Annotated in this window: 47 protein-coding genes (2 of these 47 cut by a window edge); 19 read left to right on the top strand and 28 right to left on the bottom strand. The window is 46.7% G+C overall.

Annotated features, from left to right (window positions below):
• Positions 1 to 2,299: the 3' portion of a SusC/RagA family TonB-linked outer membrane protein gene (locus tag OI18_RS02620; protein ID WP_039136880.1), read on the top strand. 854 nt of this gene lie to the left of the window's left edge; the window shows 2,299 of its 3,153 coding nt (coding positions 855-3,153); its start codon lies off the left edge, out of view; it ends in the stop codon at positions 2,297 to 2,299.
• A 26-nt stretch (positions 2,300 to 2,325) separates the two neighbouring features.
• A complete protein-coding gene (locus tag OI18_RS02615) occupies positions 2,326 to 3,786 on the top strand; it encodes a RagB/SusD family nutrient uptake outer membrane protein (RefSeq protein WP_205409972.1) in 1,461 nt (486 codons plus the stop codon).
• A gap of 68 nt (positions 3,787 to 3,854) precedes the next feature.
• Here OI18_RS02615 and OI18_RS23555 read toward each other — a convergent pair whose 3' ends face one another.
• The 4 genes from OI18_RS23555 to alaS all read right to left on the bottom strand — a co-directional run bounded on the left by OI18_RS23555 (position 3,855) and on the right by alaS (position 10,454).
• Complete coding sequence (locus OI18_RS23555; protein ID WP_052272807.1) at positions 3,855 to 5,036, bottom strand: AhpC/TSA family protein; 1,182 nt, start codon at positions 5,034 to 5,036, stop codon at positions 3,855 to 3,857.
• 18 nt (positions 5,037 to 5,054) lie between these two features.
• Positions 5,055 to 6,512 carry an Asp-tRNA(Asn)/Glu-tRNA(Gln) amidotransferase subunit GatB gene (gatB, locus tag OI18_RS02605; protein WP_205409971.1) on the bottom strand — a complete coding sequence of 486 codons (1,458 nt, stop codon included), beginning with the start codon at positions 6,510 to 6,512 and terminating at the stop codon, positions 5,055 to 5,057.
• A gap of 117 nt (positions 6,513 to 6,629) precedes the next feature.
• Positions 6,630 to 7,658, bottom strand: coding sequence for a PDZ domain-containing protein (locus tag OI18_RS02600; protein ID WP_039136878.1), 1,029 nt, complete (start codon positions 7,656 to 7,658; stop codon positions 6,630 to 6,632).
• 153 nt (positions 7,659 to 7,811) lie between these two features.
• Positions 7,812 to 10,454: an alanine--tRNA ligase gene (alaS, locus tag OI18_RS02595; RefSeq protein WP_082037827.1), complete on the bottom strand. Its 2,643-nt coding sequence runs from the start codon at positions 10,452 to 10,454 to the stop codon at positions 7,812 to 7,814.
• 105 nt (positions 10,455 to 10,559) lie between these two features.
• On the opposite strand from alaS, the gene OI18_RS02590 reads away from it, so the two are divergent.
• Together OI18_RS02590 and OI18_RS24125 are read left to right on the top strand one after the other, a co-directional pair.
• Entirely contained in the window at positions 10,560 to 11,531 is a 972-nt protein-coding gene (locus OI18_RS02590) for a M23 family metallopeptidase (protein WP_039136875.1), read from the top strand.
• Positions 11,532 to 11,596: 65 nt separating this feature from the next.
• On the top strand, positions 11,597 to 12,184 hold the full coding sequence (locus tag OI18_RS24125; protein ID WP_072038936.1) for a MerR family transcriptional regulator: 588 nt from the start codon (positions 11,597 to 11,599) through the stop codon (positions 12,182 to 12,184).
• A gap of 14 nt (positions 12,185 to 12,198) precedes the next feature.
• Here the strand turns inward: OI18_RS24125 and OI18_RS02580 are convergent, their stop codons facing one another.
• From OI18_RS02580 to rsfS, 7 genes are all read right to left on the bottom strand, one after another.
• The gene (locus OI18_RS02580) at positions 12,199 to 13,296 is read right to left on the bottom strand and encodes a mechanosensitive ion channel family protein (RefSeq protein WP_039136873.1); all 1,098 of its coding nucleotides are present in this window, start codon (positions 13,294 to 13,296) and stop codon (positions 12,199 to 12,201) included.
• Between the two features lies 1 nt (position 13,297).
• Positions 13,298 to 14,110: a hypothetical protein gene (locus OI18_RS02575; RefSeq protein WP_039136871.1), complete on the bottom strand. Its 813-nt coding sequence runs from the start codon at positions 14,108 to 14,110 to the stop codon at positions 13,298 to 13,300.
• Complete coding sequence (locus OI18_RS02570) at positions 14,107 to 14,862, bottom strand: UDP-2,3-diacylglucosamine diphosphatase (RefSeq protein WP_039136869.1); 756 nt, start codon at positions 14,860 to 14,862, stop codon at positions 14,107 to 14,109. Before OI18_RS02570 ends, OI18_RS02575 begins: the two co-directional genes overlap by 4 nt.
• A gap of 21 nt (positions 14,863 to 14,883) precedes the next feature.
• Complete coding sequence (locus OI18_RS02565; RefSeq protein WP_039136867.1) at positions 14,884 to 15,312, bottom strand: gamma-glutamylcyclotransferase family protein; 429 nt, start codon at positions 15,310 to 15,312, stop codon at positions 14,884 to 14,886.
• 35 nt (positions 15,313 to 15,347) lie between these two features.
• Positions 15,348 to 16,001, bottom strand: coding sequence for a LutC/YkgG family protein (locus OI18_RS02560; protein WP_039136865.1), 654 nt, complete (start codon positions 15,999 to 16,001; stop codon positions 15,348 to 15,350).
• Positions 16,002 to 16,007: 6 nt separating this feature from the next.
• Positions 16,008 to 18,026 carry an ATP-dependent zinc metalloprotease FtsH gene (gene ftsH, locus OI18_RS02555; RefSeq protein ID WP_052272806.1) on the bottom strand — a complete coding sequence of 673 codons (2,019 nt, stop codon included), beginning with the start codon at positions 18,024 to 18,026 and terminating at the stop codon, positions 16,008 to 16,010.
• 68 nt (positions 18,027 to 18,094) lie between these two features.
• Positions 18,095 to 18,454: a ribosome silencing factor gene (gene rsfS, locus OI18_RS02550; RefSeq protein ID WP_039136863.1), complete on the bottom strand. Its 360-nt coding sequence runs from the start codon at positions 18,452 to 18,454 to the stop codon at positions 18,095 to 18,097.
• A 166-nt stretch (positions 18,455 to 18,620) separates the two neighbouring features.
• Between rsfS and OI18_RS02545 the strand changes: the two genes are divergently transcribed.
• Complete coding sequence (locus tag OI18_RS02545) at positions 18,621 to 19,367, top strand: biotin--[acetyl-CoA-carboxylase] ligase (protein ID WP_072038941.1); 747 nt, start codon at positions 18,621 to 18,623, stop codon at positions 19,365 to 19,367.
• Here the strand turns inward: OI18_RS02545 and OI18_RS02540 are convergent.
• The 7 genes from OI18_RS02540 to OI18_RS02510 form a co-directional block, all read right to left on the bottom strand.
• Positions 19,364 to 19,708, bottom strand: a complete 345-nt coding sequence (locus OI18_RS02540) for an eCIS core domain-containing protein (protein ID WP_052272805.1) — start codon at positions 19,706 to 19,708, stop codon at positions 19,364 to 19,366. The genes OI18_RS02545 and OI18_RS02540 overlap by 4 nt on opposite strands.
• Positions 19,709 to 19,738: 30 nt before the next feature.
• Positions 19,739 to 21,445: a tetratricopeptide repeat protein gene (locus OI18_RS02535; protein ID WP_039136861.1), complete on the bottom strand. Its 1,707-nt coding sequence runs from the start codon at positions 21,443 to 21,445 to the stop codon at positions 19,739 to 19,741.
• A 25-nt stretch (positions 21,446 to 21,470) separates the two neighbouring features.
• Positions 21,471 to 22,334: an alpha/beta fold hydrolase gene (locus OI18_RS02530; protein ID WP_052272804.1), complete on the bottom strand. Its 864-nt coding sequence runs from the start codon at positions 22,332 to 22,334 to the stop codon at positions 21,471 to 21,473.
• A 95-nt stretch (positions 22,335 to 22,429) separates the two neighbouring features.
• Positions 22,430 to 23,077: a response regulator gene (locus OI18_RS02525; RefSeq protein WP_039136858.1), complete on the bottom strand. Its 648-nt coding sequence runs from the start codon at positions 23,075 to 23,077 to the stop codon at positions 22,430 to 22,432.
• Positions 23,078 to 23,130: 53 nt separating this feature from the next.
• Complete coding sequence (locus OI18_RS02520) at positions 23,131 to 26,208, bottom strand: ligand-binding sensor domain-containing protein (RefSeq protein WP_039136856.1); 3,078 nt, start codon at positions 26,206 to 26,208, stop codon at positions 23,131 to 23,133.
• 33 nt (positions 26,209 to 26,241) lie between these two features.
• A complete protein-coding gene (bcp, locus tag OI18_RS02515; protein ID WP_039136854.1) occupies positions 26,242 to 26,709 on the bottom strand; it encodes a thioredoxin-dependent thiol peroxidase in 468 nt (155 codons plus the stop codon).
• On the bottom strand, positions 26,709 to 28,406 hold the full coding sequence (locus tag OI18_RS02510; RefSeq protein ID WP_039136852.1) for a M23 family metallopeptidase: 1,698 nt from the start codon (positions 28,404 to 28,406) through the stop codon (positions 26,709 to 26,711). The genes bcp and OI18_RS02510 overlap by 1 nt, the downstream gene beginning before the upstream one ends.
• A 268-nt stretch (positions 28,407 to 28,674) precedes the next feature.
• Between OI18_RS02510 and OI18_RS02505 the strand changes: the two genes are divergently transcribed.
• From OI18_RS02505 to OI18_RS02470, 7 genes are all read left to right on the top strand, one after another.
• Positions 28,675 to 28,890 carry a hypothetical protein gene (locus OI18_RS02505; protein WP_039136850.1) on the top strand — a complete coding sequence of 72 codons (216 nt, stop codon included), beginning with the start codon at positions 28,675 to 28,677 and terminating at the stop codon, positions 28,888 to 28,890.
• Positions 28,891 to 29,067: 177 nt separating this feature from the next.
• Entirely contained in the window at positions 29,068 to 31,893 is a 2,826-nt protein-coding gene (gene carB / locus OI18_RS02500; protein WP_039136848.1) for a carbamoyl-phosphate synthase large subunit, read from the top strand.
• A 288-nt stretch (positions 31,894 to 32,181) separates the two neighbouring features.
• Positions 32,182 to 32,820, top strand: a complete 639-nt coding sequence (locus tag OI18_RS02490) for an NAD(P)H-dependent oxidoreductase (protein WP_039137080.1) — start codon at positions 32,182 to 32,184, stop codon at positions 32,818 to 32,820.
• Between the two features lie 25 nt (positions 32,821 to 32,845).
• On the top strand, positions 32,846 to 33,319 hold the full coding sequence (locus OI18_RS02485) for a DinB family protein (protein WP_039136844.1): 474 nt from the start codon (positions 32,846 to 32,848) through the stop codon (positions 33,317 to 33,319).
• Between the two features lie 64 nt (positions 33,320 to 33,383).
• Positions 33,384 to 35,504 carry a ComEC/Rec2 family competence protein gene (locus tag OI18_RS02480; protein ID WP_152616706.1) on the top strand — a complete coding sequence of 707 codons (2,121 nt, stop codon included), beginning with the start codon at positions 33,384 to 33,386 and terminating at the stop codon, positions 35,502 to 35,504.
• A gap of 62 nt (positions 35,505 to 35,566) precedes the next feature.
• Complete coding sequence (gene purH / locus OI18_RS02475) at positions 35,567 to 37,099, top strand: bifunctional phosphoribosylaminoimidazolecarboxamide formyltransferase/IMP cyclohydrolase (RefSeq protein WP_039136839.1); 1,533 nt, start codon at positions 35,567 to 35,569, stop codon at positions 37,097 to 37,099.
• Positions 37,100 to 37,131: 32 nt separating this feature from the next.
• Positions 37,132 to 38,082, top strand: coding sequence for a DMT family transporter (locus OI18_RS02470; RefSeq protein WP_205409970.1), 951 nt, complete (start codon positions 37,132 to 37,134; stop codon positions 38,080 to 38,082).
• On the opposite strand, the gene OI18_RS02465 is transcribed toward OI18_RS02470, so the two are convergent.
• From OI18_RS02465 to mutY, 7 genes are all read right to left on the bottom strand, one after another.
• Positions 38,064 to 39,344: a DUF7033 domain-containing protein gene (locus OI18_RS02465; protein ID WP_039136837.1), complete on the bottom strand. Its 1,281-nt coding sequence runs from the start codon at positions 39,342 to 39,344 to the stop codon at positions 38,064 to 38,066. The genes OI18_RS02470 and OI18_RS02465 overlap by 19 nt on opposite strands.
• Positions 39,345 to 39,390: 46 nt before the next feature.
• Positions 39,391 to 40,773 (bottom strand): LutB/LldF family L-lactate oxidation iron-sulfur protein, encoded by a 1,383-nt coding sequence (locus OI18_RS02460; RefSeq protein ID WP_039136834.1) that lies wholly within the window; start codon positions 40,771 to 40,773, stop codon positions 39,391 to 39,393.
• Positions 40,774 to 40,846: 73 nt separating this feature from the next.
• Positions 40,847 to 41,416 carry a DUF3109 family protein gene (locus OI18_RS02455; protein WP_039136832.1) on the bottom strand — a complete coding sequence of 190 codons (570 nt, stop codon included), beginning with the start codon at positions 41,414 to 41,416 and terminating at the stop codon, positions 40,847 to 40,849.
• Positions 41,417 to 41,513: 97 nt separating this feature from the next.
• Positions 41,514 to 42,176, bottom strand: a complete 663-nt coding sequence (gene gldD / locus OI18_RS02450) for a gliding motility lipoprotein GldD (protein ID WP_039136830.1) — start codon at positions 42,174 to 42,176, stop codon at positions 41,514 to 41,516.
• Positions 42,177 to 42,192: 16 nt separating this feature from the next.
• A complete protein-coding gene (gene gldE / locus OI18_RS02445) occupies positions 42,193 to 43,506 on the bottom strand; it encodes a gliding motility-associated protein GldE (RefSeq protein ID WP_052272803.1) in 1,314 nt (437 codons plus the stop codon).
• A gap of 70 nt (positions 43,507 to 43,576) precedes the next feature.
• A complete protein-coding gene (locus tag OI18_RS02440; protein WP_039136828.1) occupies positions 43,577 to 44,011 on the bottom strand; it encodes a single-stranded DNA-binding protein in 435 nt (144 codons plus the stop codon).
• Positions 44,012 to 44,208: 197 nt separating this feature from the next.
• Entirely contained in the window at positions 44,209 to 45,270 is a 1,062-nt protein-coding gene (mutY, locus tag OI18_RS02435) for an A/G-specific adenine glycosylase (RefSeq protein WP_039136826.1), read from the bottom strand.
• Positions 45,271 to 45,445: 175 nt separating this feature from the next.
• On the opposite strand from mutY, the gene OI18_RS02430 reads away from it, so the two are divergent.
• The 3 genes from OI18_RS02430 to OI18_RS02420 all read left to right on the top strand — a co-directional run bounded on the left by OI18_RS02430 (position 45,446) and on the right by OI18_RS02420 (position 48,505).
• On the top strand, positions 45,446 to 45,766 hold the full coding sequence (locus OI18_RS02430; protein WP_039136824.1) for an HU family DNA-binding protein: 321 nt from the start codon (positions 45,446 to 45,448) through the stop codon (positions 45,764 to 45,766).
• Between the two features lie 24 nt (positions 45,767 to 45,790).
• Complete coding sequence (locus tag OI18_RS02425) at positions 45,791 to 46,636, top strand: tetratricopeptide repeat protein (protein ID WP_039136822.1); 846 nt, start codon at positions 45,791 to 45,793, stop codon at positions 46,634 to 46,636.
• Positions 46,637 to 46,954: 318 nt separating this feature from the next.
• Positions 46,955 to 48,505 (top strand): Rne/Rng family ribonuclease, encoded by a 1,551-nt coding sequence (locus OI18_RS02420; RefSeq protein WP_039136820.1) that lies wholly within the window; start codon positions 46,955 to 46,957, stop codon positions 48,503 to 48,505.
• A gap of 71 nt (positions 48,506 to 48,576) precedes the next feature.
• Here the strand turns inward: OI18_RS02420 and OI18_RS02415 are convergent, their stop codons facing one another.
• The 3 genes from OI18_RS02415 to OI18_RS02405 all read right to left on the bottom strand — a co-directional run bounded on the left by OI18_RS02415 (position 48,577) and on the right by OI18_RS02405 (position 54,190).
• The gene (locus OI18_RS02415; RefSeq protein WP_039136819.1) at positions 48,577 to 49,947 is read right to left on the bottom strand and encodes a RagB/SusD family nutrient uptake outer membrane protein; all 1,371 of its coding nucleotides are present in this window, start codon (positions 49,945 to 49,947) and stop codon (positions 48,577 to 48,579) included.
• A gap of 23 nt (positions 49,948 to 49,970) precedes the next feature.
• Positions 49,971 to 53,096, bottom strand: coding sequence for a SusC/RagA family TonB-linked outer membrane protein (locus tag OI18_RS02410; RefSeq protein WP_039136818.1), 3,126 nt, complete (start codon positions 53,094 to 53,096; stop codon positions 49,971 to 49,973).
• Positions 53,097 to 53,503: 407 nt separating this feature from the next.
• On the bottom strand, positions 53,504 to 54,190 hold the full coding sequence (locus tag OI18_RS02405) for a zinc metallopeptidase (RefSeq protein ID WP_052272802.1): 687 nt from the start codon (positions 54,188 to 54,190) through the stop codon (positions 53,504 to 53,506).
• 414 nt (positions 54,191 to 54,604) lie between these two features.
• Between OI18_RS02405 and radA the strand changes: the two genes are divergently transcribed.
• The 4 genes from radA to OI18_RS02385 all read left to right on the top strand — a co-directional run.
• On the top strand, positions 54,605 to 55,981 hold the full coding sequence (radA, locus tag OI18_RS02400) for a DNA repair protein RadA (protein ID WP_039136816.1): 1,377 nt from the start codon (positions 54,605 to 54,607) through the stop codon (positions 55,979 to 55,981).
• 50 nt (positions 55,982 to 56,031) lie between these two features.
• The gene (locus tag OI18_RS02395; protein ID WP_052272801.1) at positions 56,032 to 56,742 is read left to right on the top strand and encodes a ComF family protein; all 711 of its coding nucleotides are present in this window, start codon (positions 56,032 to 56,034) and stop codon (positions 56,740 to 56,742) included.
• Positions 56,743 to 56,855: 113 nt separating this feature from the next.
• A complete protein-coding gene (locus OI18_RS02390; protein WP_039136814.1) occupies positions 56,856 to 57,368 on the top strand; it encodes a glutathione peroxidase in 513 nt (170 codons plus the stop codon).
• A 12-nt stretch (positions 57,369 to 57,380) separates the two neighbouring features.
• Positions 57,381 to 57,671: the 5' end (the start) of a DNA polymerase III subunit gene (locus OI18_RS02385; RefSeq protein ID WP_039136812.1), read on the top strand. It continues 861 nt past the right edge of the window; the window shows 291 of its 1,152 coding nt (coding positions 1-291); its start codon is at positions 57,381 to 57,383; the stop codon falls past the right edge of the window.

Here is a 57,671-nt window from a genome sequence, read left to right as displayed (position 1 = left end):
CAACGGAACAAGCCGCGGCTTCGCAACCCAAACCGACGCAAACGGAAACCTCATTGACACTGACTGGTATGATTTCGTTTACAGGACAGGGTTCTCGCATAACCACAACGTGAATGTTGCCGGTGCAAACGACAAGACCAGCTATTACCTTTCTGCCGGCTATACCAGCCAGGAAGGTATGCTTATAGGCAACGATTTCAGGCGGCTTTCCACCAGGCTGAATCTTGACCATAAGGTGAACAACTGGCTTACACTTGCCGGAATGTTCAATTACACCAACTCCAAGAACATTTCGCCCAACTCAGGTTCATTACCTGGACAGGCATTCGGCATCGCCGGCCTTGGCCGACTTCCACTCGTGCTTGCACCCAATGTGGCTCCTTACAATGCTGATGGCAGTTACAATATCAATACAGCAAGCAACACGGTGGGCCAGGGAAACAACCTGACAGCACTTTCATTCTACAACCCGGCCTATATCCTGAAGGAAAACAAATTCAACTCAGATAATGACCGGATCCTGGCAAATGTATCTGCACAGATCAGGCTGATGCGCGGGCTTACTTTCCGGTCCAATTACGGAATTGACAACCTGCTAGTCACCAACAAGGAATTCAGGGCGGCCGGCCATGGCGATGGTGTACAATTCGGCGGTGCGGCACAATTCAGTACGCAGACATACCGCAGGTGGAACTGGCAGAATATCCTGCAGTTCGACAGGACCTTCAGTGATCATACCATTGGAGTACTTCTAGGAAATGAGCAGCAGTACACCTCACAGGAAGGCACAAACGTAGACAGGCGCGGTCAGCAGGATCCGATTTTCGATGAGTTCCAGGGAGGATATAATTCAGTGGTTACTGCCCCGACCATTGGTGGAAACTTTTACGGTGAAAACTATCTCGCATCGTTCTTCGGCCGTATGAACTATGACTACAAGAAAAAATACCTGCTTTCACTGAATGCCCGTCGCGATGGTTTCTCGGCCTTTGCACCCGGCAAGAAATATGGTAATTTTTACGGTGCATCAGCAGGCTGGTCCATCACTGAAGAAGCTTTCTGGGGTGGCCTGCGTCTTGACAATGTTGTGAACAACCTGAAGCTCAAGGCAAGCTATGGCCTCGTAGGTAACAACCAGGGACTTGGTGATTATCCATTCTATGCTTACTATTCTTCCGGCCTTTATGGTGCCCAGGCGAATTTATTCTTCAACCAGGCCAGCAACTATAACCTCAGCTGGGAAACTTCAAAGAAACTCGATTTAGGTCTTGAAATAAGCCTGTTGAATAACAGGATCAATTTTGAAGCAACGTATTTCAACAACAATATTGACAACCTGATCCTGAACGATCCGCAGGCGCCTTCACGTGGTATCCCCGGCAACACGATTCCGACCAATATCGGTCGAATGGTGAACAACGGCTGGGAATTTACCCTGAATACAACGCCTGTAAGAAACAGGGAAGTAACCTGGAATTCCAACTTCAACATCACGCTGTTGAAAAATGAAGTAAAGGAACTTGCGACAGGCAACTCCGACATTTTCCCAGGAACTTCCGGTCTTGAAACACCAAGTCTTGTACGCGTAGGTGAATCAATCGGTAGTTTCTATGCAGTAAGAACCGTAGGTGTTAACCCAGAGACAGGCCAGCGGATCTTCGTTTACCGCGATGGCCGGAAGGTTCAGTATAACCATGGTGCACCCGCAGCTTCAAGATGGACATTCCTCGACGGAACTGTTGCTCCACGTGGTGCCGACCAGGCTTCAGATGGTGTGGTGATCGGTCCTGCATTGCCCCGTTGGACTGGCGGATGGGATAACACCGTGCGTTGGAAAAACTTCGACCTCAATATCCTGTTCTTCTTCTCCGGAGGCAACTACGTGTATAATGGTACGAAGGCCGGCCTGAGAGATAACAGGAACTGGAACAATGCAAGGGAAGTAACAACGCGCTGGACAAAAGCAGGTGAAATAACTGACATCCCACGTTATGTATTCGGCGATAACGTTTCAAACGGATCTGCTCTCGTAATTTCCGAAAACGTAGAAAAAGCAGACTTCCTCAAGGCGAGAAATATCGCGCTCGGCTTTACATTGCCATCTTCAGTTGTTGAAAGGGCGGGACTTGCAAGTTTCCGCATCTATGCTGCTGTTCAGAATGCATTTACAGTTACAGGCTACAATGGATTCGACCCGGAAGTTTCCGCAAATGGTAACGGAAACGGTAACCCCAGTGTGGATCGTAACTCAGTTCCCCAGGCAAGGACAGTTGTATTCGGAGTGAACGTTGGATTTTAATTACTGCTAATCAAATTGACATGAAAATGAATTTCAAAATATTATCAGCTGTTGCGTTCGCAGGAATTATCCTGGCATCGTGCAGCAAATCAAGACTGGAACCTGTTCCGCAAACATTTATCATCGACCCGGAAGGATTTAAAACACCAGAACGTGCACTTCAGCAGGTGAATGGTATGTACTCCGCATTAAAAGCCGGGCAGTTTTATGGTGGTCGTTACCTTGTTTACCAGGATGTAAGAGGAGAAGAATTCCTGAACATCACAAACAATGGTGTGACTGCTTTCCTGACCTGGAATTTCACAGTAACTCCCACTTCAAACGAAGTGCAGAACTTCTGGTCATCTGCCTACGCTGCAATCAACAGGGCAAACGTTGTTATTGCGGGAGTTGAAGGTTCAACCATCAGTGATTCATTGAAGAATGATTACATCGCAGAAGCAAAGGTTGTCAGGGCAATTTCCTACTATTCCCTCTTACAGCTTTATTCTCGCCCTTTTGCGCAGGGTGGAGGCTCTACACCTGGTGTGCCGCTGCGGCTTAATGCAGAAACCGGACTGACAACGGATGACGACCTGACAAGGGCGTCTGTATCTGATGTATATGCCCAGATCATCAAGGATCTGAATGAAGCGGAAGCAGACCTTCCTGCAAAATACAGTTCCGCGACCTTAAATACAACCAGGGCGCATAAACATAGCGCAATTGCATTGAAGTCGAGGGTTTACCTCACTATGGGCAACTGGGCAGGTGTAATCGCAGAAGGAAATAAGATCGTTTCCGCTTCAGCGCCATTCCAGGCTCCGGCATCTGGCGTGGGACATAAACTTGAGCCCAGCATCGCGACGGTATTTACCACAGCGGTTGGATATACGGGTACAGAAGCAATACTTTCCATGCCCTTTACTGCTACTGATGTACCGGGAACACAGAACAGCCTTGCAAGCTATTACAACCCTGGTCCAGACGGAAACGGTGATTTTTCACTTAATACGGTTGACGCGGGTATTGCTGCAAATGCAGGTTGGAAATCTACAGATGCAAGAAGGGCATTCAATGTTCCCAATTCAGCTGGCACAAGAACTTTCCTGAGAAAATGGCCACGCAACGCAGGTACCAATCCAGACTGGACACCTGTAGTAAGATATGCAGAGGTAATGCTAAACCTGTCTGAGGCACTTGCCCGTGAGAATGGCCTTGATGCAAGGTCAATTGCGCTTCTCAATGCGGTACGCCAGCGTTCAGATGCCAGCACCACGTTCGCACCGGCATCAGTTGATGAGCTGATCAGTGCGATTCTTACGGAAAGAAGGATCGAATTATTAGGTGAGGGTTTCCGTACAACGGATATTACGCGTACCGGAACTGATTTCCCTGCAAAAGGATCAGTAAGCTCTTTACCATCTTCTGCGCCTCAATATATCTGGCCGATCTCAAATGCAGAGATCATCACCAATAAAGCAGTGCAACAGAACAACGGATATTGATTAGGTTTTCATTCCATAAAAAAAGCGGCCAGTGGCCGCTTTTTTTATTTGCACTACATTACAAATTCTTATTTCAACACTTCGCTGAGTTTCTGTTCAAGATCAAACCCACGCAGGTTTTCAGCAATTACAACTCCTTGTGGATCCAGCAGCACATTGAAAGGAATACCTTCGAATCCATACACTTTTACCGATTCACTGTCCCAGTATTTCAGGTCACTCATATGAGCCCATGTAAGCTTGTCCGCGCTTATGGCCTTCAACCACGGTTCCTTTTCCTTATCAAGCGAAACGCCGAGGATGGTAAAGTTTTTGTTCCTGTATTTGTCGAATGCACGAACAAGGTTTGGATTTTCCTGGCGACAGGGTGCGCACCAGCTTGCCCAGAAATCTACCAGCAAGTACTTTCCACGGAAGTCGCCGATCGAGATTTTCTTTCCATTGACATCAGGCATAGTCAGGTTCGGAGCTTCCTTTCCCAGCAGGCTTCTTGTTGCACGCTGCTTTTCCATCTCTGCCAGCTGTGCCTGTTGTGAATCATAAGTCTGTTTGAGTGACTTCAGCATTCCATGTTGAGGAAAACGTTGGAGGGTTGCATTCAGCACCGATTCAAAATCCGCTTTCGGCATAGAACGGAATGAAAGTCCAAGTGCGAACATGCTAACTGAAGGGTTCTTCGCATTTGCGATGAAGTCTTTCATGTAAGTGTTCAATGATGCAACTGACTGGTTTTTCTTTTCAGTTGCGGCAAGAAGCAGGCTATCAGAAGAAGCGAACTGTTTAAGACTGTCCAACTCCGCAAAGCGGTTATTTACCTGCTGGCTGCGATCACTATATTCCTGGATGAAATCCTGGAGCTGTTTACTACCTGCAGATCCCTTCACCGTATAGTATCTGTCACGCTTCGACATATCCAGGTCAACCTGGATATTCTCCGCATCATTCACCACCAAAAGCACAGGACCATTTTCAACCGAAACCTGGTACAAGCCTTCCTCTTTAGATTTCCCTTCCAGTTTAACGGATCCTTTTGAATCTTTTAATGAAACAGAATCAAGTATTACGGGTACACCGTCTCCACCATATGGAATTTCCTCAAGCAGGATCTTCCGCTTTTCCATTGGAGGCAACCTGTCGGCGTTCTCATAATTGACACTAACAGTGAACTCCCCGCCAGTTTCCGTATTTCCGCATTTTGCCATTCCAAATGACAACACAGCAACTACGATCCATAGTTTTTTCGTGATCATTATCTTGAATTATTCAGTTTATTGGTTTTGTTCATTCAGCCTTTTCTCGAGCATCACCGTCGCTATCTTGGGATCAGCTTTTCCTCGTGAGATCTTTTTCACCTCACCCATAAAGAGGCCTATAAGACCCTTTTTGCCTTTCCTGTATTCTGCAACCTTGTCCGGCATTTTTTCGAGTACCTGCCCTATCCATGCCTCAATTTCACCGGAGTCTGCATTCTGCAGCAGGTTTAATTCTGAAGCCATTTGTTTCGGATCAGCATCAGGGTTATCAATCAATCGGGGGAATAAACGCGACGAAGCCGAGGAGAAACTGATCTCGCCCGATGTCACCAGGTTTACCAGGTCTGACAAGTTGCCGGACTTAAGCGGGAAATTTTCGATTTGCACTTGTTGCTCATTCAGCCAGGCTTTAACCGGGCCAAGGAGCCAGTTCGCGATTGACTTGTACTGGTTATTATGACTAGTTACCGCTTCGAAGTAGGCTACCATTTCTTTTTCTTCGCTCAACAGGCGGGCGTCATATTCAGGCAGGTGGTAATCCTCCATAAACCGCTGCCGGACAGCATCGGGCAGTTCAGGCATCTCAGACCTGATGGAATTCAACATTTCTTCCGACACGATGAATGGTGGAAGATCTGGGTCAGGAAAGTAACGGTAATCATTTGCTTCTTCCTTTGAACGTAAAGCGAATGTTGTACCCGTGTCTGCATCAAAACTTCTTGTCTGCTGTATGATCGTTTCTCCGTCTTCCAGCATTTGCATCAACCTCGCCGCTTCAAAGTCGATTGCCCTTTTCACGTTACGGATCGAATTGAGATTTTTTACTTCAACCCTGGTTCCGAGCTTTTTCTGACCTTTTGGCCTGACCGAAATATTTGCATCACACCGCATGCTGCCTTCTTCCATATTACCGTCGCAGATGCCGAGGAAGCGAACAAGCTTCCGGACCTCGGTCACGTAAGCATAAGCTTCTTCCGCACTGAAGAGGTCAGGCTCGGAAACAATTTCAATCAACGGTACACCCGCGCGGTTGTGATCAATGGCAGTTTTAAGCGGATCCGCATCGTGAATGCTTTTGCCGGCGTCTTCTTCGAGGTGGATATGATGCAGCTGAACGGCGCGTTCATTGCCGGAGACATTTATCCGGACAATTCCGCCCTGGCAGATATTATTGATGTGTTGGGAAGTCTGGTATCCTTTAGGAAGGTCAGGGTAAAAATAGTGCTTCCGTGCAAACCAGTTGGTGCGGCTGATTTCTGACTCGCAGGCCAGTCCCATCCGGATAGCATACTCAACAGCCGTACGGTTGAGTCGGGGAAGTGTACCCGGATATGCAAGTGTAATGGCGCTGATATGGGTATTGGGCTCTCCGCCAAAACTCGCATCATCGCCACAAAACAATTTGGTACGGGTCTGTAATTGTGCATGTACTTCCAGTCCGACTACCAGCTCATATTTTTCCTGAAGACTCATCCTTAACACGGTTGGTTCACAAAGCACAAATGTACCCATTCGGGGGCAAAGGAAAAGCAAAAGGGCGCCGTTGGGCGCCCTCTGCCAGTTTTATTATGGTTTATCCGGTTCTGAAAATCAGAGTTCTGCTGTTTTCAGTTTGCGGGGAATTTTGAGCTCAGCCTGCATTGGTTTGTTGTCACGCAGGTATTTTATGGGCATGCTAACCTTTTTTGCATCCCTTGCTGCCCGGGTAATTTCTACAAGGTCAGTCACACTTTTAATGTCCTTGCCATCAAGACTGGTGATGATATCGCCCTCTTCCAGTCCGGCTTTTTCAGCTGCCGATTCGTCGTCAATATCAAGCACTTTTACTCCCTTTCCATCATCAGTGTCCTGGGCTTTCAGGCCAAGTTTCGGCTGTCCGCCGTTATAGCTGAAATTGAAATCCTGGTTAAAATTATGCTCGAAATTGTGGTCAAAATCATTCTTGAAATTGTACACGTAAGGCTGGGTTCTTTTACCAAGAGTAACGGTTACCGTGCTTTTCTTGCCACCGCGCAGGTAGGTAACAGCTACCTTGTCATCCGGCTTGCGTTTGCCGATTGCCTTGCTTAATTCTTCGGGAGTGGTGATTTTCTGGTCACTTACGGTGGTAATGATATCGCCGGTTTTCAGGCCTGCTTTCGCTGCGCCGCTTTCTTTTGTTACTTCCGTAATTATAACTCCGTTCTCACCTTTAGTTGAACTGACACCGAGAAATGCTTTGTCGGGCTCTATGGTAAATGCCTGGCCATCGCCGGACCATGACCAACCTCCCTCATTGAATGCAGAACGGGGAGTACGTGGAGTTGCAACCCTGTAACGTCTGCCATCGATGATACTGATGTCATTTTTCAGGATGGCCAGATCGTCATCATCAAATTCGTTCAATGGCTTTCCATTTACGATAACCTCATCACCCTTCAGTTCAATCACCACCTTAACATCCTTTTCCTTATCCATTCCACCCTTCCGCTTAATGATCAACTGATCATATTCATCCATCTTCTCAGACTTTTTGGGCTTTTCCTTCTCTTTTTCCTGGGCAGAAAGATTCACAACTGCCAGGGTCATAGCACCCAATAAGAAGGCAGGCAGGATCATTTTTTTAATATTGCTTTTCATATACGTCGTTTTTCGTAGATCAAATATAATAGAAAATCCGGAACTACGAAATATTTCGGAAAAGACTTTAATAGAGGGTTGATTGGGCTGCGGTTGGGAGGTTGCAGTCAATGAGGGAATAGGTCAGTAAGTGAATTAAGGAACAGGACCGGGTTAACTGCCGGCCTGTTCAAGTGCTGATTTTATTGATTTTATTACGTCCTGGAGTGCGGATGCGTCCTGTCCACCAGCGGTGGCAATATTTTTCTGGCCGCCGCCGCCGCCTTTGATCAATGGCGCCACATGCTGTTTTATCAGCTTTCCGGCATCGAGCTGCCTGGCAGCTACAACGGTATCCGAAATACCTACCGCAACGAAGGGCTTACCGCCGATATTCGAAGCAAGTACAGCAACATAATCATTCAGGTTGTTCCGCAGGTCAAAGCATAATTTTTTCAGCGCATCTGCATTACTTACTTCGACAATATCGCCGATAAACGTAATACCGTTAATGATCTCATCTTTCTTGAGCAGCTCGTTCCGGATGCCAACCAGTGCGCGATTCTCCAGGCTTTCCAGTTGCTTACGCAGTGTATTATTTTCAGTGATGGTATTGTCTACCGCTTTCAGTAAGTCTTTTGGAAGCTTTAGCGATTCTCTTACCGAATTCAGCAGCAAGAGCTGATCAGCGAGCCATTTCTCCGCCGACTCGCCGCTAACTGCTTCAATGCGCCTCACCCCTGCAGCAACAGCACTTTCATGTTTGATCTTGAAATACCCGATCTCGCCGGTTGCATTTACATGTGTTCCCCCGCAAAGCTCAACAGAATAGCGCTGATCCATTACCACCACACGTACATGGTCGCTGTATTTTTCTCCGAAAAGTGCCATTGCACCCATCCCGATCGCTTCGTCTTTCGGCATCTCTTTTATCTGCACCGGGAGGTTCATCCTTACCTTCTGGTTAACCAGGGCTTCTATCTTGCTGATTTCTTCTTCACTTACTTTCGCGAAATGTGAAAAATCGAACCGCAGGTGCTCCTCATTTACAAGTGACCCTTTTTGTGCAACGTGCGTACCAAGTACCTGGCGAAGCGCCGCATGTAAAAGGTGCGTGGCCGAGTGATGCGCTTCTGTACGGGAACGCTTTTCCCTGTCCACCCTTGCGGTAACAAGACCGGTAATATTAATTGGCAGTTTGTCAACAAAATGGATAACCAGGTCATTTTCCTTTTTGGTATCCACCACAGATACTTCCTCGCCTTCAAAATACAGGCACCCGGTATCGCCCACCTGTCCACCACTTTCTGCATAGAAAGGTGTTGCAGCCAACACCAGCTGGTATGCTTCCTTTCCCTTCGTTTTTACTTTCCGGTACTTGATGATCTTTGTTTCGATTTCAAGTGTATCGTAGCCTACGAACTCCATGAGTGCGTGATCGTTCAGTATAACCCAGTCTTCAGTATCCACTTGCGTCGCGGCACGGCTTCTTTCCTTCTGCTGCTGCATTTCTTTTTCAAATGCAGCTTCATCCACCAGCAGGCTGTTTTCCCTGGCGATCAGGCGGGTAAGGTCAACCGGGAAACCATATGTATCATACAGTTCAAAGGCGGCTTTTCCATCAATCGTAGCGGAAGCGGAACTGCGCGTGACGCCAATAATATCATCCATTTTCCTGAGGCCCTTGTCAAGCGTGCGCAGGAAGGCATCTTCTTCCTCTTTTACCACCCTGGCAACAAATTCTTCCTGCTTATGCAATTCCGGAAATACTTTTTCAAACTGAGTGGCAAGCACCGGTATCAGCCTGAACAGTAATGGCTGCTTGAATTCGAGGTAGGAATAATAATAACGGACTGCCCTGCGGAGGATCCTGCGAATCACGTAACCCGCGCCAGTGTTGGAAGGAAGCTGGCCATCGGCGATAGTGAATGCTATGGCGCGGATATGATCTGCTATTACGCGGAAGGCAACATCTGCGCGACTGTCACTATAACCATAATGCTTACCCGTAATATTTTCCGTTGCGGCGATTGTTCCTGTAAACAGGTCGGTGTCATAATTGGATGATTTGCCCTGCAATACCCGAACAAGCCGCTCAAGTCCCATCCCTGTATCCACATGACGCGCCGGCAGCGGTGCAAGGGTTCCGTCTTTCATCCGGTTGAACTGGATGAATACATTGTTCCAGATTTCTATTACCTGCGGATGGTCTGCATTGACCAGCGCTTTGCCATCTGTTGCCGTCCGTTCTTCATCAGTCCTGCAATCGACATGGATCTCTGTGCATGGTCCACATGGACCGGTATCCCCCATCTCCCAGAAGTTATCTTTCTTATTTCCCAACAGGATCCTGTCCTCCGAAATCCAGTTCTTCCACTCTGAAAAAGCTTCATCATCCCGGGGAATATTTTCTTTTACATCACCTTCAAAGATTGTTACATATAACCTGTCCTTCGGAATTTTGAAAGTATCCGTCAGCAATGACCAGCTCCATTCGATCGCTTCCTTTTTGAAATAATCACCGAAGCTCCAGTTACCAAGCATTTCGAACATGGTGTGGTGATAGGTATCAACGCCCACTTCTTCAAGGTCATTATGTTTACCACTTACGCGGAGGCACTTTTGAGTATCAGCAACACGTTTGTCGGCGGGTAACTGGTTGCCAAGGAAAATATCCTTGAACTGGTTCATGCCCGCATTGGTGAACAACAAGGTGGGATCGTTCTTTACGACTATGGGAGCCGATGGAACGATCAGGTGACCCTTCGATGCAAAAAAATCCAGGAAGCCTTGTCTTATTTCAGCGCTTGTCAACATATTTCGGAATGATTCTTGAATGAAATTGACCCTTCGCCTGCTATATTTGTCTAAAAGCCGGTGAAAGTGGTGCAAAGCTAAGCAATTGAGGCTGAGCAGGCATATATGAAAAAAATCAAATATTACTATAACCCTAATTCACTCCGGTACGAAAAACTGGAAACGCCGCTCCATGTAAAGTTGTTACGTGCATTGGGGTTCATCGCCGGTTCTCTTGTAACTGCACTCATTATTGTTTCCATCGCGTTTCAATATCTCGATTCACCCAAAGAGAAAATCCTGCGCCAGCAATATGAAAAGGCACGTGAGAATTATGACGTGCTTACCACTGAAGTGCACAAACTGCAAACGCAGATGGTGGAGCTGGAAAAGCGTGACAACGAAGTATACCGTTCCATCTTTGAAGCATCACCAGTTCCTGACAGTGCGCGGGTGAAGGAGATGGAAAAACTGAAAGAGATCCAGCTGGTGCAGAAAATGGATGCAGATGCATTATACACAGACATTGTCGGCAACCTGAACAACCTGATCAGGCGCGTAACCTACCAGAATCAATCATATGATGAAATTGAAGGTTTCATCAAGAATAAGGAAATACTGCTTGCTGCCACGCCGGCGATCCAGCCCGTAAATAACAAGGACCTTAACCGCATTGCCTCAGGTTTCGGCTACCGCATCGACCCCGTTTACAAAACCGTAAAGATGCATGCCGGGCTCGATTTCGCTGCCCCGCAGGGAACGCCGATCTATGCTACCGCGAACGGAACAATTAAACTCGCAGGAAATACCGGCAACGGTTACGGCAACCACGTAATCATCAACCATGGCTACGGATACGAATCCCTTTACGGTCACATGTACAGGGTGAGTTCCAGGCCGGGCCAGAAAGTTAAACGTGGTGAAATTATCGGGTATGTGGGAAGCACCGGAAAATCAACCGGTCCGCATCTTCATTATGAAGTACATAAGAATGGAAAGAGACTTGACCCGGTTTACTTTTTTTACAACGATCTTTCTCCTGAACAATACGACAGGCTGTTGAAAATGGCCGCATCCAGCAACCAGAGCTTTGACTGAGTTATCCACAGGGTAATTTCGGCCGGATTATTGCGGCAAGGCAATATTATCTTTACGAGCAGGATATGAAGCCTTACCAACAGATAAGCATGGATTTCGGGTTCACTGAACCTCCCGCTCCGCAAACTACAGTGCAGCCAGCTGCTACTGCTATTCCGCCTGTGAAAATCCCGGTTGTTGATGAGTCTACTGTTCTTACCATCCGCAAGAAGCCTGGACGCAAAGAGAAAGAGAAAGTCTGGAAGTCGGCTACACCTGGTAAAAGAGGCAGAAAATCATTGAAAGATATTGCTGCAGAAGCTGACCTTATTGAAATTCCCGCTGATGAAATTCTTTTCACGAAACAATACTACAGTATCGGTGAGGTTGCGAATATGTTCCGCATGAATCCCTCCCTCATCCGTACGTGGAGCAATGAGTTCGAAGGCATGCTCCAGCCCCGCAAGAACAGGAAGGGAGACAGGTATTTCAGGCCTGAAGATGTGAAGCTTCTACATCTTATTTATCACCTTATCCGGGTGCGTAAATTCACCATGGAAGGTGCACGCGAACATCTTCGCCTGCAAAAGAAAAAAACTGAAAAACAGTTTGAGATCATCCAGTCGCTGCAACAATTCAAATCCTTCTTATTGGAGTTGCGGAGTAGCCTATGAGTTTCGGGAAAAAGTTACCTTAAGGATTCCTGGCCAACGATCATCACTTCTTTTCTTTCGCCCGCAAATTCTACATTTAATCCTTCGAGAAGTCTTAAAATTTCCAGGTTGACCGTCTGCTTTAATTGGTTGAAATCGCCGATCGGTATCATTACCGTGTAATACTCGATATGTATAACAAATGCGGTAGCAGTGATATCACTGAGGAATGTAACGTAGGTTTCAATTGCGGGGTGAGAGAGAATGTTTTTGATGCCGCCTATTACATGATCGAGCTTTACGGATGAAGTCTGTAGCGAAATCTCGAGTTTAAGATCTGCCCTGCGTTGCGTCCGGAGGGTAAGGTTATCCATGATGCTATCGACCATCTGCTTATTAGGAACTGTGACAAAGGTTTTCTGATCTGTCCGTAATCTCGTACTCCTCAGGCCGATCTTTTCAACGGTTCCGGTTATAGCCTGGACCTTTACCATATCACCAACATGGAATGGCTTGTCGAAGAAGATGATAAAAGAAGCGATCAGGTTTTCAAGACTTTCCCTGGCTGCGAGGGCTAGCGCACCCGCAACGATACTAAGTCCCGCGAGATAAGTTGTAATGTCTTTGTTGAACGAAAACCGGATCACCAGCAGGATCCCGACTATCACCAGGATAGCCTTGAAGAAATCCTTGAAGAAGACTACCATCTGGTTATCTGCCACATCCGGTGTAAGGTTCGCCTTCTGTTCCATGAGCATCGCGATAAAATCGATGATCCTTCTTAATAACCAGATGAAGATGATAACGAATATGCCTTTGCCAACACTGTCGACAATCGTCCTGAAGCTGATATGGTATACTTCAAAATCAAGTGACCTGGGGAAATTCAATTTGTCGAGCGCGATCATGGTTATAGTCACGATCAGGAAGACCTGCATAGGCTTCAACAGCAGTTCAACAAATGATTTCTGGTCAATCTTCCACGACCTGTGCCTTATGATCTTGAAAAGCAATCGTGAAATTGTACGTGAAAGATATTTCTTCAGCAGAATTACCAGCATGATAGTACCAAAGCAAACCAGGTAAGCCTGGATACTGTTGTTCAGGAATTCATATGCTAAGAGATCATTCATTTCACTGGTTCGTTTTTATAGTATACACATACAGTACATTGCCTTTGAGAATATAAAACAGGTCTCTCGATACCTGAACTTTAGTAACGCCTTCCAGCATTGAAGGCAGTGGTTCTTCCCTGATATCAAGTGTACCGGGAACATAGCTGGCAAGACTGTTACCTTTCCTGCCTAATACCCGGTTGCCTGAAACCTGGACGTCTGTCCATCCCAGCAATGCTACTTTATTCCGGACTGTTCCGAAATAATCAAGCACAAAAAGTCCCTTCTCCGGATCATAAAGATAAACCAGCCGGTCAGCATCTGTTATTATTATGGGAGACGGGGGAGAATCAAACAATACCCTGAAATCGGCAGTTTCACTGATCACATTTCCGTTGTCGTCCATCCTTTTGAGTTTACCCTCAAGTTCGTCGTAGATCCACACACCATTATCATAAGACTGGCCGATTGCTTTTGCCTGCAAAATATTGTTCCTCCTGGCATCGATGGTATTACGCCTGTTTAAAAACCTGTCCAGTACCACTATCGTACCAAAATCTTTATAAAACAGCAGCACTTTCAATGGGTTCGAAACATCAATGGAGGAGAGTTTCCCAAATTTCCTGATTTCGTTATATACCGCTACAGAATCACCTGCCGGTGATAATTTTTTAAGTTGGCCGTTGGTGTTTACAAGAAATATGTTTCCGAGATTATCAACTGCGAAATCTGAAATATCCTGGCCGAACTTCCCTTTAAGCGCAAACCTGTCCTGCTGCGCATAAGCGAACCCGGTAAAGAGCAACATGACAAGTAAGACGGCTGTTTTCATGACGGGTAATATTTAAGGCTTAAATGTTCACCATCAAACACGGCATAACTGTCGTAACGGATCCAGTCGCCGAGGTTAATATAGCGGCTGTTTCCGAGTTGAAAATCTATTGGCAGGTGCCGGTGTCCGAATATGAGATAATCAAAATGCCTTTTCTGCAGCACTTCCTTGCAATAGCTGATCAGCCATTCATTTTCTTCGCCAAGGAAATGTTCATCATTTTGTCCCGTTGCTGCACGGCTCCTGCGGCTCATATAATTTGCCAGCCCAATGCCCAGTGTAGGATGCAGGATTCCAAAGAGCCACTGGCAGAAGGGGTTCCGGAAGATCTTCTTGATGAATTTATAACCATGGTCGCCTGGTCCGAGCCCATCGCCATGTGCAACCAGGAATTTCTTTCCGTTGAACTCAAAGTATTGTTCCTGGTGATACACAGGGATATTCAGCTCCTGTTCGAAGTAGCCATTCATCCACATGTCGTGGTTGCCAACAAAGAAGTGCACTGGGATACCACGATCTGTTATTTCCGCGAGCTTGCCCAGCAAGCGTACATAACCCTTGGGCACAACCGACCGGTATTCATACCAGAAGTCGAACAGGTCACCCACAATAAAGATCACGGCTGCGTCTTTTGAAATTTCGTCCAGAAAACGGACTATCTTTTTTTCCCTGGTTAAACTGGCTTCATGATTCGGAGAACCCAAATGAAAATCAGAAAGAAAATATACCTTTTTGCCTTCCGTAAGCTGCATGCCGCTTTATACTTTTTACTATTATTTTTTACTTCTCCTGTATTCCAGAACATCGCCTGATGCCACAACCGGCCTGCCTTCCACACTTCCGTTGAACCAATAGATCCAGGCTTCGGTACTAACATCATTCCCCAACCTTACGGTTGCCCTTTCGCGCCTGTAGAGCGGGGCTTCCCCAGCTTCAGGATAGATTCCTTCATAGTCGTCGAGCTGGCCCATTGCCCACTCAAACTCATCCATCTCTCTTATCCGGTAAAGTTCACCTACAATTGTCGCTTCCGTATTGGCAGGTATCGCAGCAGGGTATTCACCCATGTCATAAAGCAGGCCTTTAACGCTGGCCTCCCCGACATAAGTAAAGTAACGGCGGATATATTCATACGCGTCGTGCTGGAATCCCCTACGGAGCGAGCCATAAACAAACAACTGGTAATCGGGAAGGAAATGCATGCAAGGAATAAGTTTGTGAACAAATTGACTATGGTTCAGATCCCCAGTTCATCGACCAGGAAAAGATAAACTTCTTTCGGCCCGTGAACACCTACGACGAGGGTCTTCTCGATATCTGCAGTCCGGCTGGGACCTGATGCGAAGGTAATCATAGAAGGCAGCGAGGAACCATATTTATCTTTAACCATCTTAAGTCCATCCCTGACGTCATACACCAGCTGGTCAGTGCTGGCTATGCAGATATGAACAGGCGCATAGACGCTTGTTGTGCGACCACTTTCCTGGGCAGCACTCATCACAATTGTACCGGTGCGGGCAACCAGGAATTCACAGGTGGTAATGCTTGCATCACAGGTGTAAAGATCCCCCGGTTTATCGGTAGTCGCGTTATCCCATCCTGACCCGCTGAACATCTTCAACAAGGCGCTTTCCCGGCAATAGACTTTTTTGAAAGACTCCTGCTGGAACAGGTGTTGAAGCCGGAGTACCAGTTCCTGCTGGTCGACGCAAAAAACGAATTTTCCCTGGAGGTGAGTAAATGCAGATGCAAACAGCAGTTCCAGGTCTTCGCGCTGTGGCTGGAAAACCGACTGACTTCCTTCACTTGCAGGAAAAGGAATAGGCGTTGATTCACTCAACGCCTTCCTGATCTTTTTAAGAATATTTTCCTTTGAAGGTGATACGTTCATATAACCTTAAACAATAGTAGGAGTTTCTTCAACGTCCAGGGTTTTCTTTTCCTCGAACGGACGCTTTCCAATAAGCTGTTCAACGTCGCTCTGGAATAACACTTCCTTATCGAGCAGCTTTTCGGCCAGGATACCTACCTGCTGCCTTTTTTCCGTAAGTAGTTCCCTGGTACGGTCATATGCTGAATCGATGAGTTTCCTTACTTCTTCATCGATAAGCTTTGAAGTTTCTTCCGAGTACGGCTTGGTAAATGAATTTTCCTGTTGCGGATCATAGAAGCTTACATTCCCGACTTTGTCATTCATTCCATACACAGTCACCATGGCGTAGGCCATACGGGTGATCTGCTGCAGGTCATTCTGGGCACCGGTTGAAATCTTGCCGAAGAAGATATCCTCTGCTGCCCTGCCGCCCAGGGTCATGCAGATCTGGTCCATCAGCTGGTCTGTATTATACAGGTATTGCTCCTTCGGAGTATACTGCGCATAACCAAGTGCTGCCGTACCTCTTGGAACGATGGTAACCTTCAGCAGCGGGTAAGCGTGCTCGAGATACCAGCCGCAAATTGCGTGGCCTGCTTCATGGTAAGCAATGATCTTTTTCTCATCGGGAGAAATGATCTTGTTTTTCTTTTCCAGTCCGCCAATCACCCTGTCCACCGCATCCTGGAAGTCAGACATATCAACTGCTTCCTTACCCTTACGTGCGGCGATAAGCGCAGCTTCGTTACATACGTTGGCGATATCCGCGCCGGCAAATCCCGGTGTCTGTTCTGCAAGCTTATGAATGTCCACATGTTCTGAAACTTTGATAGGTTTCAGGTGAACCTTGAAGATAGCTTCCCTTCCTTTCACATCGGGCTTATCGATCGAGATCTGGCGGTCGAAACGTCCTGGACGCAGTAACGCACTATCGAGTACATCGGGACGGTTCGTGGCTGCAAGGACAATAATTCCGCTTTCGCCACTGAATCCATCCATTTCCACGAGCAACTGGTTAAGGGTGCTTTCCCTTTCATCATTGCTCATAATGGCATTCTTTCCGCGTGCACGGCCAATAGCGTCAATCTCATCAATGAATATGATACAAGGTGCTTTCTCGCGTGCCTGTTTGAACAGGTCACGAACCCGGCTTGCGCCGACACCCACAAACATTTCAACGAAATCACTACCACTCAGGCTGAAGAACGGAACCTGTGCTTCACCGGCCATGGCCTTTGCGAGCAGGGTCTTACCGGTTCCGGGAGGACCAACAAGCAATGCGCCTTTGGGGATCTTACCACCGAGACTGGTGTATTTTTTCGGATTCTTGAGGAAGTCCACGATTTCCATCACTTCCACCTTTGCTTCATCAAGTCCGGCAACATCATTAAAAGTGATATTCACTTTAGTGCCTTTGTCGAAAAGCTGTGCCTTCGATTTGCCGATATTGAAAATACCTCCGGGTCCGGCGCCGCCGCCGGCTCCGCCACCCATTTTACGCATGAGCAGCACCCAGATAAGCACTATGATGAAAATAGGTAATACGAACTGGAAAATGGGTGCGAGCCAGTCGCCCTCCGTATCGTCGATACGGGGCACTTCCCTGACCTGGGGGTTCTTGGCATAAAAATCCCGGAGGTCGTCCGTAAATATTTCAGGTTTGGCAATGGTAAATTCAAACTGTGGGCCTTTGTCCGTGGCAGCGTTGAATCCTTTCGGCAGCTTACTCTGGTAATATTCTTTCTTGAGGCTGTCGGGCTTAATAAAGACGCGGACCAGGTTTTTGTTGCTGATCAGGACAATCTTTTCAACATCTCCCTTTGCGAGCATATGCTCATTGAATTCTGCAAAGGTGATCCTGCGGGCATCCGGAGCAAAAGAGCTGAACAAGTTAAAACCAAGAAGTATAACAGCTAAAGCGCCCCAGATCCAGTAAATATTGAATTTAGGGCCCCTGCGTGGGTCATTTCCATTTCCGTCGGGTCTGGGTCTCATCCTGTTAAATCCTCCCCTCTCATTTGATTTCAAATCTTCCTGTGACATATTGTGTTTGACTATAAAGAATTACTAATGCATATGGGGCCACATTGTTCAAAATGGCCCCTTTTTTATTACTTATACTCGGTCAATGGCGCATCACTCCACATTTCCTCCAGCCGGTAAAACTTCCGGGCTTCGGGCTGCATCACATGCACGACCACATTCACGTAATCTATCAAAATCCACTGTGCCGCCTGCTGTCCCTCATGCCGGTAAGGATTTTCCCCCAGTTCAAGCTTCACTTCATGCTCTACGGCATCGGCTATAGCTTTTACCTGGGTGGTCGAAGTTGCCTGGCAGATGATGAAAAAATCGGCTACGGCTTCGTGTATTTTGCGGAGATCGAGTGAGATTATATTTTCTCCTTTTTTGTCCTGGATCGCCTTTATAATGGATTTGAGGATCTTCGAATTCTTGGTTAAGCGGGTCACACTATTTCGTTGACGAGAAGCTAAAGCTGACAATGGTTCCAATAATCTTTTCTTTTAGTGGTCAAAAATAAACCGGTGCCGGTTGACGGGCGGCAGCATCCCCGTTCAAATTAAGGAAAATCCTACATTCGCCACGTTCAAAAATACTAATCTTTTACGCAACCTGATGGCCGCTCAACATATAGGCAACCGGATCACCGTCCTAACTACAGTAGACAGCTCCAACAACTATGCCATGGACCTTGTTCACAGGCGACTGGCAACTCACGGAGAAGTCATTTTTGCGCTTGAACAAACTGCGGGGAAAGGCCGGATGGGCCGCAGCTGGGTAACGACCAGCGGGGAGAACATAATTGCCAGTTTTATACTTGAAACCAACACCCTGCCTGCTGATTCCGTATTCTGCCTGAGCATGGCTGTGGCGCTCGGATGCCACGACTGGCTTCGGCCGTATGGCGGCGATGAACTTTCTATTAAATGGCCAAATGATATTTATTGGCGTGACAGAAAGGCAGGCGGAATCCTGATTGAGAACAACTGGTCGGGTTCTCACTGGCAGTTTGCCATAGTGGGAATAGGCCTGAATATCAACCAGACTGTTTTCGACCCTGCCACCACCCGAGCGGTGTCGCTTAAACAGATCACCGGTCGTCATTTCGACCTGATGGAGATGCTGAACGGCCTCTGTGCCAGTCTTGAAGCCAGGTGGCAGGAGCTTATTTCCGGGGGTAAGGAAACGATCCTGGCCGATTACAACCATTTTTTGTTCGGGAGAGGCAGGCAGGTTCGGCTAAGCAAAGACGGGAATTCATTCGAAACCACTGTCAGGCACGTAAATGCATCCGGGGAACTGCTAACTACTGATACAGAGGAAAGGAAATTCAGGGTGGGCGAAGTGCAATGGGTCTTTTAGGAGATCCTGGCGGATTGCCGCGAACTGGGAATGAACACGTAACTATCAAAACTCTCGTCATATTCGGCCGCCCTGGCCTCCACTTCGAACCTATTCTGGCGGTAACCATTTTTCAGGTACTCCCGGAAATACATCCACAGGAATGGCAGGTATCCGAGTTGGCTGAATTGTTTAACATGGGCCAGCTCATGCCGTAACCACCGCCGGTTCTGCAGCAACTCCTCCATGCTGGTATTGTGCAGATGTATGGTAGAGCCCAGCACCATGGCCATTTTTTCTGACCGCAGGCGCCGGGCCGCAATTCCTGCCCATATAGAATTTTCCTTTATGCGATATTTCACTGCCTGAAAATACGAAAGCAGACAGAATCATTATTCGACACGAGAGCTGGAAATCGAAATATCCGCCCATTGCCATGCTACATTGAATCGCCTACTAACTTCCGCGGCTTCCACGTCCTTTTCCTGGCCTGCAAGTGCCTTATACAATCCCATCAGGGACCAACCGTTCTCCTTGAATGTTTGCAGATCGTCGCGGAAAACCTTTTCCGCCCCGGCATACTTTTGTGCTTTCAGTAACCAGTGGCCGCGCGTAAGCCTAACTGAGAAAAACCAATCGGGCGGTTCGGTATAATTTAGCCTGTCTTCGATTTCAATAGCAGCAACAAAGAGTTTATCTGCTGCATCGAACCTTCTTCGCCTTGCCAGGATTTCCCCTTCCAGAACATTGGATGCTATCCCTGCGAGGTCTGCAGCGCTGTTCATATCCCAGATCAGCATTTTCTTCAATGCTGCATCCCCTGCGATGATTTTCAGTAACTCCAGTTCCCGTTCGGCAGCCGGCAATTCATTGGAAGCAGCGAAGGCCATTCCCCTTGCATAGTGGTAAATGGAACGCGGGTACAGGAGGCTTTCACCCGGGGCTGATAAGGCAAGGATCTCCTTCCACCTGCCAAGCTGCACCAATACGTAATAGGGAATTATGTAATAATGCTGCAACGTGATATTTTCTGCCAAATATCTCTTGTCAGTGACTGCTGACACCCGCCATGCATTGCGGATTGCTTTTTCCGAACTTCCCTCAAGAAATGCACAAGCTGCCAGGAAATGAATATTATGCGGATATAATAACATCGGGTAACTGCCTTCCCTCCTGCACTGACTGATATATGCGCTGTCCGCCGAACTTGCCTGCTCATTTACCAGCACCCCTTTATGGTAATCACCTGTCCTGATGTAAATATGTGAAGGCATATGCACCAGGTGGCCGGCGGCAGGCATCAGTTCCGGCAACCTGCCTGCATAAGGCAGTGCTTTCTCCGCATTCTTCGAAGCTTCTGTAGCATGGATGTAATAATGAATGGCTCCGGGGTGTGAAGGCCATTTGCCCAGGATCTCTTCCAGAAGGTTAAGAATAGCGGGTGTCCATGGTTGTGGTGTTCCGTCCTTCAGCCACAAATTCCATGGGTGTTCGTTCATCAGTGCTTCAGCATACAGTACGGCAATTTCCATGTCATCGGGAAACCTGATGGCCAGCTTTTTCATGGCCGTTGCATAAGCTTCATTGAATGGCGACATGTCAGTTGCCGGCTCTGAAGGATAACGCTTAGCCACAGCCGCAATTAATCCCTTTTCCTTTTCATTCACATCCTTTGCATAGAATTTTGCTTTGTCAAGGTAAGCGTTGATCTCAGCAAGGCTTGTCGGATTTAATGCTGCGTTATAATTCGGTCCCAACACCATCACCATTCCCCAATGCACCATGGCACATGTTGAGTCGAGCTTCAATGCAGATTTAAATGATCGGCCTGCTTCACCATGATTGAACGCGTACATCAGCGACAATCCCTGGTTGAAGTATTGTTGCACCCTTGCTGATGTTGTAGTGACCGCGAAATGAAGATTGCCGAGTCCACTGAAGATGGGGGCGTCTCCATTATTCATCAGGGCGGTGTCGATCGACGGTCCGCAATATACAGGTATACTGATTCCTGTTTCCACGATTTTCGCAGGCCGCCGGCCATTTGCGAAAAACAGTCCAACTATAATAACACCACCTATAAAAAATAAATGTTTCATAACAGATGTTTAAATTGTCCGGCCACTATTTGTCGGCATCACCGATAAATGCGACCAGGTCGTTTGCGAACCGTCGCGGCTCTTCCCAATGAAGTGCATGACCGGTTCCTTCATAAACTATTAATGATGATCCGCTGATCGCTGCCAGCAATTTGTCCTGGTCTGAACGCGGGCAAAATCCATCTTCCGCACCCCAGAAAATTGTAACCCTTTTGGTGACTGCAGAGAGTTGCTCCGTGTAATTGACTGATATCAGTCCCTCCAGGGCAGCCCTCCATACAAATGCAGGAACTTTCAATGACTCTCCTACCATTGTATTGAAATAGCTCTCAGGCACCGGGCTTGCTGTGGTGCTAAGTTGGAAGTCATTTGCGAATGACTGATCAATGGGATCTTCCAGGTTTATTACTGCCTGGTAAAATTCGCTTATGGGCGCATTACCCGGGTAGCCTGCAAACGCACCGATCAGAACGACGCCTTTCACCTTTCCTGGATAACTAAGAAGAAATCTCTGGGCAATTGTCGACCCCATTGAATGGCCGACTATATATGCCTCACTGATTTTTTCCGCATCCATAAATGCGGCGATGTCATTGGCAAAATCTTCAGGCTGATAACCTGCAGGTGGTTTGTCAGAATCGCCATGCCCCCTTAGCGTAATGGCATATGCATGAATGGATTTGGGCAGGTGTGGAAGCACCAGTTTAAACGATTGCCAGGAATCGGTGATGCCGTGAAGAAAGATGACCGGAACGCCGTTTGACTTACCCGTTTCCACAAATTCGAGCTTCACCCTGTTGGGCAACTCAATAACTTTTTCCTGCGCATTGACAGTACTGAACGCTGCCGATGCCAGCATTACAGCCACGAATAATGAACTCTTTTTCATAAATAAGGTTTTTGGTTCAACGAGGCACAAATTTCATTGAACCAAGCCCATTTTTCAATCCCTGAATCAGGTAAGAATATCACCGAATCCGGTGACTAGACAATGCGCTGGTGAATTGCTTTTGCAACCACTTCTGTGAGGGAAGCAACGTGAAGTTTTTCGTAGATTTTTTTTACGTGCGAACGCACGGTCTCATAACTGATATTGAGTTCGGCAGCGATCATTTTATAACTGAGTCCATTGACAAGGCAGGATAAAACATCTTTCTCCCTTGCTGTAAGGTGATAGTCCGGTATATCTTCCGGCCGGACAGGTTGCGGCAATTGCTGAAGCTTGTTCAGAACCTTACGGGCAATTGATGGAGACATGGGTGAACCCCCGAACTGAAGTTCGCGGATGGATTCTACAAGTTTCGTATTGAGGTGATTTTTCAGGATGTACCCGGATGCACCGGCACAGATGGAATCAAACACGCGATCATCGTCTTCAAATACTGTCTGCATGAGTACCTGTACGTTCGGAAATTCCTTCCTGATCAGGTATACCGCTTCTATGCCAGTCATTCCCGGCATTTCAATATCCATAAGAACCACATCCGGCTTCGATTCCCTGATATCCTGCAAACAATCGAGCACATGGCAATAAGAACCTGAAACAATAAAATCAGGCTCGGTTTCGAGCAGCATTTTTATGCTTTCCCTGATGTTCTTGTTATCATCAAATATTGCGATACGCAGGCTCATGCTAATTTGTTAAACAAATGTAACCAGATAAGTTTCTGCTGGCAATCCCCAAATCAGGGTAGGCCAAACCGGAGCGAAACAGAAGTTCCCCTGCCCGGCGCTGCGTCCAGTGCCAATGTTGCGCCCATTTCTTTCGCCCGCATCTGCATATTCCTTAAACCATTTCCGGATAAAGTATGTTCATGGGTTTGAATCACCGCAACAGGATCAAATCCCTTCCCGTTATCTGAAATTTTCAGATCAACTTTTTCCTGGCGCATGGTAATGTCTACAGCCACTTCAGAACACTCTGCATATTTTAAAGCATTGGTAACAGCCTCTTTAAAAATGAGATAAAAATTCTTTCGCTTTTCCATTCCAAGGTTGAGACGTAATACCGATTCATCATAGTCAAGCCGGAAACCTATTCCTGAAGCCTTCATCAGTGGCCTGGCAAAGGATTCCATCCGTTGGATTATCTTTTCCATATGGTCATTCCTGGGATTGATGGCCCATACGATGTCATTCATTTCTGAAATCATTTCTCCTGATGTAACACTGATCTTCTCCAGGGTCTCATCAAGTTCATGCTGTTTATGCTGTTCCTTATAAATTTTAGCAACCTGGCTGTAAACTGAAATGCTGCTCAGCGTTGATCCCATATTATCATGGAGGTCCTGCGCAATGCGGTTCCTTATCCCCTGCCGCTTAACCAGCTCATTGATCCGATACCGGTAGATGCCATACATTATGGCGGCGAGACACACCACCAGAATCGTATAAAACCACCAGGTCGTCCAGAATGGCGGAACGATATAAATGTCCAGAACAGTTTGCCTGCCCGACCAGATCCCAGGCACGGTGCTTGCCCGCACCCTGAAAGTGTAATGGCCTCCGTTCAGGTGTGTATATGGAGCAATTGTCTGATCGCCTGCATCTATCCACTTCTGGTCGAGACCTTCAAGCATATACTGGTAATATACCTTCCCCTCATACCATGGTGCCGAGTAGTGAATGCTGAAAAAATTTTCGTCATGCTTCAGTTTCACTTTTGTCTCTTTATATAACCGTTCTGAATACGAACTGTCATAGACCAAAAGATTTGTAAGCAGAACTTCAGGCTGTTCCCTGTGCAGCGTTACTGAATCCGGATGAAAACGGATATAGAAGCCCAGTCCCCCACCGTAGAGCCATCCTTCTTCATCCCGGTACAGATCACCTTTCAATCCACCCGATTTCTCCATATCAGGAACGTTGAACGACATAAAGCTTTTCAACACCGGGTCATAGCGATGCACTGTTCCATTTCCAATCATCCAGATCTTCCCACTTTTATCGATTGCTAACCCTTCAAGCAGGTTAGCGGAAGTGGTGATGTGATCAAACCGCCCTGTTGCAGGAGTGAAACAATTCAGCCCCCCGCCAAATGTTGTCAACCAGATCTTCCCACCGGCGTCTGACTCCATGTCGCCAACATGGTTATTACTGATGGAGCCTGGATCAGCAGGATCGTTCATGTAATAGCGGAAACGGTGTGTCTTCCGATCCCAGGCAGCAAGACCTGCTTTTGCTGTTCCCAGCCATAACCTGCCGGATGGATCTTTGTAGATTTTTTTAACAAGATTGTCGCGCAGGTCAAACCTGCTGATGATCCTGTTTATTGAATCAGCCCTGCTGATCCATCTCTTATTTACAAGATCATAATAGGTAATGAAGTGCCCGTAGGGAGATACAACCAGTGCGGGCCGGCCGTTGACAGAATCCTCAGCCATTGAAACAACCCGCGACGCGATTATCCTGTTCATCACGACATCTTCAGCGGTGTTCGGAAGCAGTTCAAACCGCATATTTACCGGGTCAAAAGTAAAAAGCGAATAATCTGCCCCCAGGTACATGTTACCGTGCTGGTCTTTAAAGAACCGTGTTACGTTTACAGCCTTGCCGCCGTATTTTATCGGGAAGTGGCTGAATTGTTCGCCTTCCCTGATGAAGACCCCATCACTGGTGGCAATCCATAACTTGCCATCTGCACCAGTCGTAAAATCATTTACGACCGACCCGCTATATACACCGGGCAATGCAGGCAGAAATACCTGCATGAAGTTCCTGTTACCACTCATCGAAACACTGACGCCCTTGTCTGTTCCGACCCAGATATTATTATTCCTGTCGCGATAAAGACAGTTGATCGTATTTGAAGCAACAGTGCCCTCGCGGGATGAGCTGTGCTGGTTGCGGTAGAATTTGTTCGATTGCAGATCCAGTAACAGTAGTCCTGACTTTTTTGTGCCGATCCAAAGGTTGCCGGAATTATCTTCTGTGAAAGCCGTGGCTTCATCCTTACCCAGGCCGGGGTTATTTTCCTGGTTCGCCCAAACTTCTTCCTCGCTGGTGGATGCACTGTATTTATAAACCGCGTTATCCCATGATCCGAACCAGATATTATCCCTGTTGTCCTTGTATAAGGTTGTTACTGTAACATGTGGAAGTTTACGGTATGGGTTTAAGTACCGGTCATCGTTTGTGACCCGGAGGGTGACAGGATCAATGATCATATAACTTCCGCCCTGCCTTCCTGACCAGATCATTCCTTTTCCATCCATGCAGACATCTGTACAGGTTCGTTTAGAGCCCGGTTCAGCAGGCTGGAATTCTGCTGTCCGCGTATCGAATCTTACCAGGCTGGCACCGCTTGTTGCGAGCCACAGGTATCCACGCCTGTCGAACAGCATTGCATTCACAGTATTTACCGGGATAGATGAAGTATCTGTCGGACTATGGCGATATAACCTGAAACGTTCTGAAGGCCTGGCCCTATGGTCAAATCGGGTGATCCCTCCATCGGCGCTGGAGATCCAGATGACCCCGCTGCTGTCTTCGAGAACATCGGTAATGATATTTCCGCTGATCGATGAAATATTATCCGGTGAGTGCCGGAAGATTTCGAACCGCTGGCCATCATAACGATTGAGGCCGTCATCAGTGCCGATCCAGGTAAAGCCCTGCCTGTCCTGCATGATGCAATTGACCTTATTATGAGAAAGGCCGTTCTGCGTACTGATGTGGGTGAAGTATTGCGTGTTTGCCTGGCCGCAAACATTTGATATTATCAGTAGCAGCTGAAAAACTATACAATAAATGCGCGGATGCATTTTAAGGCCATCTTACCACTCAAATTACTCAAATTAGGTGGTAATATCAGCAGCTATTATCTCCTCTGCATGTTGTTTGTTTTTCGGGCGAAGGAAAACGTGACTGATCTTTCCCTTTGGATCTATGATAAATGTAGTGCGGTGAAGGCCCATATATTTTCGGCCATACAATTGTTTTTCACCCCATACGCCGTATTTACCGATGATTTTCCTGTCCGGGTCAGCGATCAATGTAAACGGAAGTTCGTGACGCGTTTCGAATTTTTTGTGGCTTTCTACAGGGTCAGGGCTCACTCCTATTACGGTGAATCCATGTTGTTGTAACAAGGCATAATTGTCGCGCAGGTTACAGGCCTGGACGGTACATGTGGGTGTCATGTCCTGGGGATAAAAAAACAGCACAACTTTCCGGCCTTTGAAATCAGAAAGGGCGACGGGGTTACCGTTCTGGTCATTGCCCTTGAAGTCAGGGGCTTTTCTACCTTTTGCAAGTGGTGGCATCAGCGCACAAAATTTATTTCTCGTTCCGTAATATTTCCAGCTTCATCCTGTGCAGTTATTTTAAGCGTATGTGCACCAGGTCCGCAAAGTTCATCAAATTTATAGATGTAGGTTCTGCCTTTATCATTGCTGAACCGCAGCCATTTACCGTCAAGTTCCGTGCGTAAAACTTTTGTGCGGCCAAGGTTATCACTAACGGTAAAGGCCAGCCGCGAAGCTGCAGCAAGATTAGATCCCGGTCCGAATCCAACAGGCTGGATTACAGGCGGTTCGTGATCGGTAACCAGGGCGAAGCTGCCAAAATCCCTGAACCTGGCCATCGCCCAGTCGTGCTGCCAGCTCACTTTCTGCACATCTTTCCGGCTGCCGCCAGTGCGTAGCATTACCACCCGGTCCTGGTCTGCAGGCGGCACGGGATTAAGGGGTTTAATCCTTACAATCATGGAATCCTGTAGGGGGACCGACAGGCTGCCTATCGTGTGAATTGCCGAAATGGCACCCGGTGATTGCGCTTTTTTCTGATGCCCAATTGTTACGGAGTCATATAATGTCCTTTCCCCGATGATGAATTCACAATCTTCCGACTCAAATACATCAACCATCAGGGGATAGAATTTTTTTCCGGCGGGGTCATTGTGCTGCACCCTGGACCCATTATAGCGGAGTACAGTTGTCACAGTAGAGCTGTTGCCATATGCATCCCTCGCCACTATGGCCAGGTTATGTGGCTGTCCGTCACTAAGATCGATCACACCATCCCCACTATAACGATGATAGATCGAATTCAGGTAACCTGGTAGTTCAGTGAGATGTTGCAGGAACGGTCCGCCGCGGGACTTTGTAGCATAATCTATGTGTGCGTTTAGGTACCTCGTAGCGTCATAGCTGATCTGGTCCATCCTGAATCCTACGACCGCGCTGTCATTGTTCAGCAGAATGGCTTCAAAGATGCCATTCTGGTTGGACGAGCCTGTATGGGTGTCGAAAGCGCTGATAGCCAGGCTCACTTTCGGTACGGAAACGGTGATGGGTGCGGTCGTATAGATGCCGTTCCCTTTTGATGTTACAGGAATGAGGCGGGGCGATTGCTCATAAATGCTTTTGGTTCTATCGTAAACGGCTAACCGAAGAATGGAGGGCCGCGTATTGTCTGCGAGCTCAAATCCGAAGAGCATCGGGTTGAGATTTACGTCATCTGATGTGCGGCGGATCTCAAAATGCAGGTGGGGGGCCTGCGATCCGCCGGTATTGCCACTGAATGCGATGAAAGATCCCTTTTTTACGGGGAACAAAGAGGCGGAGAGTTCAATATTAAGCGCCCAGGATTCCTTCTCGTATTGTTGCTGTTTCACCCAGTTCTCGAGTTCAGGGAAAAAGTCATTCAGGTGACAATAAACAGTCGTTAAACCGTTGGGATGGCTGATATAGATGGCCCTGCCGAACCCTGATGGTTCAATTTTCACCCTGGAAATAAATCCTTCTGCTGCTGCATAAACCTGCAGGTTTTCCCTGCGGAGGGTTTTCAGGTCGAGCCCCATATGATAATGGTTGGGGCGAAGTTCACCGAAGTTGCCGCTAAGGTCGATGGCCACATTGAGCGGATTTCTGAAATATCCTTTCGGGTAATCGGGCATACTGTTGAATTGTGCATGCACTGAAAGGGTAAGCAATAAAAGCGGTAAGAGGAATCGGACCATCAGCAGGCTAATTGTTTTCAAAAACTGCAAATCTAACGATTGCCACAATCTGAGGCATGATGATGATCCGGACGGGGTCGAAAATGCCCCGTGCATAGCCGAATTTCATTTGGTTGTTTAAACAACTTGTTAAATCATGATGAAATCCGGAAAAGTGTAATCATTTTATAAACATGGAACAGCGTTTGATGTTAATTGAATGTCTATGTAAACTGAACGGTTATTAAGATTAGCGGCAGCATTTATTAACTGAGTAAACAGAAGGGTTATGAAAAGATTCCAACAAAGAGCCATCGTAATGGTAATTCTGGTGATTGCCTCAATCATCGGGGCGATTAAAGGAGAAGAAGCAAAACAGAAATGGATGTTCAAGATTCTGAGCAAACATGATGAGAAACAATCGCGTGCGGTCCGAAAGATGGATCAACGGAACGGGAAGGTATTGCTCGATGACATTGAAATGTCGGCTTATCATAAAAGCTGAATCAATAAATATCTCTGCACAAGGCCTTCCCTCTCGGGAGGGCCTTTTTCATTTGAGCATATTGGCTTTTGCGGTTCGGGTTGCGCCCGATTCGGCTAGTCCTGGCCTCATTCTGAAAATTTATCACGGAATTTCCTTCCCGGGCTGTACTTTTGCGCAATTTATTTTTCCGCAACCATGCCAAAAGACAATTCTATAAAATCTGTCCTGATCATAGGATCAGGACCCATTATCATAGGTCAGGCCTGTGAATTTGATTATTCCGGAACCCAGGCTGCGCGCAGCTTAAGGGAGGAAGGGATAAAAGTGATCCTGATCAACAGCAATCCGGCAACAATCATGACGGATCCGATGATGGCTGACAGGGTTTATTTGCTTCCATTAACGGTGGAAAGTATCGAACAGATCCTTGAAGAGAATGAAATTGATGCTGTGCTACCAACGATGGGTGGACAGACAGCGTTGAACCTGGCAAAAGAGGCGGAGGACCTCGGGATCTGGGAGAAGAACAATGTGAAGCTGATCGGGGTGGACATCAAGGCAATCGATAAGGCGGAGGACCGCGAAAAATTCCGCCAGTGGATGATCCAGCTTGGTGTACCTGTAGCAACTGCAAAAACAGCCAACAGTTTTCTTGAAGGAAAGGAATTTGCCCAGGAGATCGGGTTTCCGCTGGTAATCCGTCCCTCATTCACGCTCGGCGGAACAGGTGGAGGATTCGTACATGATAAGGACGAACTGGATGAGGCACTGAACCGTGGTCTCCAGGCCTCTCCTATACATGAAGTTCTTGTAGAGCAGGCTGTTCTGGGCTGGAAGGAATTTGAGCTTGAGCTGCTGCGTGATGCCAACGACAACGTTGTGATCATTTGTACGGTTGAGAATTTCGACCCTATGGGTGTGCATACAGGGGATTCCATTACTGTGGCACCTGCCATGACGCTGAGCGATACAGCTTTCCAACTCATGCGTAATACTGCCATCATGATGATGCGCGACCTCGGCAATTTCTCCGGTGGCTGTAATGTGCAGTTTGCCCTGAATCCCCAGACTGAGGAAATCATTGCCATCGAAATCAACCCGCGGGTGAGCCGTTCATCTGCCCTTGCATCCAAAGCCACAGGTTACCCGATCGCCAAGATCGCGGCAAAACTTGCCATCGGCTATACGCTTGATGAACTCGAGAACCAGATTACCGGGAGCACTTCTGCATATTTCGAACCTGCGCTTGACTACGTTATCGTTAAGATCCCGCGCTGGAACTTCGACAAATTCAAAGGCGCAAACGATACACTCGGCCTCCAGATGAAAAGTGTGGGTGAGGTAATGGGTATCGGCCGAAGCTTTACGGAAGCTGTCCAGAAAGCCTGCCAGAGCCTTGAGAACAATGCTGTCGGACTCGGCTATTACGGTAAAAGCCAGATGCACGCAGAAGAGCTGATAGAATATATCAAAACACCGAAGTGGGACAGGATCTTCCGGATCAAGGATGCCCTGATGCTTGGTGTCAGTGCCAATACCATTGTAAAGGCAACCAACGGTATCGATCGCTGGTTCATTTATGAGATCCAGAAGATCTGCAACATCGAAAAGGAACTTGCTAAATATAAATTTGCCACACTTCCGACCGAACTGCTGAAAGAGGCCAAACTGCATGGCTTCAGTGATGAGCAGATCTGCCGCATCATGCAGGATGGCACTGAAGATGCCCTGTACGAAAAAAGGAAAGCAGCCGGCATTAAGAGGGTCTTCAAAATGGTTGATACCTGCAGTGCGGAGTTCGAAGCGAAAACGCCTTACTTCTACTCTACTTTCGAAGAAGGAAGTGCCAACGAAAGCAAACGCAGCGACAAGAAAAAGATCATCGTACTCGGTTCAGGCCCGAACCGCATCGGCCAGGGTATTGAGTTCGATTACTGTTGTGTTCACGGATTGCTGGCGATAAAGGAAGCAGGTTATGAGGCCATCATGGTCAATTGTAACCCCGAAACAGTATCAACTGATTTTGATATCGCAGACAAACTGTATTTCGAACCCGTTTACTGGGAGCATCTCTGGGAGATCATTGAACATGAACAACCGGACGGTGTAATCGTACAGCTGGGTGGACAAACAGCATTGAAGCTTGCAGAGCGACTCAATGAGAAAGGCATCAATATCATCGGTACTTCCTACGATAATATGGACATCGCGGAAGATCGCGGACGCTTCAGTGACATGCTGAAAGACCTGGGAATCCCTTATCCTGACTATGGTACTGCATTCAATGTTGACGAGGCGGTTGAAGTAGCGAATAAAGTAGGTTATCCTGTCCTGGTTCGTCCCTCGTATGTACTGGGTGGCCAAAGGATGCGCATAGTGATCAATGATGAAGAAGTGGAAAAGGCAGTTGTAAGCCTGCTGAAACATATCCCTGGTAACAAGATCCTGATCGACCACTTCCTCGACAGGTGCCAGGAAGCCGAAGTGGATGCAATCTTCGATGGTGAAAACTTCCACGTGATGGGTGTGATGGAACACATTGAACCTGCGGGAATTCACTCAGGTGATTCCAACGCAGTTCTGCCCGCGTTCAACCTTACGCCTATGGAAGTGACGACGATGGAATATTATTCTGAGAAGATCGCACGGGCACTGAACATCAAAGGCCTGATCAATATCCAGTTCGCTATCAAGAATGGCAAAGTATATGTGATCGAAGCAAACCCAAGGGCATCACGGACAACGCCGTTCATTGCCAAGGCTTACCAGATCCCTTACCTCAACATTGCCACGAAAGTGATGATGGGAACGCATAAACTGACTGAATTCGAGTTCGACAAAAAACTCAACGGGTTCGCGATCAAGGAACCTGTGTTCAGCTTCAACAAGTTCCCGGGTGTAAATAAGGAACTCGGACCTGAGATGAAGAGTACCGGTGAGGCTATCCGCTTCATCAAGGATCTTAGGGATCCGTACTTCCGGCAGTTGTACAAGGACAGGAGCATGTACCTGAGCAAATAATTAAAACCACTATGTGGTGTTTATGGCAAACCCGAAAGAACAGTGTTTCTTTCGGGTTTTTCTTTTCCGACAAGTTGACATGAACAAACATTTGAATGACACCTCAATTGGACCTCAGATTGACCTCGGCCACCGGGGAGATATAAGGCATTTCCGAGGTGTCATTGAGGTGTCAACGGGCTTCGAACCGGATTCGTCCGGTGACCAAATGACAGCCCATCAAAACTGGAATAGTGTTTGAACATTGTATATGCAAATACTGTTACACCAAACACAAAATCACCTGGTATGAACTACTTACAAGACTTTAACTGGAGATACGCTACGAAACGAATGAACGGAAAGCCTGTCCCGGCTGACCAATTAAATAATATTCTTGAAGCGACCCGGCTTGCGCCCTCTTCCCTTGGTCTTCAACCATTCGACGTACTGGTAATCCAGGATCCGGAACTGAGAGCGAACCTGTCTCCCGCCATCTATAACCAGCCGCAGGTAACGGAAGGTTCAGCCTTACTGGTATTTGCCGCATGGAAGAATGTAGCACCCGGGCAAATTGATCAATACCTGGAAAACATCGCTTCCACAAGAAATATTCCCCTAGAGTCGCTGAATGATTTCAGGAAGATGATTGAAGGAAGCATAACAACCCGGACAGACGAACAGGTTCATCAATGGGCTGCAAGGCAAGCCTACATTGCATTAGGGTATGCAACGGCAGCTGCTTCATTTGAAAAGGTGGACAGCACACCAATGGAAGGATTTAATGCAGCAGCGGTAAATGAAGTACTGGGTCTGGATGGGAAAGGGTTGTCCGCAGTAGCTGTGCTTGCATTGGGTTACCGCGACGAAGAAAATGACCACTTAGCGAATGCTCCAAAGGTTCGCCGGCCTGCATCATCATTTTTTACGGTTTATAAAGGCTCCTAACGGAGCTTTTTTTTATCTTCATAGCATGCAAACAAGGATCCGGAACATCATTCAGAACCTTGATACTACAATGTATGGCCAGCCATGGTTTGGCAGGAGTTTTATGAGCATTGCCCGTGAAGTGGATCCGGAGATCGGGTTTGAAAAGCCTGTCGGCCATGCGCATTCCTTACTCGACCTCCTTTACCATACCCTCACCTGGTCAGATTTTACATTGAAGAGACTGGAAAATGACCCACATCACGACCTCCATTCTTTTGAGAAGATTGACTGGCGTGTCATTGACCCTGCTGAAAATAACTGGGGCAAAGGCCTTGCACTCCTTGATGCTTCTACCAGGTCCATCCTCGGCAACCTGCAGAAACAAAACGATGACTTACTCGACCAGAAAGTGGAATTTCGGGAATACAATTTCGATTTCTTATTGAACGGTCTCATCCAGCATAACATCTATCACCTTGGGCAGATCGCCTTCCTGCACAAATTGCTGAAACCTTAATACCGTTTTTTCACGGTTGACACAAGCATTCCGCAAGGTTACCTTGGTGGTGATTTTAGTGATCATGCCGAGAAGCACTTCGACTCAATATCCCTGGAAAAATGCACCTTTCATTCGCCTTCTTCCTCCCTTTATATGCGGCATATTATGGGGCGATATCCATGGTCCAGGTTTCCAATTGATCATAGGACTGGTCATAGCATGCAGTATGCTGGCACTTCTCCTGTTCAACAATTTTAACTGGTTCGTCTATGCTGCCAGGTGGCTGGCTGGGATCCCCGTGAACCTTTTACTTTTCTGCTCGGGTCAGCAGGTTTTTATGAGCCGCCAGCTGCGGGATGATAACCAATGGATCGGCCATAAACTGGATCATGCAGTTGCCATTGCAGGCACACCTGTTTCGCTGCCTGAGCCGGGTGCCAAATTTTCAAGATTCGGATTCGAATGTGCTGCAGTAATTGATTCTGCAGGAAATGAATTAAGGGTCATTGGTACAATCAACATAAATGTGAATGAGCAATCACTCAGAACTTTTATGCCAGGCGATACCTGGCTGATCAGTACCTCTTCAATCAAAGCACTCATTCCAACAGATAACCCGGGAAGCTTTGACTTTGCCCGATATTGCTTCCGGAACCAGGTTTTTCACGAAGCTTACCTTGATCCTGAGCATTGCCACCTGATACGCAAAGCACATTGGTGGAACCTGAAAAAGATACTGGCGGCAGGACGCATGTCAGCTATGAATGCAGTCAGGAACACTATGCCAGAAGAAACGAGAGCATTGGCAATGGCCTTGCTCATAGGCTACCGGCAGGAGATGGATAAAGAGCTGTTGAAAACCTACACCGATACAGGAGTCATTCACGTAATTGCAGTTTCAGGGATGCATCTTGGCCTGGTTTTCCTTTTGTTGCAAACCATCCTGAAATTTTCGGAGAGAAAATTCCGGTTCACCAGGTGGACCAATTCAGTGTTGATACTTGTTATTATCTGGTGGTTTAGCGGAGTCGCGGGTGGCACAGCATCTGTTGTCAGGGCTGCAGCGATGTTTACGTTGGTACTGGCTGCCAGGCTGACCAGGAAATCCTGTACAGGTATCCATTCACTTTCCTTATTTGCATTCCTACTATTGTGCTATCGGCCATCATGGCTATGGGATGCAGGTTTCCAACTTTCGTTCCTGGCGCTTTTGGGCATTTTTTTATTCCAGCCGGCGATTGAAAAAATCTTCAACATCAGGAACCTGATTCTCAAACACACCTGGCAGCTTTGTTCAGCAACGCTGGCAGCGCAGCTCACAACCTTTCCCATTAGCATTTACCTGTTTCATCAGTCCCCCTTATACTTTCTTCCGGCAAACTTATGGGCCGTTCCATTGTCAAATCTGGCATTGGTGTCTGCATTGATCCAATGGTTGGTCACTTCTACCGGCATTTCAATTACCTGGGCTGGCAGCATGTCAAACCTGCTCCTTAAAACCATGAATGCAGGAATAAGGCATATCAGTGACCTTCCGATGTCAGTAGTCACAGATTTAAATTGGCAACTAACGGAAACGCTCCTTATTTACCTTGTAATATTTTGCATGGCATGCAGGCGATATTTACAAGTCGGCAAACTGTTCATTGCAACCCTGTTTCTTTTCTGCATACTGGCCGGCTTCCAATTAAACACAAGGATGAAGCAGTTCCATCAACAACGGATTATCGTATATCACCTGCGCGGAAAATCGGTAACGGACCTGGTAAATGGAAGAATGGCAATCCGTCTCGCTAATTTGACCGGACATCCGGCACCAACTGCCGCAGCAAGATATTATGGCATCCAGACCGTCCGCCACTCGGCCTCTTCTTTATTCAGGACAAGCAGGATCCTGGTAGCCATTCCTCGAAACAACAGGGAAATACTTCCACTCCTTAGCTTAAATCCCGGCTTCCTGGTAATCACAGGCAGGATCTTCGACCTGACGAAGTGGAAACATGCGATACCGGACAATACAACCTGTATTCTTGACGGCAGTATCAGGGAAGCGAAAGCTGCCGAATGGGAGCGGGCTTTGCGCCAGTCCGGAATCCCGGTCCATAACACCTGGATAGCGGGTGCCTTTCAAAAAGACCTGAACAAGTTGCCGGGGTTGCCCACATTTTTTGAGGGCGATACCGTAGCTTTGCGCCTTCGTTAACCAGGCCTGTGCAGCCTGCATCAACCTGCTTGCCCTAACCGATAACCAGTCAATCTCAGCGTATGACCAAAAAAATTCAGTCAGCATTGATCTCCGTTTTTTACAAAGACGGTCTGGATGCTCTTGTCCGCCTCCTTCATGAGCAGGGCGTAACCATTTACTCTACCGGCGGAACCCAGCAATTCATCGAAAAGCTGGAAATACCCTGTGTTCCGGTAGAATCCGTAACGTCTTATCCTTCAATCCTTGGTGGACGGGTCAAAACGCTACATCCAAAGGTCTTCGGGGGTATCCTGGGCAGAAGGGCCAATGAGCAGGACATTGCTGAAATGAAACAGTTTGAAATCCCGGAACTCGACCTGGTTATTGTTGATCTCTATCCCTTCGAAGAAACTGTGGCCAATACCTCTGACGAGAAATCCATCATCGAAAAGATAGATGTTGGGGGGCCATCCATGATCAGGGGAGCTGCCAAGAACCACCAGGATGTCGTGGTTATAGCTTCAAAACAAGATTATTCCTTTCTCGAAAATATCCTACGGGAACAACAGGGCACAACAACCCTGGAGCAACGTCGCCACTTCGCCGCCAAGGCCTTTGAAGTATGTGCCCATTATGACGTGGCAATTTCCCAATATTTCACCCCGGGTTTTGACAACTATTTCCTGTCGTCAGTCCCCAAGCCAAAAATTATGCGTTACGGTGAGAACCCTCACCAGCAGGGCGTTTTCTATGGCGAGCTTAATGACATTTTTAACCAGCTGAACGGAAAGGAACTTTCATATAATAACCTGGTTGATGTAGACGCAGCAGTTCAGCTGATACAGGAATTCAGTACTGACAATAATGAACAAATGCCCTACACCTTTGCCATCATCAAACACACAAACGTGTGTGGTGTATCGCAGCGGGAATCAGTAAAAAGTGCCTGGGACAGCGCGCTTGCAGGCGATCCTGAAAGCGCTTTCGGCGGTGTACTGGTTTGTAACGGAATCATTGATGTAGCTACAGCACATGCCATTAATGAAATATTCTTCGAGGTACTGATTGCACCTGGTTATGATGAAACTGCACTGGAGATCCTGCGTGCCAAGAAAAACCGCATCCTGCTGCAGCAGAAAAAGCCAGTAGGCGTGAAGCAACAATTCCGCTCACTGCTAAATGGTGTACTCATGCAGCAGATTGATGAAGGGAATTATACAAAATGGGAAGAAGCCGGTGGCAGGGAAAGCACGCCGGAAGAAAAAGCGGATCTCGAATTTGCCAACCTCATTTGCAAGCACCTGAAGAGCAATGCGATCGCACTGGTAAAAAACAGGCAGCTGATCGGTAAAGGATGCGGACAAACCAGCAGGATTGATGCGCTCAGGCAATCAATCGAAAAGTCAAAGCAGTTTAATTTTGATCTTAACGGAGCGGTACTGGCCAGTGATGCATTTTTCCCGTTTTCGGATTGTGTGCAGATGGGACATGAAGCAGGGATCACTGCCTTCATCCAGCCCGGAGGTTCCATCAGGGATAAGGATTCTATAGAGTATTGCCAGAAAAACAACCTGGCAATGGTAATGACCGGAATGCGGCACTTCAAACACTAAAATTGCAGCCGGGCATTCGCCCGGCTTTTTTTATGCGCAGGCAACTTAACATGATCAACCCCATGCGGCTCACGGAAAAGGGCACACGCAGTAAGGCGCTGCTTGCATTAACGCTTGTGAGCATCACCTGGGGTACTACCTGGCTTGTTTCCAAAGCTGGTGTTATGTATATGCCTGCATTGCAGCTGGCCGGGTTAAGACAACTGACCGGCGGGCTAATCTACATAGTCTATTTCATCTCGAAAGGAAAAGCCTTTCCCCGTGGCAGGCAGTGGATTCCCGTGATCATACTCAGTATACTGAACTTCCTCTTAAGCAACGGGCTTACTACGTGGGGAGTGAAATATATCTCAAGTGGACTGGGAGCGATTATCGGTGCCGTGTTTCCACTATGGATGGTTGTAATAGCACTGATCAGAGGAAACTCCTCCCTAAACAGGAAATCACTGATTGGGTTCGTCCTTGGCTTTACGGGAATCTGCATCATCTTTGCCGATCACCTGCACGATTTCATGAACGCCAATTTCAGGTTTGGCATTTTCCTCTCAATTACGGCCACCCTTACCTGGGCATTCGGAACAATATATACAAAGAACCAGGCCGATTCTTTCAACCCGTACTTCAGTATCGGAATTCAGATGGTCATTGCAGGTTTCATGCTCACAAGCGTCAGTCATGCAACGGGCAATGTAATTCCCATAACACAGATACCGGTTATTTCCTGGCTCTCTATAATCTATCTTGCAGTTGTCGGATCAGTGATCTCATTCATGGCATATATCTATGCCCTTCAACACCTGCCGACAGAACAGGTATCCATCTACGCCTATATTAACCCGCTGGTTGCGGTATTCCTTGGCTCATGGATCTTTGATGAAAAACTGAACGCGTTTATTGTTTTTGGCGGCCTGATAGCATTGTGTGGCGTGTATTTAGTGAATGCTGAATTCAGGAAAAACAGGGATCAGCCGGCGTCCCAGTAAGCATCTTCTTTCATGAAGATCTCATAAAGATCTTTCCACTCCCTGTACATGGGATCGCTGCCCAGGAAGTTGTTGTGCCAGATAGTAATGAAACATCCACGAACTTTTTTAACTGCAGCATAAAACCGCATCAATTCAGTATATGCCTGCTGTGGCGTATGCTTTTGTTCGTAATAAGAATTGGCATCCATGAAACAGAACGGGTAAAGCATTAAGTCGGTTGCGGAGTTGGTCGTAAGGTTGAACCAATAGTATGATGAAGCCATAGAAGCGCGAAAACCATTTATACTTCCATAACCCATTGAAAAATCCTGTCTTATACCGCAGCGGTAAAGTCGTTCATACGTGCCTGGCAAGTTGAGCTTGATATAATGCTGGCGGCTTTTTGTGATTGACAGGTCGGCAACTGCTTCCATCCACTCCTTTTCCTCTTTTATGATTTCGTCAGTGGCAGCGATGCTGCTTTGCCATGAAGGATGAAGGCCAACCTTATGCGTCGCTGCGTAATAATGGATCAATTCCTGGAATGGCCTGGTATCAGTAGGGATATTCCTGTCATACCCCTTTTGCTGTTGTGCAACGAGAAAAAAATAAACAGGGTTTACACGACAGTACAGGTGAAGGGCATCCAGCCATTCATACGCGTCGTAAGGATCTTTTTCTTCCCCACGCAATACGTTCAGCCGTTGAAAAGCTGAGCTGTATTCCTTGCGTAAAATGGAGCGGAAGAACCCGCCGGTATTACGTTTCAGGCCTTTATACCGGTATGCATACATCATATCGATATCATAGGTGGGAATGAAGGTGAAATTTTTACGTCTGAAGATCGCAGCAGGAAATTTTTTCTTTAACAAAACTTCGAGTTGCATCAGCCAGTTATTGACAAGGGGTTCCTGCAGAAATCCTTCACGCCAGGCAATGGATGCAGTATGGGGGAAACATCCGAACCGGTCCGGTTCAAATGGAAGGTATTCCTCGTAGCGGCTAACGAGGAAAAAGATCGCAGCAAAGATATCAAAGGGAAGATCATTGCCTGGTGAAGCGAAGAATGCCTTCATTCCATACCAGCTGAAGCATTCGGGTTGCTGTGACCTGACATTGGATTCGAATAAAAGTGATACCGGTACAATATGAAATTCAGCCTGGGTTACCTGCTTTTCGCTGTAATTGATCCGCACTCCTTCGTACAGGGAAAAAACTTCACGGTCGCTTGTAATTGTAGCATCGGTAATGCATAATTCACGGCTGATCAGATCAACCATGTACTGCAATCGTGGGCTATGTGCCGTGGAAAATATCAGCATGAACTCAGGAAAGCTTATTTTTTTCGCGCCAGAGCTGGTTAAAACTTTTCTCGGGGAAGTCGATCGGCCCCCTTGTAGAGGACCAGCCTTTGACAAGTTTATTGACCATCCAGTTTTTTACTGATGCTTTCCCTTTATTCATCCATTTCCTATTTGATACACCCACTTTCCACGCCTTCCATGCAAGCTTCTCTGCAAATGGTGCGAAGCCTTCCCTGGCTGCTTCATGCCTGTTTTCCAGCAGCAATTCATGGAGGTTGATTCTGACAGCGCATACCTCCGTACAGTTGCCGCATAACGAGGAAGCATGACTCAGGTGTTTCCAGTCATTCAACCCCTTTAAATGGGGTGTGATGACACTACCGATCGGACCACTGTAAGTGGTTCCGTATGTATGTCCACCAATGTTCTTATATACCGGGCAGGCATTCAGGCATGCGCCGCACCTGATACAATACAGGCTTTCCCTTGTTTTCGGATTGGCGAGGAGGTTAGTACGCCCATTATCCAGCAGTATTACGATCATTTCTTCAGGACCGTCAGACTCTCCCGGCTGCCTGGGTCCTGAAACAATAGTATTATAAACGGTGATTTGCTGACCTGTACCATATGTTGCCAGGAGCGGCCAGAAAAGTCCAAGGTCATTCATGGTAGGAATTACCTTTTCAATGCCTGCGACGACGATATGCGTTTTAGGCCATGCGCAGCTGAGCCTTGCATTCCCCTCATTCTCGGTTACAGCGATTGCGCCAATATCACTGATGAGGAAGTTCGCACCGGTCAATCCCACTTCCGCCAGAACATATTTTTCCCTGAGTCTTGCACGCGCTTCGAGCGTCAGGTCACCAGGGCCCAGTTTCGGGTCGGTTCCTAATTTGTCGGCAAAGAGCCTTGCCACGTCTTCCTTGCTCTTGTGCATGGCTGGTGTTACAATATGGTATGGAGGCTCACCGTCGAGTTGTTGAATATATTCTCCCAGGTCGGTCTCGACGCTTTCGATATGATTCTTTTCGAGGAATTCATTTAGTTTGATTTCCTCTGTTACCATGCTTTTGCTCTTTACCAGTGTGGTGCAGTTCTTTTCCTTACAGATACGAAGGATTTCACGACGTGCATCCTCTGCATTTTCGGCCCAGATCACTTTTCCTCCCCTGGCAGTAAATGCAGATTCAAAATTTTCCAATTGCTGATCAAGCGTTTCAAGTGCCCGCCACTTGATATTTTTAGCCCGCTCCCGGGCAAGCTCCAGGTCACGGAACTGGGACTTACCGACGGGAACAACCGCATTGTATTTGCCTATATTGAAATTGATCTTTTTGCGATGGTCAAGATCGGCCGCCTTCTGATTGCTTTTGGCCAGGAACACTTCTTTTATCTCATTGCCCATACGTTCGAAATTACATTTTTCATTCAACCTTGTACTATGAAAGTCGTAATTCTTTTCGGATGGACAACCCTTCTCAGTGGTACATCTTGTAGTATGCGTCGAGCGCATCGTAGTATTCCTGTCCGTATTTCCGGATGATGGGTTCCTTCAGGAAAACGTAAACCGGAACTTTCAGCTTATTCCCCAGTGAACAAGCCGCGCTGCAGAGCGTTTCGCGGGGCTCATAATTGACCATATCATATTCTTTTCCCGCTTTAATGCGGATGGGAAAGAGGTGACAGCTGATGGGTTTTTTCCACGTGGTTTTACCATCATTATACGCCTGTTCGAAGGCACATTTGATGACACCCTTTTCATCGCGGTAGCCATATGCACACATGCCATTATTGATAGCGGGCGTAACCCAGCCGAACTCTTTGTCGTACGAGTATCTTCCCTCCTTCTCTATCACCCTGACACCTTCAGATGTGAGATAGGGTTTAACCACTTCGTAGACTTCATTAATAATGTCAAGTTCCTTAACGTCAAGGGGAGCACCCGTATCGCCGTCTTCGCAGCAACCGCCTTTACAACTGGAAAGGTCACATACAAATCTTTCCTCTACCACTTCATCACTGACCAAAGTATGTTCGATTACGATCATCCGGCTTTTTTTTGCAAAGTTAGTTTATCACAATTTATTACTGTCCTTTTTAGACAAGTTACTGGTACGGAACGGGTTGTGACGATTGCGCCGCCGCTTATTCACGCCACCGCAGGGTGTTTACCAGGTGTTTCAGGTCCTCTTTCAGGAATGCATTAACAGGTCGCAGCGAGTCTTCGTTGGGTGTGGCGTCGAAATACAATGCGCCGCGGAGAAAATGTTTCACCGAATCACTTACCAGGAACTGATTTGAGGTGGCAGTATTGCCGCCAATCCGGAAAAAGACCCCATCTATGCCAGCTGGAGTTTTGAATGCACTGTCTTCAATTGAGCTCGCTTTATAAGAATGTTTGAATGAAAGTGTATAGGATCCGTTCAACAATTTTTCGAAGGTGTTTACACCAAGAGAATCCACATATTCTCCTTTGGCATTTTTTACTTTGTACCGGGCATTACCGCCAATGCGGTTGTAGCTTATATAGATGCGCCCGTTATAGTCAGGTATATCGATATTGATCCAATAGGGGTTTTCCGGCTGTTCCTCGAAAAAAGTACTGTCCTGTGAAATTCTGGCATACACGGGGTATTCAAAAGTGTAGGGAAACCCCGGCCTGTCGAATGCCTGGTACCGGTGTTCGGGAAATTTGATCGCATAATAGCCACGGGGTTTCGGAGTAAATGGACTATTACATCCGAGTGTTCCTGTTAATAATACTGCAGCAAAAAAGAGTTGGGTTATGCTTTTCGGGGAAATCTTCATCAGGTCAAATTATTGGCTAAACGATGCTTATGGTCACCTTCACTTTCTGGATCCTGTTTCTTAAAAGTTCGAGGACGGTAAACTGGAAATCGCCTACGGCTATGACTTCATTTTCGGCAGGAATCTTTCCTGATACTTCGAGGATGAGTCCGGCAAGGGAATCGCTGTCACCTTTCACCTCTTCAAAGGTGCTGAGCGGGAGATTCATGGCTTTGCACACATCATTGATCATGGTGCGTCCTTCAAAAATATAGTTGTTTTCGTCGAGTTTCCGGTTCGGACTTTCTTCATCATCAAATTCATCCCGGATATCGCCGATGATCTCTTCCATAATATCTTCGAGTGTCACGATTCCACTGGTGCCCCCGAATTCGTCGACCACGATCGCGAAGTGAGTCCGGCGTGAACGGAAGTCCTGAAGCAGATCTTCAATCATTTTCTGTTCATGCACAAAATATGGCTGGCGCATGAGTGTATGCCAGTTAAAGTCATCCGGTTCATCGATATGAGGCAGGATATCCTTTGTATGAATAAGGCCCATTACTTCATCGAGACTGTTCCGGTACACCGGAACCCTTGAGTAATGAAGATCTTCCAGTTGCTTAACCAGTTCCCCGAAAGAGATATGGTAGTCAATGCCACTAACGTCGAGCCTTGTACGCATTATCTGTTTAACTGTAAGATGGCCGAACTTGGCAATACCCCGGAGGATGTTTTTCTCTTCTTCTGATGCGTTGCTATCGTCTTCGAGTTCTTCAAAATGATTGCCTGTGTAGTCGGCACCCAGAGATTTTTCTATCCTGTCAGTCATTCCCACGAGCCAACCGCTTATCCGCTTGAATAACAGGTGCACGATTTCAACGAGGTAAGACGAATCACGGGCGAAACGGAGGTTATTCTGTGAGGCATATACTTTTGGAAGCACTTCGCCGAACAGTACGAGAAAAAAAACAACCAGGAATAATTTAATGGCGACGATAAGTGCGTGCGGTTCCTTGACGGGAAGCAGCTGGTCGATCAGGAAACTGGAAAGAATGATTATGGTAATGTTAACCAGGGCACTGCCTATCCGCATCGATCCCATCAGGAGCTTCGGTTCGTCCAACAGGTGTACAATTCTCCTCCAGCTTGATCCCTGCTTGGTTTTCAGCATATTAACATCACGATGGGAGAGACTGAAGAAAGCCACTTCTGCTCCGGAGAGGAAATAGGAGATTACCAGCAGTACCAGGATTATGATTACCAGGAGGGTAGTGCCCTGAAGGTTTGCAGCCAGAAAGAAAGGGCTCCACAACAGTGTTATGGAGGCATCAACCGAAGCGTGGTCCAAAGCTGTTCTTTTTTGTTAACAATGCTATTCCGCCAAACAAGCGTCTGCAAATTTGCATTAAATTCCCGATTCAGAAGGGCAGATCCTGATTTGGTTCCGGTGGAGCATCTGAACTGCTCATTCCTTCAAGTCCCTCGCCAGGCAAACCGCCATTTACATGGCCGTGAATGTCAGATCTCTTATCGAGCATGATCAGGTTATCACCAACTACTTCGGTAGCGAATTTTTTGTTCCCTTCCTTGTCTTCCCAACTGCGTGTACGCAATCTTCCTTCAATGTAAACAAGGCTCCCTTTATGCAAATATTTCTGGGCAAGCTCTGCTAATCCGCGCCATAACACCACTGTATGCCATTCCGTCTGGGATATCAGTTTTCCTGCCCTGTCCTTGTAAGTTTCTGTTGTTGCAAGGGAAAACTTTGCTACTGCTATATTTCCCTCCAGGTATTGTACATCCGGGTCTTTCCCCAGGTTACCGATCAACATGACCCTGTTTACGCCTCTCATATGGTTGCATTTGAGGTTTTAATTCGCCTGTTGTGTGATAGTCCTCTTTAAAATTAATTTTTTTTCAGTGTATTACATTCTATTTTTTGCGGTTAACACGCCTTTTTCAATGTATTTTAACCTACGTTCACCCGACGGGTGGGACCCGACGGGTGAATGATGCACAACAAACTGATATGAGGGGGGTTATGCGAAAATCAGAGTGGGTGTTTTTCCAAGTAACGGGTAATAAAGCGGGGAAAGGCAAAATTCCCGAGTTGTTTCCTGGTAATAAACCGGAAGCCAAGCTGTTCGGGAAGCGGATGATCAAGTTCCATATGGATAAAGCAACCATTAATTTTCTGGTGTGTCAGTTGTTGAGAATATTGATCGGAGACCGAAATAATATTTCCCTTCAACCTGTTTCCATAAGCGTTACGGACGGCGTGCATTAAGTCCTTCTTCTCCCCTTTCATGGCTTCCTCCGTTTCTACAAGGGCCCATTCATACAATGAATGCCAGATATCGCTATCCGACCGTTGCCTGATATAAAACCCTCCTTCGTAAGAGAATATATAATAATAGAAAAACCTGGTACGGCGAACGAGCGACTTTGATTTGACCGGCAGTTGCTCAGCGATTCCGAGTTTATTTGCTTCACAATCATTTCGCTGGACACAAACCTGGCAAAGCGGCTGGCGGGGTTTACAGATTGTGGCGCCAAAATCCATGATCGCCTGGTTATAAGTGCCCGGTGAGTCAGTGTCGAGGAGTTCATTGGCGAGCCTGGTATATAGTTTTTTCCCTTCCGGCTGATCCACAGGTGTGGTAATGCCAAAATAGCGGGAAAGAACCCGGAAAACATTGCCGTCAAGGACTGCATGCGGTAAGCCATATGCGAAAGAGGCTATGGCTGCGGCGGTATAAGGTCCTATTCCCTTCAGGGAAAGGATTTCTTCAAAAGTATCCGGGAACCGGCCGTTTCTTTCAAAGGCGATAAAACGGGCTGTTGCGAGAAGATTCCTGCACCTGCTGTAATAGCCCAGGCCCTCCCAGAGCTTAAACACGTCTTCATCAGGTGCCATGGCCAGGTCACGGATCGTATGGTATTTTTCGATGAAACGATTGTAGTAGGCCAACCCCTGTTCCACCCTTGTCTGCTGCAGGATCACCTCGCTGAGCCAGATCCTGTATGGATCCCGTTCGCCCTTCCAGGGCATGGTACGGAGGTTGCCCGATTGGTTCCAGTTCAACAGGAGATTGGTGAATGCTTTTTGCATATTTCAGAAAACTCGGAAAAATATTTCAATTTAATTCAAAATCAATAAATTGCATAAGTGTTGTATGTGTAAAAAGATTCACTTATATTAACAAACAAATTCATATTTGTTAAGAGATCCGGGGATTAATGTGACGACATTCTGCTACTTGAAAATGACTCAAAACAGGTGAAATATGAGAAAGGCCGACCTCATCAACCAAATTGCAGAAAAAACAGGCATTCCAAAGGTGGATGTTCTGGTAACCCTTGAGGCAATGTTCAAGGAAGTTAAGGACGTGTTGTCACAGGGTGAGAACATTTACATCCGGGGTTTCGGAAGCTTTATCACCAAGAAACGCGCGGCAAAGATCGGGCGTAATATCAAGAAAAATGTTGCGGTTGAAATTCCGGAGCATTTTATTCCTGCCTTCAAGCCTGCAAAAGAATTTGTACAGGAAGTAAAAAAACTTAAAACAGTTAAGGAAGGACAGCCAAACCCGGACGAAGAGATGTAATTTCGCCACCTTAATTGGATTAAGGTGAAAAAAGAACAGTACATTTTAATTGTCGGCGCTGTGCTGCTGGTATTGGTGATTTATTTTTTCGGGAAGACCGTTCCACCGGGTAAAGAAACATCCGCCAGTGCGGCTACTTCAACGCAATCATTTGATATCCAGACGGCTATTAAAGCCGCTACTGCCCAACTTCCCACGCATCAGCAAACTTATGTGAACGGACTGTCGCAGGCTGTAGTGCGGGGAGACGTAAAAGCGCAGCAAATTGCCACTTACAGGCAGCTGGCCAGCTTCTGGAGCGACTCCGCCAGGGCTTTCCTTCCTTTTGCCTATTATACGGCAGAGGCCGCCAAATTGGAAAATTCTGAAAAAAGTCTCACCTTTGCAGCCCAATTGTTGCTGGATAACCTGCGAGGGGTTGAACAGCCGGAGATAAAATCCTGGCTGGCCGGCGAATCGAAAAAGCTGTTTGAAAAGGCACTTGAACTTGATCCGGGGAATGATTCCCTGAAGGTTGGACTGGGAAGCACATACATTTTTGGTGCTCCTGCAGGCGATCCACAGGAAGTGATGAAAGGGATACAACAGGTGCTTGAAGTGAGCCGGCGGGATTCATCCAATATATATGCACAAAAGATGCTGGGCATTGGAGGGATAGTTTCGGGGCAATACGACAAGGCAGTTGAAAGGCTGGAAAAGGTTGCCCGGAGCACACCACATGACCTTGAAGTGCTGCTGATGCTTGCGGAAGGATACGAAAGACTGGGAAAAAAGGATAAGGCGACAGATTGGTACAAGCATGCGGCAGAACATGTGGAGAATCCGGCGCTGAAATCTGAGCTGAATAAACGAATTCAGCAATTGCGATAAATTGAATTGTTAACTATAAATCTTTGTAAAGATGCCTTGTGGTAAAAAAAGAAAACGTCATAAGATTGCTACGCACAAACGTAAGAAGAGGTTGAGAAAGAATCGTCATAAGAAGAAGAACAAGTAATATTCTAAGCTATACTACCTTCTTTAAGCCGGAATATGTAAATTTATTCCGGCTTAATTTCCTTTAGCTGAACCGTTTATTTCCCGGTCATCCAACCGATTATTGCAAAAAACGGATACTGGCGAAGTACAGAAACCACTTCAGCTGTTTTCCTTTTGGTGAGATTGGACTGATGTTAAAAGATTACTCGCTTGAACAAGGAATTAATTATTAACTCTGCGCCACAGGGCGTGGAGATCGCTCTCCTGGAAGACAAGAAGCTGGTGGAACTGCACAACGAAAAGGCAGATGCCAGTTTTGCTGTTGGGGACTTATACCTGGGCAAGGTCAGAAAGCTCATTCCCGGTTTAAATGCCGCATTTGTTGATGTGGGATTTGAAAAAGATGCTTTTTTACACTACACCGACCTGAGTCCTTATGCAAAATCGCTGCTGAAATTCACCCAGCAATCAATCAGTGACAACACTGCCGGCGGTTTCGACTTTGCGAAATTTGAGGTCGAACCGGAAATTGTTAAGACAGGCAAGATCAATGAAGTGCTTGGCGGCAAGCCCAATGTCCTGGTTCAGATCCTCAAGGAACCCATTGCAGCCAAAGGTCCGCGCCTGAGTTGTGAGATATCCCTTCCCGGCCGTTTTGTTGTTATTACCCCATTCAATGATGTTGTGGCAGTTTCGAGGAAGATTCATTCTTCTGATGAAAGAAAAAGACTGCAAAAGATCATTGAGGCAATCAAGCCCAAAAATTTCGGGGTTATCGTACGAACTGCTGCGGAAGGTAAGAACACTGCAGAATTGCACGAGGATCTGCTGGCCCTGGTCGAAACATGGAAAGCCATCCAGCAAAACCTGAATGGCTCTGTTGCACCGGCCAAAATCCTCAGTGAGCAGACGAAGACCACGAGCATGCTCCGGGATCTCCTGAACGAGGATTTTAACCGCATAGTTGTCAACGATAGAAATATCTACAACGACACCAAGAGTTACATTCAGCGCATTGCCCCCGACAAAGCAGACATTGTTTCCTACTATCATAATGGCGCACCGATTTTCGATCAGTATGGCATCACCAAACAGGTAAAGGCCGCATTTGGAAAAACGGTCAACCTTCCCAGTGGTGCATACCTGATTATTGAGCATACGGAAGCGCTGCATGTTATAGATGTGAACAGTGGCTACAAAAGTGTAAGCAATAACCAGGAGCAGAATGCACTGGAAACTAATCTTGAAGCTGCAGAAGAGATTGCAAGGCAATTGCGCCTTCGTGACCTGGGTGGCATTATTGTGGCCGACTTCATTGATATGAAGCTCCCCGAGAATAAGAAGCGGCTTCTTGATGCCATGGAGAATTATATGAAGCCGGATCGCGCCAAACATGCGGTTCTACCCATTTCAAAATTCGGATTGATGCAGATCACCCGGCAGAGAATGAAGCCGGAGATCAATATCAACACCATGGAAGTATGCCCCAGCTGTAACGGAACGGGTAAGATCTCATCAACACTCGTACTTGAAGACGAGATCGAAAAAAATCTTAACTACCTCATTACCCACAAGCACAGCAACCTTACACTGGTAGTACATCCTATCATGCATGCCTACCTGACAAAGGGCTGGATCTTCAGTAAGCTCTGGAAATGGAAACGCGCATTCAAACAAAACATCAAGCTCCATTCAAATACCAATTATCACCTTACAGAGTTCCATTTCTTCGATGCACATGAGGAAGAAATAAAACTGTAACCCGATTTCAAATAATTAAAAAACCCGCATGAATCATGCGGGTTTTTCTTTTTCTGAATGTTCAGGTTTTATTAATAACCTTCGTTTTGTACCAGGTTACCATTTACTTTAATCTCGCGTTCCGGAATTGGCAGTACCAATCTCGAAGAGTTCCAGGACAATGGACCAACGGCGATTTCGAGACGTTTCTTATCATGCAATAGGTTTCCTTCGAAAGCAAGCTCAAGCTTTCTTTCCAGGAGGATCTGATCCAGAGTCAGATCTGCAGCGTCAATTGGGTCCAGCCCTGCCCTGGCCCTGATCCTGTTGATATCTAGATGAGGAGCAACGCCACCAATCGGATCACCACCCAAACGGAAATTTGATTCTGCACGGATCAGGAACATTTCAGCAAGTCGCAGGATGTGTACATTCCCATAAACCATGTCGAACTTACCGGTGTAAATGGAACCACCGTCCGCATAATAAACTTCCAGGCGGCCATCATTTTCTTCGTACTGGCTGAAGTATGAAGGATCAATTGTGATATCACCTCTTCCCATGGGCGAGAAATAAGTATTGAAATCATTCACACCCTGCGTGTTGTTTACCTGCATGGCAAAGACATCTTCTGTAGTATTGGCTACAGGTACTGTTGCAGCGTTATAATTCACGGGGAATGCCTCAGCATAAGTGCCCGTCAGGCTGTTTGTACCATCTTTGATGGCACGATCGGCGGCAGCAGCTGCATTTGCATAATCTCCCTGCTGAAGATACACACGAGCGAGCAGGGCTGATGCAGAAGGCCTGTTTGCAAAAATTGTCTTTCCGGTGGACAATTGTCCTTCAGCCTCGGTGAGGTCCGTTATAATCTGGGCATATACTTCGGCGACGGTGTTGCGTGATACTTTTGCCGCATCTGCGAGATCTGCCGTTGGTTTAAGTACAAGTGGCACGCCCGGATTTGAGGAAGGATTTCCATCATTCCATGCTTTTGCGTATAAACGCACGAGATCGAAATACACGGCTGCACGAATGAATTTGGCTTCACCTGCTACTTTATCTTTTTTAGCGTCAACCACCTTGTCAATGGCATTGAGAACATTATTGGCCACGTTGATCGCTTCATAAGATTCTGTCCAAGTATCCTGTACAAAATCATTATTTACAGGAATCTGCTTGTTATAAATCTGGGTAAGCCCCTGGAACGTTCCGGACCAGGTGATCTCATTATCATTACCAAGCAGTTCTGAATAGACGAACATATCTCCTCCATAAACTTCCGCATCGCCAAGCCTGGAATAAGCACCAACAAGTGCAGATTCCACATCAGAGCTGGTCAGCAGTGCCTGGTCAGCGTCAACGCTCGCAAACGGAGATTTGTCAAGCCTTTTTTCGCAAGCGGTAAATGCCACCGTTAAGGATAACACCCCGCCGATAATTCTACTTTTATTGAATAACATAATTTTCTTTTTAAGGGGTCTGATTAGAGTCCAATGTTCAATCCAAATACGATAGTCCTCAACTGGGGAGCTGAATAAAAGTCAACCCCCTGGTTAATATTGGTAGCCTGGTAATCGGCGTTAACCTCCGGATCCCATCCTTTATAATTAGTAATGGTGAACAGGTTTTGTCCCCTTACATACACACGCGCCCTGTCAATCTTGATCTTGGAAATAACAGACTTGGGAAGGTTATACGTGAGAGTAAGTTGTTTTACACGCAGGTATGAAGCATCATAGAGATAACGGCTGGAAGGATCAGTTCCGTTTGCAAAGAACAATCTCGCTTCAGGTACCCTGGTCTTATCGCCCGGCTGTTTCCACGCAGCAAGCTGATCAGTTGTCTGGTTGTCAAACCCGTTACTACCGCTGGCTGACATGTACTGGCCACCACCATCGTATACATCGTTACCCTGAACGCCCTGGAGGAAGATGTCAAATTCAAATCCCCTGAAAGTGAAGGTATTCCTCATACCATAGATGAAATCGGGATTCGGGTTTCCAATCACGACTTCAGCAGCTTCATTATAATTATTAGTTGGGGTACGGTCGACCTTACCATCAGCACCTACAGTGTTCTTATACCAGATCGCATCACCGGTTTCCGGATCAGCACCTGCGAACTCGCGTGCAACAAACACACCAAGAGGCTGGCCTTCACGTGCGCGGTTATAGTTGCCTACACCAAGTTCCTGGCCCTGGAGATCCGTTACCTCGTTCCTGTTCAGACCGAAATTGATGTTGGTTGTCCAACGGAAATCACGTGAAACAATATTCTGTGTATTGATGGTGAATTCAAAACCCTTGTTCTTCAATTTCCCAAGGTTTTGAAGCTGAGAAGTAAATCCGGATGTACCAGGTACTTCAACCTGCAGAAGAAGGTCAGTAGTGTTACGAACGTAGTAATCGAGTTCAAGGCTAACCCGGTTTTCGAATATGCCCAGTTCAGCTCCGATATCAAAGCTGGCAGTATTCTCCCATTTCAAATTCGGATTACCCAGCTGCGAAGGCCTCTGGCCTGGAATACCACCATAAGCACCATCACCAGTCCAAAGAGTCTGCCATGAATAGTTACCAATCTCAGCATTACCTGTAAGACCGTAGCTGGCTTTCAGCTTCATGAAGCTCAGCCATTTTACGTTTGACAGGAAGTTTTCATCAGAAATAATCCAACCTACTGAGGCAGCAGGGAAGAAACCCCATTTGTTGTCTTTACCAAATCTTGAAGAACCATCAAAACGACCACTCACAGCAAGGAGGTACTTGTCCATCAGTTTATAGTTCGCCCTTCCAAAATAAGAAAGGAAGCTAAACTCATTGGCAGTGGAAGTTGCATCAGATTTCGTGCCTGCGCTGGTCAGTTTTTTATATGCCGGAGACGGGAAAGCCTCGGCTGTATTTCCCTGGCTGAAATAATCCTGTTCCTGGAAGCTCATACCAACTACGGCGTCAATATCATGTTTGTCTTTGATATTAGTCACATACCGGAAAAAGTTGTTGGTATTGAAGTTCAACACCTGGTCAGCGTTAGTGAATCCACCACCACGCGGGTAGGTTGTATTTCTTTCAGTGATCGGTCCATAATAACCTTCTTCTGTCTGGTTCAGCTGATCAAGGCCAAATTCAGTGCGGAAAGAAAGTTTGTTGGTGATCTGCGCTTGTCCATATACGTTACCGAGGCTACGATTCACTATTGTGTTGTAATAAGCTCCCTTAACACTGAGCATCGGGTTATAATAAACCGGGTAGTTGGTGTTTGGTCCGCCCGGGTTACCCGCACGGTTGGGATCTGATTCACCACTCAGCAACCCTGTACGAGGGTCGATTGTTGGTGTGATTGGTGACAATGCAACAGATTGCAGCGGAGTAGAAAAGGCGTTATCGTCTGAAACCCTGTAATTGAGGGTACGGGCGAAACTCAGGTTGGCACCAACAGTAAGCCAGTTCGTGAATTTATGGTCGAGGTTTAGACGGCCATTGTATCTCTTGAGGCTGTTGCGGACAATAATACCTTTCTGATCGAGGAACTGGCCAGCCATATAAAAAGTGGTCTTTTCGTTACCACCTGACAGGCTAAGGTCATATTCAGAAATCGGCGCACGCTGGAAAGCTTCTTCCTGCCAGTCGGTATTTACCTTGTAGGTCTGGTAATCATCATTCCCTGCGCTGTATCTTCTCAGCCTGCTTTCCACAAATGCAAGGTTATCGTCAATCGCTTCCTGCTCGGAACCATATCCGGAGATGCCATATTTATAGTCATACTTACCTGCACCAACAGCAGCCTGCCTGAAATATTCAACATACTGCTGAGAATTCAGGAACTCACGTTTACGTGTAGGCTCCTGCGTACCGGTAAAAAATCCAAAATCCACCTTTGATTTTCCGGCCTTTCCTCTTTTAGTGGTAATCAGAACCACACCATTTGCTCCGCGTGCTCCATAAATGGCGGCTGAAGAGGCATCTTTCAGGATTTCAATCGATTCAATATCATTGGTATTAAGGTCTGAAAGAGGGTTGGTTGCAGCACTGTTTCCGGAGAGGTTATTTGTAATAACTGGAATACCGTCAACCACATAAAGGGGCTCGTTACCGGCAGTTACAGAAGAAGCACCTCGGATTCTTACCTTAATTCCCTGGCCGAGTTTACCATTGCCCTGCTCAACCTGCACCCCCGCCGCGCGGCCCTGAAGTGCACCTTCAAAACTCGTTACGGGTGTGTTGGCCAGCTCTTTCTGGCCAACTTTGGCAACCGAACCGGTAAGGTCACGTTTGATTTTTGTTCCAAATCCCACGACAACTACTTCAGATAGTGAATTGTCGGCGGAACTGAGCGAAAGGGAGATGTTATCACTTACCGATACTTCCTTTTGCCCGAAGCCAACAGAAGAAATTATGAGGGTTTTAGCGTCTGCGGGCACATTAAGGGTGAATGTACCGTCAGCTGAAGTGGCTGTTGAGATATTGGTTCCTTTTACGGAGATGGTGGCCCCGGCGAGCGGCGTCCCATCCTTTTGATCTGTGATTTTACCGGAGATCTGCCGGTTCTGCGCCTGCACCGTCAGGGCAGTCAGGAGTAGGAAACTCCACATCAGTCCAGTTAGTTTTTTCATTGGAGCCATAGACGTCTTGTTAATTTGTGCCAAAGATATTGGCGGTTAAAGGATCGTTAAATTCAATAATAGGGTCATTTTTTCATTAATAGCGGTAGTTTTACGTTTTTAGTACGTTTGCTTGTCTAGTTTTATGGGATTTTCACCATAAACCTTCTCAAGGACAAACACTTACGTCAAATTGCTGCTGCACATTGAAAGGAATATTAAAAACCCCGGCAGGAATACCAGGGCCTTATACATGAGAAAGCCAATACATATTAAATATATTATTTCTTCCGGTAATCTTATCTAGAATTTGCCGTCCATCCAAAGAAAGCAGTGCTCTGCATGACTAAAAGGGCTTTGGGGCACAAAAAAATCCGGTCCCATGCCGGAACCGGATCTAAGCTGTTATTATTCCGCAGTTATTCGCGGTTACGGCCCTGGTAAATCAGGATATACTGAATCAGGGTAACAATTGAAGCTACTGCGGCAACCACATAAGTCATTGCAGCCCATTTAAGTGCATCTTTAGCCATTGGCTGCTCCTGTGCCGTTGTGATATTGGTACGTTCCAGCCAGGCCAGCGCACGGTTACTGGCGTCAAATTCCACCGGCAGGGTCACCAGCGAAAAAATCGTGGTAAGTGCAAAAAGCACGATGCCGGCCAGCAGAAGCGCCGGGAAAATTTGGATCAGGAAGATGCCCGCAAGCAGGATCCACTGTACAATTCCAGAACTGAACTGCACTACCGGTACCAGTTTACTGCGCATGGTCAGCCAGGGATAGGATGTGGCATGCTGTACGGCGTGCCCGCATTCATGGGCCGCTACAGCAGCAGCCGCTACATTCCTGCCCTCATAAATATCGGGGCTCAGGCTTACTGTTTTCGTCAGGGGATTATAATGATCGGTCAGGAACCCTTCTGACGGCACCACTTTCACATCATAAATCCCGTTCTCTCTAAGCATCCTTTCTGCGATTTCCTTTCCGGACAGCCCGGAGCGGAGGCCGGTCTGGCTATATTTCCGGATCTTACTCTTGAGGGCAAAGGAAACCAGCATACTGATCCCGACAAACAGCAGGGAAACAAATAGAATGGAAGGTGTCATAATATATTCGAATTAATAAGGTGTATAAGTATAACAAAGCTATGACCAAATAAGATTTTTGACATTTTCGGCCATTTCGGGGCGTGTTCGCCAGCCTTTTTGTCACCTGTAAAAATCTCATTAAAAACGGACTGCCAAATTAGCGGCCGGCCTTTTGCCAGATAATTTCGTTGGCAATTATTTTATTGTGTATCAATAAGTTATACAGGCAACTCCTCAGTTTTAAGGTAGTTTAAGGGACGGTTAAAAGTTATTCACAGGACTAAAAATTTATTTTGAAATGTGCCCCTTATTCGTAATTTAGTGCAAGAATTTAATGGGTTAGTAAGTAAAGGGTCAGCAGCAATGCTGGCCTTTTTACTTTCAGGTTGTTTCACTCTCTCCGATCACTTTTCTTCCCTTTACCTTTGGTTCATGAGTAAAATCAAGTCCTCTTTTTTTTGTCAGCAATGTGGTTATGAAAGCACGAAATGGTTAGGAAAATGTCCCGCATGCCAGCAATGGAACAGTTTTGTCGAAGAGATCAGGCATAAGGAAACAAAACAACAGACTGCCGGCACGCTCTGGAAACAGGATGATCATAATTCATATAACGGAGTAACGAGATTACAGGATATTTCCATTAGTGAGGAAAGCAGGATCATATCGCCTGATTTAGAATTAAACAGGGTGCTTGGTGGCGGTATTGTAGCTGGCAGCATTGTGTTGGTTGCAGGTGAACCTGGAATTGGTAAATCAACATTATTCCTCCAGATAGGATTACAGTTACAACAAACCAGGGTTTTGTATGTCAGCGGGGAAGAAAGCGAACAACAGATCAGGATGCGGGCTGATCGTCTGCCATTTTCAAGTGAAGAATTTTACCTGCTCACGGAGACGAATACACAGATCATTTTCCAGGAGATCAAAAAGCTGAAGCCCCAGTTGGTGATCATTGATTCGATTCAGACTTTACACACAAACTTCATAGAATCCTCACCAGGAAGTGTATCGCAGATACGGGAATGCGCTTCGGAATTGCAACGGTTTGCGAAAGAAACATCGACGCCCGTTTTTCTCATTGGTCACATTACAAAAGACGGGGCGATTGCCGGCCCGAAGATTCTTGAGCACATGGTTGATACCGTGTTACAGTTTGAGGGTGATCGTCACTATGCATATCGGATTCTGCGAACCCTGAAGAATCGCTTTGGAAGTACTTCCGAACTGGGTATTTACGAGATGGCTGCAAACGGGATGAAGGGAGTACTCAATCCAAGTGATATCCTGTTGTCACATAAAGAAGACCAACTCAGTGGGGTAACGGTAGCTGCCACAATTGAAGGCATGCGACCATTCCTGATTGAAGTACAATCGCTGGTCACGCCGAGCGTATACGGCACTCCGCAACGCACTGCAAGTGGTTTCGATCTTCGCCGGCTTCAGTTATTGCTGGCAGTCCTGGAAAAGAGAGGAGGGTTTCAGTTTGGGATGAAAGATGTTTTTCTGAATATAGCGGGTGGACTCAAAGTAGAGGATCCTGCGATTGATCTTGCCGTTTTGTGCGCATTGTTAAGTTCCTACGATGACACTACTATTCCTCACACAGTCTGCCTTGCAGGTGAAGTTGGTTTAAGTGGCGAGATCCGAAGCGTGAACAGGATTGAACAGCGGATTGCGGAAGCTGAAAAACTGGGATTTGAAAAAATGATCATATCGAGGTACAATCAGAAGGGAATGTCAAAAGCAACACCTGGTATCGAGATTATTCCGGTCAGCAGGGTTGAAGATGTTTACAGGATACTTTTCTGATCGGGTGAATATACCCTTGCAGGAAGAATTGCGCCGCGGTATTTTGGCGAATGTCCGGTTATTCTTTCTCAGAAATCATCCGCGGTTTCATTCACCTGGTGTTTCCCCACAATTGTGCCTGTTGCGGGTCCGACATTCTTGCTCCTGCAAATGGCATTTGTGCCAACTGCCTGCACGAACTACCCGAGACCGGATTTCTCAACTATCCGGGAAATGCCGTTGAAAAGATCTTCTGGGGACGATTGGATATTAATCATGCTGCTGCTGCCGCCTATTTTACCAAACAGTCAGTAGTGCAGCAGGTATTACACCATGTCAAATACAAAGCAGGAAAAGAAACGGGTTCGCAACTCGGCAGGTGGATGGGATACAGGTTGAAGGAATGTAACTGGTTTAACGAAATTGATTGCCTGTTGCCTATGCCCCTGCACAAGAAGAGAATACAGGAAAGAGGATATAATCAATGCGATCTGCTTTGTGAAGGAATTTCCTCGGTGACCGGCATCAGGCAAATTCCAGGGCTATTGATTCGTCGTGAAGCAACAAATTCACAGACGAAACAGCACAGAACTGAGCGTTGGATGAACATGCAGGGCGTGTTCGAAGTGGATAGTCGGAACTTGTTGCAGAACAGGCATGTATTACTTGTTGACGATGTGGTAACTACAGGGGCAACACTGGAAGCAATGGGCAGGGAACTTTTGGCAATACAGGGACTGAAACTCAGCATATACTGCTTTGCCTACACCCTTCCACTCTAAAATGTGTAACGAGTGTGCCTAAGCGAACAGCACCTTCCCGGGCGGACGGAATTTGATTGCTGCAAACAATAATAAGTACGGATATTTGTAATTCAACAATAAACCTGACAAGTATGATGAAAACTTTGATCATATCACTGATATTAATAGGATTCACCGGCATCTACGACTTCAAGGTGAAAGGGCTTGATGGTAAGCAACTTGACCTCGCAGCATATAAAGGGAAAAAGCTCCTGATTGTGAATACCGCCTCCGAATGTGGTTATACTCCGCAGTATGCAGACCTTCAGGCGCTTTATGATAAGTATAAAGATAAGCTTGTGGTTATCGGCTTTCCCGCGAACAACTTTGGAAAACAGGAGCCTGGCAGCAACAGTGAAATCCAGACATTCTGTAAAAAGAATTACGGCGTCACTTTCCCAATGGCAGAAAAAGTTTCTGTAAAAGGGGACGATATCCATCCACTGTTCAAATACCTCACGGAAGAAGCTGAAAAAATGGGTTTTAAAGATCCGATCAAGTGGAATTTCACCAAGTTCCTGGTTGATGAGCAGGGAAAACTCATTGCTGTATATCCATCCAAGGTGAAGCCCATGAGTGAAGAAATTACCAAGCACCTGAATTAACACCGGGAGAAGATGCGTTTTGAAAAGGTAATTGGTCAATCGGAAGTGAAGTCCAGGTTGACAGAAATGGTATTGCATAACAGGTTGAGTCATGCGCTGCTCTTTCTTGGAAAGGAAGGCACAGGCGCCCTATCGCTCGCTTTAGCATTTGCTCAATACGTTATGTGTGAAAAAGTACAAGAGCAATCACTGACTGATGCTTGCGGTGAATGTGCTGCCTGTATCAAGGCCTCTGCAAATGTTCACCCTGATCTTCATTTCTCCTATCCTGTCATCCCGAAAAAATCGGGTGATAAACCGGTA

The sequence above is a fragment of the Flavihumibacter solisilvae genome, from assembly GCF_000814475.1.
Lineage (GTDB): Bacteria > Bacteroidota > Bacteroidia > Chitinophagales > Chitinophagaceae > Flavihumibacter > Flavihumibacter solisilvae.
This window is presented reverse-complemented; position numbering and strand designations above follow the sequence as displayed.

Excerpts from the sequence above, each read along its gene's own strand:
- OI18_RS02535 (WP_039136861.1), bottom strand. The coding sequence starts at position 21,445 with ATGAAACATTTATTTTTTATAGGTGGTGTTATTATAGTTGGACTGTTT.
- OI18_RS23555 (WP_052272807.1), bottom strand. The coding sequence starts at position 5,036 with ATGATCACGAAAAAACTATGGATCGTAGTTGCTGTGTTGTCATTTGGA.
- OI18_RS02600 (WP_039136878.1), bottom strand. The coding sequence starts at position 7,658 with ATGAAAAGCAATATTAAAAAAATGATCCTGCCTGCCTTCTTATTGGGT.
- OI18_RS02455 (WP_039136832.1), bottom strand. The coding sequence starts at position 41,416 with ATGATCGTAATCGAACATACTTTGGTCAGTGATGAAGTGGTAGAGGAA.
- radA (WP_039136816.1), top strand. The coding sequence starts at position 54,605 with ATGAGTAAAATCAAGTCCTCTTTTTTTTGTCAGCAATGTGGTTATGAA.
- gldD (WP_039136830.1), bottom strand. The coding sequence starts at position 42,176 with ATGAAGATTTCCCCGAAAAGCATAACCCAACTCTTTTTTGCTGCAGTA.
- OI18_RS02440 (WP_039136828.1), bottom strand. The coding sequence starts at position 44,011 with ATGAGAGGCGTAAACAGGGTCATGTTGATCGGTAACCTGGGGAAAGAC.
- alaS (WP_082037827.1), bottom strand. The coding sequence starts at position 10,454 with ATGTTGACAAGCGCTGAAATAAGACAAGGCTTCCTGGATTTTTTTGCA.
- OI18_RS02510 (WP_039136852.1), bottom strand. The coding sequence starts at position 28,406 with ATGGTCCGATTCCTCTTACCGCTTTTATTGCTTACCCTTTCAGTGCAT.
- OI18_RS02480 (WP_152616706.1), top strand. The coding sequence starts at position 33,384 with ATGCCGAGAAGCACTTCGACTCAATATCCCTGGAAAAATGCACCTTTC.
- OI18_RS02490 (WP_039137080.1), top strand. The coding sequence starts at position 32,182 with ATGAACTACTTACAAGACTTTAACTGGAGATACGCTACGAAACGAATG.
- OI18_RS02565 (WP_039136867.1), bottom strand. The coding sequence starts at position 15,312 with ATGCATTTCCTTCCCGATTACCAGTTGTTTGTTTATGGCTCGCTCCGT.
- OI18_RS02615 (WP_205409972.1), top strand. The coding sequence starts at position 2,326 with ATGAATTTCAAAATATTATCAGCTGTTGCGTTCGCAGGAATTATCCTG.
- OI18_RS02470 (WP_205409970.1), top strand. The coding sequence starts at position 37,132 with ATGCGCAGGCAACTTAACATGATCAACCCCATGCGGCTCACGGAAAAG.
- OI18_RS24125 (WP_072038936.1), top strand. The coding sequence starts at position 11,597 with ATGAAGCCTTACCAACAGATAAGCATGGATTTCGGGTTCACTGAACCT.
- carB (WP_039136848.1), top strand. The coding sequence starts at position 29,068 with ATGCCAAAAGACAATTCTATAAAATCTGTCCTGATCATAGGATCAGGA.
- OI18_RS02560 (WP_039136865.1), bottom strand. The coding sequence starts at position 16,001 with ATGAACGTATCACCTTCAAAGGAAAATATTCTTAAAAAGATCAGGAAG.
- purH (WP_039136839.1), top strand. The coding sequence starts at position 35,567 with ATGACCAAAAAAATTCAGTCAGCATTGATCTCCGTTTTTTACAAAGAC.
- OI18_RS02580 (WP_039136873.1), bottom strand. The coding sequence starts at position 13,296 with ATGAATGATCTCTTAGCATATGAATTCCTGAACAACAGTATCCAGGCT.
- gatB (WP_205409971.1), bottom strand. The coding sequence starts at position 6,512 with ATGAGTCTTCAGGAAAAATATGAGCTGGTAGTCGGACTGGAAGTACAT.
- OI18_RS02525 (WP_039136858.1), bottom strand. The coding sequence starts at position 23,077 with ATGAGCCTGCGTATCGCAATATTTGATGATAACAAGAACATCAGGGAA.
- OI18_RS02485 (WP_039136844.1), top strand. The coding sequence starts at position 32,846 with ATGCAAACAAGGATCCGGAACATCATTCAGAACCTTGATACTACAATG.
- OI18_RS02520 (WP_039136856.1), bottom strand. The coding sequence starts at position 26,208 with ATGCATCCGCGCATTTATTGTATAGTTTTTCAGCTGCTACTGATAATA.
- mutY (WP_039136826.1), bottom strand. The coding sequence starts at position 45,270 with ATGCAAAAAGCATTCACCAATCTCCTGTTGAACTGGAACCAATCGGGC.
- OI18_RS02415 (WP_039136819.1), bottom strand. The coding sequence starts at position 49,947 with ATGTTATTCAATAAAAGTAGAATTATCGGCGGGGTGTTATCCTTAACG.
- OI18_RS02430 (WP_039136824.1), top strand. The coding sequence starts at position 45,446 with ATGAGAAAGGCCGACCTCATCAACCAAATTGCAGAAAAAACAGGCATT.
- OI18_RS02465 (WP_039136837.1), bottom strand. The coding sequence starts at position 39,344 with ATGGTTGATCTGATCAGCCGTGAATTATGCATTACCGATGCTACAATT.
- OI18_RS02590 (WP_039136875.1), top strand. The coding sequence starts at position 10,560 with ATGAAAAAAATCAAATATTACTATAACCCTAATTCACTCCGGTACGAA.
- OI18_RS02410 (WP_039136818.1), bottom strand. The coding sequence starts at position 53,096 with ATGAAAAAACTAACTGGACTGATGTGGAGTTTCCTACTCCTGACTGCC.
- OI18_RS02460 (WP_039136834.1), bottom strand. The coding sequence starts at position 40,773 with ATGGGCAATGAGATAAAAGAAGTGTTCCTGGCCAAAAGCAATCAGAAG.
- OI18_RS02505 (WP_039136850.1), top strand. The coding sequence starts at position 28,675 with ATGAAAAGATTCCAACAAAGAGCCATCGTAATGGTAATTCTGGTGATT.
- OI18_RS02390 (WP_039136814.1), top strand. The coding sequence starts at position 56,856 with ATGATGAAAACTTTGATCATATCACTGATATTAATAGGATTCACCGGC.
- OI18_RS02570 (WP_039136869.1), bottom strand. The coding sequence starts at position 14,862 with ATGCAGCTTACGGAAGGCAAAAAGGTATATTTTCTTTCTGATTTTCAT.
- bcp (WP_039136854.1), bottom strand. The coding sequence starts at position 26,709 with ATGCCACCACTTGCAAAAGGTAGAAAAGCCCCTGACTTCAAGGGCAAT.
- ftsH (WP_052272806.1), bottom strand. The coding sequence starts at position 18,026 with ATGTCACAGGAAGATTTGAAATCAAATGAGAGGGGAGGATTTAACAGG.
- OI18_RS02545 (WP_072038941.1), top strand. The coding sequence starts at position 18,621 with ATGGCCGCTCAACATATAGGCAACCGGATCACCGTCCTAACTACAGTA.
- OI18_RS02575 (WP_039136871.1), bottom strand. The coding sequence starts at position 14,110 with ATGAAAACAGCCGTCTTACTTGTCATGTTGCTCTTTACCGGGTTCGCT.
- OI18_RS02405 (WP_052272802.1), bottom strand. The coding sequence starts at position 54,190 with ATGACACCTTCCATTCTATTTGTTTCCCTGCTGTTTGTCGGGATCAGT.
- OI18_RS02395 (WP_052272801.1), top strand. The coding sequence starts at position 56,032 with ATGTCCGGTTATTCTTTCTCAGAAATCATCCGCGGTTTCATTCACCTG.
- OI18_RS02530 (WP_052272804.1), bottom strand. The coding sequence starts at position 22,334 with ATGAAAAAGAGTTCATTATTCGTGGCTGTAATGCTGGCATCGGCAGCG.